Origin of the sequence: Kribbella sp. NPDC003505, assembly GCF_040610875.1 — a bacterium.
Lineage (GTDB): Bacteria > Actinomycetota > Actinomycetes > Propionibacteriales > Kribbellaceae > Kribbella.
Genome location: NZ_JBEXNA010000001.1, coordinates 607488 through 662240, shown reverse-complemented (window position 1 = coordinate 662240; position 54753 = coordinate 607488). Strand labels below are relative to the sequence as shown.

The window sequence follows — 54753 nt, the reverse complement described above, 5'->3', positions numbered from 1 at the left end:
CTCCGCGACCGATCAGGTACTCCACGAAGGTGCCGTCGGCGCGGAACTCCACCCCCCGCCGGCCGCGAGCCGGCGGGAAGGCGAAGTCGTCGCGGCGGTAGACGCTGATCCCGTCGTGGTCCTCCTCGGCGGAATGCGTCCAGTGGCCGATCGGTGAGGCGGTCAGATCTTCACTTCCTGTCCGATCGCGGCGGGTGTCTCGGGGATCGTGACCTTGAAGTCGCTGATCACGCCGCCGAGCGCCTCGTACCCGGTGACCGACGGTCCCCAGGCCGAGCCGTCCCACCACTTGTGGTACAGCTGCTTGTCGGTGCCGGTGACGAACACGTCCAGCCGGTTCGCGTCCCACGAGACCACGCGCGGCTCGTCGGTGCAGATCCCGCCCATGTACTCGTACCCGGTGACGGACGGTCCCCACGCGGAGCCGTCCCACCACTTGTGGTACAGCGCGGAGTCGGTGCCGAGGACGAACACGTCCAACCGGTCGGAGCCCCACGAGACGGCGGTCGGCGCCGACGTACACACGCCGCCCATGTACTCGTAGCCCGACCAGGACGAGCCGTCCCACCACTTGTGGTACAGCGCCGAATCGGTGCCGATCACGAACAGGTCGAGCCGGTTCTCGCCCCAGGCCACCACCCGCGGCGGTGAGGCGCAGACCCCGCCGAGGTACTCGTACCCGTTCCAGGACGAGCCGTCCCACCACTTGTGGTAGACCGCGTTGTCGGTGCCGAGCACGAACGCGTCGAGCCGGTTCTCGCCCCAGGCAACGACTTCGGGCGGGCTCATGCAGATCCCGCCGAGGTACTCGTAGCCGTTCCAGGACGAGCCGTCCCACCACTTGTGGTACAGCGCCCGGTCGGTGCCGAGGACGAACGCGTCGAGCCGGTTCGGGCCCCAGGTCGCCAGCCGCGGCGGGCTCGTACAGACGCCGCCGAGGTACTCGTAGCCGTTCCACGACGAGCCGTCCCACCACTTGTGGTACAGCGCGTGATCGGTGCCGAGGACGAACGCGTCCAGCCGGTTCGGCCCCCAGGACGCGACTTCAGGAGCGCTCATGCAGATCCCACCCTGGTACTCGTAACCCGCGACGGACGGTCCCCAGGCCGATCCGTCCCACCACTTGTGATACATCGCCAGGTCGGTGCCGAGCACGAACGCGTCCAGCCGGTTCGCCCCCCAGGCCACCACCGATCCGGCCGGTTCCGGCGTCCCGGCGCCGCCGCCGAAGTCCGGCAGGTCCTTGCGGACGGTGTCCAGGCAGGCCTGCATCCGGGTCACCTGGTCGGTCGTGAACATGACCATGCCGCGGTCGTCGGTGTAGTCCATGTAGTCGTAGAACAGGTCGCCGTTCGGCCCGTTGCTGCACGTCACGTGCGGGAACGTCGGTACGCCGAAGTTCGGGCCGGCCGCGTTCGGCGTGTCGGCGCACTCGTCGCTGCCGCTGCAGCCGCTGCCGTCGTCACCCCAGATGTGGAACAGGTTCAGGTAGTGCCCGACCTCGTGGGTGGCAGTGCGCCCGAGGTCGAACGGCGCCGCCGCCGTACCGTTCGTGCCGAACCCGCTGTGCAGGATCACGACGCCGTCGGTGTTCGCCGGTCCGCCCGGGAACTGCGCGTAGCCGAGCAGGCCGCCGCCGAGCTGGCAGACCCAGATGTTCAGGTAGTGCGCCGTGTCCCAGGGGTCGATGCCGCCGGTCGCCGACGACTTCACCTTGTCGTCGGTGCCGAAGCTCGTGCTGGTGGTCTGGGTCCGGGTGACGCCGGTCGTCGGGTTCCCGTTCGGGTCCTCGGTGGCCAGGAAGAACTCGATCCGCGAGTCCGTGATCAGGCCGCTGAAGACGCCCGGCACGATGCTGGTGTCCGGGTTGGTGGCGCGGTAGTCGCGGTTCAGGACGTCGATCTGGCTGTCGATCTGGGCCTGCGAGATGTTCTGCGCGTTGGTGTTCCAGACGACGTGCACGACGACCGGGATGCGCGCGATCCCGGTGAAGCGCTGGTCGCCGGAGACGTACGCCATCGTCGCGGTCTCGAGCGCCGACCGCGCCGCGGCGTACCCGGGCGAGGTCGACAGCAGCCGCCGGTGCACGTCCATCACACCGCACTCACGACGGGTCGGGTACTCGGTCCGCCCGCCGTCGGTCGCGCCGCTCATACCGGCACCACCGGCCTGGCCGCCGCTCATGTTCGCGGCCGGCGACCCGCCGCCGCCCATGCCGGCCGCGGGCGATCCGCTGCTGGTCATGTTCGTCGTACCGCCCGACCCGGCCGGGCTGTTCATCCCGGCCGTCGGCATGCCGTCCGCCGCGGGCTGTCCGTTCGCGGTCTGCCCGTCCGGCTCGGTCGCCGGTGACTCGCCCGGCATCCGGTGCTCGTCGCGGTGCTTGTCCGCTCGCCCGTTGGCCTTCCTCGGCATCTTTCCCCCTTCCGCGGGGGCACCCGAGCAGACCGGCGTACGCCGAACCGAAGCGATCACACCCCCAGCGCGCCCTCGATCGAAGACGGTCCTGCCGTCTTCCCCCACCGAACAGTCGGCCCCCAAACACCCTGCTCTGTGATTCACGATCCGCCGATCACCTACCGCGCACAAGGTCTCGCACACCGGCAGTCAACTTCGCCGGATCCCCTGTGGCGGTTGGAGAATTTCAGCAGCGGCCTGGTGGTCGGTGGGACCCTGGAAGGGTGAAGAGTTTGACCGACTGGTTGCTGGGTCTGCACGGCATCGCCGTGTACGGGATGGTCGGCTTGCTGGTGTTCGCCGAGGACGCGTTGTTCGTCGGATTCGTGCTGCCGGGGGAGACCGCGGCGGTGCTCGGCGGGGTCACGGCGGCGCTCGGGCACACCTCGCTGCCGGTGATCCTGGTGGTCGTCATCGGTGCGGCGATCCTGGGCGACAGCGTCGGCTACGAGGTCGGGCGGTCCTTCGGGCCGCGCCTGCTGACGCACCGCGTGCTGCAGCGACGGGCGGGACGACTCGAGGCAGCGCGCAAGCAGCTCGCGGAGCGGGGCGGTGCGGCGGTGTTCCTCGGGCGGTTCGTGGCGTTCCTGCGCGCGACGATGCCCGCCCTGGCCGGGATGTCCGGGATGCGGTACCTGAAGTTCCTCGCGTTCAACGCGGCCGGCGGGATCGTGTGGGGCACGGCCGTGGTGCTGCTCGGGTATCTCGCCGGCAACTCCTACACCCGCGTGGAGAAGACGTTCGGCCGCGTCGCCGCTCTGGTCGTGGCGGGCGTCGTCCTGGCCGCGATCGTGGCCTGGCGGGTCCGCCGGCGCCGGGCCGAACGGGTGCGATAGGGGTCAGATCGCCCGTTCCCACATCGTCCGCTGGGCCACCGGGCGGAAGCCGAGCTTGGTGTTGACGGCGATCATCGGCGCGTTCTCCGGGGCGTTCCAGGTGTGGAGTACGGCGGGGAGCGGGACGCCGGCCTGCAGGGCTTTCAGGTTCGGTGCCTTGACGGCGATGCCCAGACCGTTGCCGCGATGGGTGCGGCGTACGTAGGTGTCGTATTGGTTGAGGCGCTCCGGCGTTTCCGGCGTACCGCCCATCTGGGTGTACGCCGCGAGCTCGCCCGAGGCGGTGTGGACGGCGGCCGTGGTGTAGGTGAATCGGCCCTGGGCAAGCCGCCGCTGTTCGGTGTCGCGGACCAGTTCGGGCGTCCACCGCACCGCCGCGGTTGTGCGGTCGCCGGTCGGTACGTCCTCGCTCATCCCGCTGAGCAGCTCGACGAACTGCGGCATCCACTCGTCCGGCACGTGCTCCCGCCACTGGACGATCTCGTACCCCTCCACCGAATGCTCCGGGAGGCCGGCCAGCGGCAGCTCGGCCACCTGATGCAGCTCGGCATGCTTCTTCACGAACCCGCGCGCCGCGGCGAACGCCGTACCCGGGCTTTCACCGGTCACCGGATCGCCGGCCATGTTCGTCCCCGACACGATGCTCCGGCCCTCGGCCTTCGCGCGGTCGATCGCGGCGTCGAGCAGCTTCGTCGCGACCCCGCGCCGCCGGTACTCCGGCGCGACGGCGAGCTCCACGTCGACGGTGTCCGTGTTCCCCACCAGCCACCAGTCGAGCCACGCGATCCCGAGCCAAGTGTCCCCGTCCACCAGCCCCAGCCCGTCCGCCCGCACCTCGGCATGCTCCCGGGCCATCACCACCCGGGCCTCCTCCAGCCCCATCCCCGCCGGAAACTCCAACTCCTCCTGCCGCACCCCGAACTTCACCGCATAGAACCGCCGGAACACGTCCGGGTCCTGCCCGTCCACCACCACAATCCGCATCCCGGGACCCTATCCACCCGCCCCACGCCCTGCTCCGCATGTACACCTGGGGCGTGCACGGCGGACAGGTAGTGCACCGCCGAGACACCGTACGCGCGAACAAATTCACGCTCAGGTGCACTACCCACCAAACCGACACCTCCTGTCCGGCTGCACACCCGAGCCAGCTATGGACGACAGTTGCGCGGCAGCTGAAGCAACTCGTCTGCGATGTGCTCGGGGGACCGGGGTGTGGTCACGTCCAGGTGGTTCAAGGCGAGTTGCTCGACGAGGGCCAGCATTCTCGTCTGGTAGCCCAGCGATCGGGCCAGGAACTTGTCGACCAGTTGACGGCTCTCGTCGGGCAACTCGTCGTACCTGCTTGCCTTCTGCATCCGCGCAGCGAGGACGTCCTCGTCCGCACTGAGCCAGACAGCTGTCGTGTACGGCGTCGTCAGCTGTGCGACGCTCGCGGGCCAGACCCCGGACCCCTCCAGCACCAGCCCCGCCGTCGACCGTGCCTTGACCAGTTCCTCGATCCGTGGCCACATCCGGTCGTAGTGGTCGAGCAACGCGTCCACCAACTGCTGTCCGGTCAGCGACTGATAGTGCTCGACGACATGCGCCGGAACGTCGCCTCCCGTGACGGACCACGGCCGTCCGGGATGCCGGCCGAGCTGGTCTGTCGACACGAGGTCGAAGCCGAGCCGATCCGCAAGCACTCCAGCGACCGTTGACTTGCCGACGTTCGACGTACCGCCGATCAGGACGACGCGCAACGCTAGTGGTGGGGGCGGAGGGCTCGGTTCGCGGCGGGTTCGGCTATCTGGGCGCGGAACTCGTTGGCGGGGTAGACGCCGAGGATGCGGACCTCGACGGAGAAGAAGGCGAGTTCCTCGAGGGCGAGGGCGACGTTGGGGTCCTCTGGGTGGCCTTCGATGTCGGCGTAGAACTGGGTGGCGAAGAACATGCCGCCGAGCTGGTACGACTCCAGCTTGGTCATGTTGACGCCGTTGGTCGCGAATCCGCCGAGCGCCTTGTAGAGCGCGGCCGACACGTTCCGGACCCGGTACACGAATGACGTGATCACCGGGCCGGAGTCCACCGGCGGTACGTCGGGCTCGCGGGACAGGACCAGGAAGCGGGTCGTGTTGTGGTGCTCGTCCTCGACGTCCGACGCCAGCGTCTCGAGCCCGTACAGCCCGGCCGCGGCCCGCGGTGACAGCGACGCGACGGTCGGGTCGCCGAGCTCGGACACCTCCCGCGCCGCCCCGGCCGTGTCGTCGGCGACGACCGTCGACCAGCCGTGCTCGCGGATGATCTTGCGGCACTGCCCGAGCGCGTGCACGTGGCTGCGCACGGTCCGGATCCGGTCGAGCGACGTGCCCGGGACCCCGAGCAACTGGAAGTGGATCGGCAGGAAGTACTCGCCGACGATGTGCAGCCCGGACTCCGGGAGCAGGTGGTGGATGTCCGCGACCCGGCCCGCGATCGAGTTGTCCACCGGGATCATCGCCAGCCCGGCCCGGCCGCTGCTGACCGCCTCGAGCGCGTCCTCGAACGTCGTACAGGGCAGCTGCTCGCGGTCCGGGAACATGTCGGTGCACGCCATCGCCGAGTTGGCGCCTGGCTCACCCTGGTAAGCGATCGGTCCGTCCACGATCTCCCAGGGTAGACCCACTCGATCTCACCAACCGGATCAGGTGTCCGTCTTGCGGACCTTCTCCGGCGCCCCGGTGACCGCGCGGCCCTCGAGGGCCTTGGCCTTGGTGGCGTACATGTCGATGTACTCCTGGCCGGACAGTTCCATGATCTTGTACATGATCTCGTCGGTGACCGCGCGCAGGATCAGCCGGTCGCCCTCCATGCCCTCGTACCGCGAGAAGTCCAGCGGCTCGCCGAACTTCACCGTCGGCGAGGCGAACGAGGCGACGACCTTCCCGGGCGGGGCGACCACGTCGGTGCCGATCACGCCGCACGGGATCACCGGCACCTTGGCCTCCAGCGCCAGTCGCGCGACCCCGGTCCGGCCCTTGTACAGCCGGCCGTCGTGCGAGCGCGTGCCCTCCGGGTAGATCCCGAACAGCTCGCCGCGCTCCAGCACCTTCATCCCGGCCCGCATCGCGCCCTCGGACGCCGACCCGCCGGACCGGTCGATCGGCACCTGGCCGGTGCCCTTGAAGAACCCGCGCTGGAACCGGCCCTTGATCCCGGCGCCGGTGAAGTAGTCGGACTTCGCGACGAACGTGACGCGCCGGCGCAGGACCAGCGGCATGAAGATCCAGTCGGAGTAGGAGAGGTGGTTGCTGGCGATGATCGCGGGCCCGGTGTCCGGGACGTTCTCGGCGCCGACCACGTTCGGCCGGAAGATCCGCTTCACCGGCGGTCCGACGATCACGTTCTTCAGCACCCAGTAGATGCCCTTGCCGTCGCCGTCACCGGCATCCACGACCGCAGGGTCCGGCTCCCGCCGCGGCGACTGTGCCGGTTCCGTCATCGGTGTCCTTTCCTCACTCTTCCCCGACCCACATGATGCCGCACGATCGCCCGCTTGGCTCGTACGCCGCCACGCGGGAACTCCTCACATGCCCGGCCGGAGCTTCGTAAGCTGCTGACGGCACCGTTGCCCAGGTGGGGGAGAGACCATGCGCAGCAAACTCCTGACCGCGGTCCTCGCGCTGCTCGCCGGCGTCCTGGCGGCGCTGCCCGCGCGAGCGGCCGCGCCGGACGCGACCGTCGTACCGATCCAGGTGACCGGCCCCGCCGCGTCGCGGTTCAACCTGGTGGTGATGGGCGACGGCTACACCGCGGCCGAGCTGCCGAAGTTCCGTGAGCAGTTGGACAAGCACTTGAACATCCTCTGGAGCATCGAGCCGTTCAAGTCGTACCGGAACTACGTCAACGTGTACGCCGTCGAGATCGCCTCACCCGAGTCCGGCGTCGACTGCGATCCGGGCCTGACCGACCCGAAACGCGACACCCCGCTGCAGATGGGGTTCTGGGGCGGCTGCAACCCGGGCAGCGTGCAGCGGCTGCTGACGGTCAGCCAGGCGGCCGCGACCCAGTACGCCGACCTGGTCCCCGGCACCACCAGCGCCAATCGGCAGATTCTTGCTATCGGCAACAGTGACACGTACGGCGGCGCAGGCGGGACGTACGCGACCGCGTCCGGCGGCAACGCGCTCTCCGCCCTGATCACGCCGCACGAGCTCGGCCACTCGCTCGGCGGGCTGCAGGACGAGTACGACTACTACGCCCGCGGCGAGCGCGGAGCGCCGTACCAAGGTCCCGAGCCGTCCTCGATCCACCACACGTTGCTGACCGAGCAGCAGATGCTGGCGCAGCAGAAGAAGTGGTACCGCTGGCTGGGGGAGCCGTCCGAGTCCGGCGGGACGATCGGGCGGTACGAAGGCGGGATGTACGCCGGATCGGGCGTCTGGCGGCCCAGCGCGCACTCGATGATGAAGGCCCTCGGGTACTACTTCGACCAGCCTTCGCGGGAGCGGATGACGCAGCGCCTCTCCGCGAAGGCGAATCTGTTCCAGGACAGCACCCCGGCCGGCCCGGTAGCGCCCGACCAGGTTGTCTGGCTGCAGACCCTGCACCCGGTCGACCACGAGCTCGACGTCACCTGGACACTCGACGGCACGGCGCTGCCGATGGCGAACGCGCGGAGCGTCGACCTGTCGGCGCTCGACCTCGCGCCCGGCACGCACACGCTGAAGGCGACGATCGTCGACCCGACCGACTTCATCCGCGATCCCGCCGTCCGCCCGACCGCGGTCCGATTGTGGACAATCGACCCGGCTGCCACCGCACCGCAGCCGACGACGCCGACCTTCGCCGGCTCCACCTCGACCGAGCACCCGGTGAGCGCCGACGAGGTCGTGTACGCCGAGAGCACGCAGTCCGCCGGTGCGATCACGTGGAAGGTCGACGGTCGGATTGTCGACAATCCGGGCAATGACCGCGACCTCGACCTGGCGCCGCTGGCGCTGACCGGCCGGCACACGCTGACCGCGGCGGCCGGCACCGAGACACTCACCTGGGACGTCGACGGCGTCCAACCGGTGGTCACGCCAACGATGTCGAAACCTCTGCTCGCACTGCAGAAATCGAGCGGACCCGAGTACATCTACAACGACGCGTTCACGATGGGCCTGGCGGCGCGCGACGACAGCGCGGGGTACGTCGTCCCGGAGTTCCGCGTCGACGGCGACGGTTGGTACAACTACTACGGCTGGCCGACCGACGCGTCCGCGCCGTTCCGGTTCACCGCCGAGGGGACGACGATCGACCAGCTCGTGTACGGCAAGCTCGGCGTACCGCGGGTCGTGCCGTGGGACGACGTACCGCCTGGCTACGGGCGTCATCGGGTCGAGTACCGCGCCATCGATGCCACCGGCAACATCGGCGAACCGCGCTCGTTCGCCGTCACGCTGCTGCGCCCGGCGCCGGCCTGCACGACGACCGCCACCGGAACGCACGACGGCGCGCTGTACGTGCGCACAGGCGTCACCTGCTTGACCGGCGCGACCGTGAACGGCCCGATCCTCGTCGCCGCCGGCGCGTCTCTGGTGGCGACCGACTCGCGCCTCGACGGCCCGGTCCGGGCCGATCAGGCCGCCGATCTGCAGCTGCTGCGCTCGACGATCACCGGGCCGGTCAGCGCGAACGGTGTCAACCGCAGCCTGGTTGTGGTCGGCAGCACGGTCCAGGGGCCGGTCTCCATCACGAACAGCCGCACGACCGACCCGGTGACGCTCGCCGGAAACACCGTCGACGGCCCGCTGGCCTGCTCCGGAAACGCTCCCACGCCGACCAACCTGGAGGCGCCGAACCGGGTGTCCGGGCCGCGCTCAGGGCAGTGCGCGACGCTCTGAGCGAGGCGGACATGCACGTGAGCCTCGCCGACATGTTCGCGGCGAGGCAGCGCCTCTAACTTTTCTGGTGCGGGGAGTTCCCGCCGTACTGGAGGAGAGAGATGGACGGACTGCGGGTGGCCTCGTTGATGCTGGCGACGATGACGACGGGGCTGGTGGCCGGCGTGTACGCGATCTATGCGAACGCGTTCATGCCGGGTCTGGCGAAGACCGACGACAGGACCTTCGTCAGCGCCTTCCAGGCGGTCGACCGGGCGATCGTGAACCCGTTGTTCCTGGGCCTCGGCTTCGTCGGCGCTCTGCTCTTCACGCTGCTCGCGGGACTGCTCAGCCTCAAGGAGAAGGCGCTGCCGTGGATCGCGGTCGCGTTCGTGCTGTACCTGGTCACGGTGATCCTGACGATCGCGGTCAACGTTCCGCTGAACGACGCACTCAAGGCGGCCGGGGACCCGGCGACGATCGACGTCGCCGCGGCCCGGGCGGCGTTCGACGAGGCGAAGTGGGTGACCTTCAACCTGGTCCGGACCCTGCTCGCGCTGGTCTCGTTCGGGATCCTCGGCTGGGCCCTCTACCTGACCGGCAAGTCCGCGGTCCAGCCCTGAGGTTGTACGCAGGTACCGTTCGAGGAGATTCGGACCTGGGGGAGTGATGAACGACTGGTAGGACGACCGTCCGGCGTTCTCGACCACCTCGCGCTGGTCGCCGTCCTCCGGTGGATCCTGGTCCTGGGCCGGCCACCGGTACGCCGGCGCCGTGAAGCTCGGCCGGACTGTGTTCTGGCTCGGGCAGAGCCCGGTACCGGGTTGTTTCACCGCTGGCCGGTTGCAAGGCGTCAGCGGCCCTACAACCCGCCATCGGCGCGAGGCCGGGACGCTGAGACACTGTGCACGTGCCACCAGTTCAAGCTCCGCCGTCGCAGCAGCTCCCCGCCGTCCAGAAACTGCGGGTGAGGTTCGCCAAGCGCGGGCGGCTGCGATTCACCTCACACCGCGACTTCCAGCGGGCGTTCGAGCGCGCCGTTCGGCGGGCCGAGCTGCCGGTGGCGTTCTCGCACGGTTTCAGCCCGCACCCGAAGATCTCGTACGCCGGCGCTGCGCCCACCGGAGCCGCCTCGGAGGCGGAGTACCTGGAGATTTCGCTCACACAGGAGCGGGACGCCGAGCAGGTCCGGGCCGCCCTCGACGAGGCGCTGCCGCCCGGTCTGGACGTCCTCGAGGTAGTCGTCGCCGGGCCGGGTGCGCTCGCGGAGCGGCTGGAGGCCAGTGAGTGGCGGATCGCCTTGCCGGGGGCGGATCCGGAGGCGGCCGCGGCGGCGGTGCGGGCGTTCCTCGATCGGGAGGAAATTCTGGTCGAGCGCATGACCAAACGAGGGCTTCGCTCGTTCGACTGTCGGGCTGCCGTTCTCCGACTCACCGTCGCGAGTGAACCGGGGTCGGTTGCGACGTGTGCGATACTGCAAGTGGTGTTACGGCACGGAACCCCGGCCGTGAGACCCGACGACGTTCTCGCCGGCGTGCTCGAGGTAGCGACGCTCCCGGTGACGGGCCCGGCTCTTTTGACCAGGCTCGCCCAGGGCCCGCTCACCACGGACACCGGCACGGTGGAAGACCCGCTCGCTCGTGACCGCGACGCCAACCAGGCGACCGCGACCGGCCAGGCAGGTCCCCACCAGACGCACACAGCGGAGGGCGACGCCGCCGCTCCCTCTGTGCCCTGAGCGCGGGCGGAGCGGATCCAGCAGGCTTCCGCCGTACCGCGGCCCGTGCAGTATCCGAGGGCCAGGTGGGGCGAACCGTGACCGCCTTGTGGCCGCGCCCGGACCCGTGACAGGGGTCGCAGGATGCGCCGGAGGGCTTGAGGAGACCCGCACTACATGCTCGACAACGAGCCGACCACCGAAGCAGCAGAAACCGCTGCCCCCGCCCAGCCCGCCGCCTCTGCGCGCAAGACCGCCAAGAAGGCCGCGGCCGCGAAGAAGACCAGCACGCCGCGCAAGCGCGCGGCGAAGAAGACCGTCGCCGACGACGTGACGGCGGTCCCGACCCAGTCCGACGACCAGGCGGCCGACCCGGCCCCGGCGCCGGCGAAGAAGGCGGCCGCCAAGAAGGCCGCCGCGAAGAAGACCACGGCCGCGAAGGCCGCCGCGAAGGCCCCGGCCAAGAAGACCGCCGCCAAGCGCCCCGCGAAGAAGGCGGCCGGCCAGGACTCGTTCCCGGAGCTCGCCGAGGAGACCGCGACGTCCACCGCGGACGCCGGCCCGGTCGTCGAGAACGCGCCGGTCGCGAAGAAGACCACCCGCAAGCGCACCGCCAAGAAGGCGGCCGCCCCGCTTCCGGCCGAGGGCTCCCCGGTCACGGACGGCCCGATCACCGACGCCACCGGTGACGTCACTGCTGACGTCACCGCCGGCGCGGACGCGACGCCCGCGGACGACGCGCCGGCCCGCAAGCGCACCTCCCGCCGCCGTACGTCGAAGACCGCAACCGTCGACCCCGCTGCCGACCCCGCCGTCGACCCCGCTACTGCCGAGGCCCCCCGCGAGCCGGTTGCTGACGCGGACAGCGGTCGCAGCACCCGCCGCGGCCGCAACACCCGCGCCCGGGCCGGTGCCGAGGACGGCGCCGACGCGCCGGCCGCCGCCCCGGCTGAGGCGGCTGCCGAGGCTCCGGCCGAGGAGACGAGCACCCGGCGGACCCGCCGGCGCGCCGCCGCCCCCGCGGCCGTGCTGTTCCAGGCGCCTGTCGAGACTTCCCAGGCCAAGGCGCAGAAGGCGCCCGCGCAGGCCGAGGCGACCAGCCCGGTCGAGGCGACTTCCGACACCACCCCGGCGCCGGGCGACGACGAGCAGCCGCCGACCACGCGCCGCCGCCGGAGCCGCCGCAACCGCGACGCGGAGCCGCAGACCGCCGAGACCCCCGAAGAGGTCGCGGCCGCCCGCGCCGAACCGGTCCTGGAGGCCGCCGAGGCGGTCGCCGACGCGACCGAGGCCCAGACGGACGCCCAGACCGACGCCCAGACCGATGCGCAGACCGAGGCCGAGGACGGCGAAGAGGGCGGCGAGGGCACCCGTCGTCGCCGGCGCCGCCGCGGCGGTCGCCGCCGCCGCAAGTCCGGTGACGGGGACGGCGCCGAGGACAGCGCCGACGAGCAGGACGCGGACGACCACGACGACGACTCCGAGCAGGACGCCGACGCCCAGGCCGAGGACGCCGACCAGGACGGTGCGGACACCGACGAGGACGGCGAGTCCGGGAGCAGCGCGTCACGCCGTCGGCGTCGCCGGCGCCGCCGCAAGGGCGAGGACAGCGCCGCCTCCCCGGACGACCCCGACGAGACCGTCGTCCGGGTCCGCGAGCCGCGCAGCAAGAACACCGCGAACGAGATCACCGCGGTCGAGGGCTCGACCCGCCTGGAGGCGAAGAAGCAGCGCCGCCGCGAGGGCCGCGCCGCCGGCCGCCGCCGCGCGCCGATCGTGACCGAGGCCGAGTTCCTGGCCCGCCGCGAGTCGGTCGAGCGGACGATGGTGATCCGGTCCCGCGAGGACCTGACCCAGATCGCGGTCTCCGAGGACAACGTGCTGGTCGAGCACTACGTGACGACGGCGGAGCAGACCTCGCTGATCGGCAACGTGTACCTCGGCCGCGTGCAGAACGTGCTGCCCAGCATGGAGGCGGCGTTCATCGACATCGGCAAGGGCCGCAACGCGGTGCTGTACGCCGGTGAGGTCGACTGGGCCACCCTCGGCGGTGCGAACGGCCCGCGCAAGATCGAGCAGGTGCTGAAGTCCGGCCAGTCGGTCCTGGTCCAGGTGACCAAGGACCCGATCGGCCACAAGGGCGCCCGCCTGACCAACCAGATCAGCCTGCCCGGCCGGTACGTCGTGTACGTGCCGCGCGGCGGCAACGGCGGCATCAGCCGCAAGCTGCCCGACACCGAGCGGAACCGGCTGAAGGCGATCCTCAAGGACATCGTCCCCGACGAGGCCGGCGTGATCGTCCGGACCGCCGCCGAAGGTGCGTCGGAGGAGGAGCTGACCGCCGACGTCAGCCGCCTGCAGGCCGCCTGGGCGGAGATCGACAAGAAGTCCAGGAACGGCCAGGCCCCGCAGCTGCTGTACGGCGAGCCGGACCTGCTGATCCGCGTCGTCCGCGACCTGTTCACCGAGGACTTCGCCAAGCTGGTGATCTCCGGTGACCGGGCCTACGACCAGGTCCGGGAGTACGTCGAGGGCGTCGCGCCGCACCTGGCCGACCGGGTCGAGAAGTGGAGCGGCGACGGCGACGTCTTCGCGAACTTCCGGATCGACGAGCAGATCAAGAAGGCGCTGGACCGCAAGGTCTGGCTGCCGTCCGGCGGCTCGCTGATCATCGACCGCACCGAGGCGATGACGGTCGTCGACGTGAACACCGGCAAGTTCACCGGCTCCGGCGGCAACCTCGAGGAGACCGTCACCAAGAACAACCTGGAGGCGGCCGAGGAGATCGTCCGGCAGCTCCGGCTCCGCGACATCGGCGGCATCATCGTGATCGACTTCATCGACATGGTGCTGGAGTCGAACCGGGACCTGGTGCTGCGCCGGCTGGTCGAGTGCCTGGGCCGCGACCGCACCAAGCACCAGGTCGCCGAGGTGACCTCGCTCGGCCTGGTCCAGATGACCCGGAAGCGGATCGGCACCGGCCTGCTCGAGGCGTTCAGCGAGAACTGCGACCACTGCGGCGGCCGCGGGCTGATCCTGCACGACGAGCCGAAGGAGTCCCGTCGCCGCGACGGCCGCAACGGCCAGGGCGGAAACGGCCAGAGCGGAAACGGCCAGAGCGGGAACGGTCAGGGCGGAAACGCTCAGAGCGGTCACGACCACGGCAAGCAGGCGGAAGAGGGCGGCCGGAAGAGCTCGCGCCGCCGCCGCGGCAAGGGCCGGGGCGAGGACGAGCAGACCGCCGAGCCGGAGGCGCCGCAGCACAACGGCGACGCCGCCCAGAAGCTGGCGCAGATCGCCGCGGCGACCGCGAAGAAGGACGAGGCCGACGCCACGCCGGGCGCGGTGGACGGTACGCCGGAGCCCACCGGCTACCCGGTCTCCGCGGACGCGGCGGAGCACGTGAGTCCGGAGGCCACCGGCTTCCCGGCCCCGGCCACCGAGACTGCACCCGAGACCGCACCCGAGTCCGCTGAGGCGACCGAGGTCGTCGAGGCCGACGCGGCGCAGAACGGCGCACCGAAGACCACTCGGCGGCGGCGCAGCAGCCGTAGCCGGAGCAAGACCGCTACCGACAGTGACGCGGCCGAGCCTTCGGAACTCGTCACGACCGGCAGCTGACCCGATTTCAACTTTGCAGGCTGAACCCTGTAAAGTTGAGCGGGTGCGCTCGGCGCACCCTACTCGTGTGGTGTGAAAGTGTGTGAGGAGTTCGTCCTCGCGACGACCTCACACCATCACACCCGTAAGTTTTCCGATCCAGCAGAGAGTGAGATCCACGGTGTACGCGATCGTGCGCAGTGGCGGCACCCAGCAGAAGGTCGCCGTCGGCGATGTCATCGAGATCGACAGCCTGACCGAGAAGGTGGGCGACACCGTCGCGCTGCCGGCGGTCCTCGTCGTCGATGGCGACACCGTGACGGCCGACGCCGCGGCGCTGGCCAACGTGGCCGTGTCGGCTGAGGTTCTCGGCCGCACCAAGGGCCCGAAGATCAACATCCTCAAGTACAAGAACAAGACCGGTTACCGCAAGCGCCAGGGTCACCGTCAGCACTACACCCAGGTCAAGGTCACCGCGATCGACGCGAAGAAGAAGTGAGCTGATCAACAGATGGCACACAAAAAGGGAGCGGCCTCGACCCGCAACGGTCGTGACTCCAACGCCCAGCGCCTCGGCGTGAAGCGGTACGGCGGTCAGCTGGTCAACGCCGGCGAGATCATCGTCCGTCAGCGCGGCACGCACTTCCACCCGGGCAACCTGGTCGGCCGTGGCGGCGACGACACGCTGTTCGCGCTGGCCGAGGGCACTGTGGAGTTCGGCACCCGGCGCGGTCGCCGCGTCGTCAACATCGTCCCGGCCCCGGCGGAGTAACACCGCCACCCGGTTCACGAAGCTCTGTCGAAAGGGCGGGTCGCGGAATACCGCGCACCCGCCCTTTTGCTGTGTAAGTAGTTGTTACGTGGTACTTGGCTCCTGCAGGAAGTAGAGAACACCGATGGCCATCCCCAGTTTCGTCGACCGCGTCACGGTGCACGTCACCGCGGGCCGCGGCGGGAACGGCTGCGCCTCGGTGCACCGGGAGAAATTCAAGCCGCTCGGCGGCCCCGACGGCGGCAACGGCGGTGACGGCGGCAGCGTGATCCTGCGCGTCGACCCGGACGTGACGACGCTGGTCGACTACCACCGCTCCAGCCACCGCACCGCGACAAACGGTGCCCAGGGCAAGGGTGACAACCAGGCCGGCGGCAACGGCGGCGACGTGGTCCTCGGCGTCCCGGACGGCACCGTCGTGAGTACGGCGGACGGCGACGTACTCGCCGATCTCGTCGGACCGGGTGCGGAGTTCGTCGCGGCGCAGGGCGGTAAGGGCGGTCTGGGCAACGCGGCGCTGGCGAGCAGTTCCCGCAAGGCGCCCGGTTTCGCGCTGCTCGGTGAGGACGGCGAGGAGCGCACGCTCGTCCTGGAGCTGAAGGTCGTCGCGGACGTCGGCCTGGTCGGGTTCCCGAGCGCCGGCAAGTCGTCGCTGATCGCCGCGATCAGCCGCGCCCGGCCGAAGATCGCCGACTATCCGTTCACCACCCTGATCCCGAACCTCGGCGTCGTCGTCGCCGGTGACACCACGTTCACCGTCGCCGACGTACCGGGCCTGATCGAGGGCGCGAGCGAGGGCCGTGGCCTCGGGTACGACTTCCTGCGGCACGTGGAGCGGTGCGCCGCGCTGGTTCACGTCGTCGACTGCGCGACGTACGAGCCGGGCCGCGACCCGTTGAGCGACCTCGACACGATCGAGGCCGAGCTGACCGCGCACGGCGGGCTCGAGGACCGGCCGCGACTCGTTGCCCTGAACAAGATCGACGTACCGGACGCGCGTGAAATCGCCGAGATGGTGCAGGCCGAGCTGGTGGAGCGCGGGTACCGGGTGTTCCCGATCTCGACCGCGTCGCACGAGGGCCTGGAGGCGCTGAAGTTCGCGATGGCCGAGATCGTCGTACGGCGGCGCGCGGAGCAGGACAAGCCCGACACCACGCGGATCGTGATCCGGCCGCAGGTGCAGGGCGGGCCCGAGTTCAAGGTGAAGAAGCTGCCGGACGACGGCGGCTGGCTGGTCCAGGGCCAGAAGCCCGAGCGCTGGGTGAAGCAGACCGACTTCGCCAACGCGGAGGCGACCGGCTATCTCGCCGACCGGCTGAACCGGCTGGGCGTCGAGGAGGAGCTGCTGAAGCTCGGTGCGCGGCCGGGCGACGCGGTGGTGATCGGCGACGGTCCGAACGCGATCGTGTTCGACTTCGCGCCCGATGTGCAGGCCGGCGCGGAGATCCTCGCCCGGCGCGGTGAGGACCACCGGCTCGAGGAGGTTCGCCCCGCGGCACAGCGGCGGCAGGCCAAGGACACCGAGTACCACGCCTTCCGCGAGGGGGAGCGCGCCGAGGACTGGTCGCAGTACGGCGCGAACTGGGACGCCGACGAGGTCGACCTGTCCCCGGCGGAGGCGAAGCGAGCGGCGGAGGCCGCGGCGAAGCAGGCGCGCAAGGAGGCGCGCGAGCTGGCCGCGGCGGAGGATCTCGACCAGAACGGTTGATTTCATGAAGCATCGCGCGGAGGCGTTGCACGCCACGCGAATCGTCGTGAAGGTCGGCTCGTCGTCGCTGACCCAGCGCGGCAAGATCGACCTGGAACGGCTCCGGCTGCTCGTCGACGCCATCGCGGCGCGCCGGGTGGAGGGTACCGAGGTCGTACTCGTCTCCTCCGGCGCGATCGCCGCCGGGCTGTCCCCGATGGGATTGCGGACCCGGCCGCGGGACCTGGCGACGCAGCAGGCGGCCGCCTCGGTCGGCCAGGGACTGCTGATGGCCCGCTACAGCGACGCGTTCGCGGCCCACGGGCTGCGCGTCGGGCAGGTGCTGCTGACGGTCGACGACGTGACCCGGCGATCGCACTACCGCAACGCGTACCGGACGTTCGCCCGGCTGCTCGAGCTCGGCGTCGTGCCGATCGTGAACGAGAACGACACGGTCGCGACCACCGAGATCCGCTTCGGCGACAACGACCGGCTCGCGGCGCTGACCAGTCACCTGGTGCACGCGGACCTGCTGCTCCTGCTGTCCGACGTCGACGGCCTGTACGACGGGGATCCCCGCAAGCCCGGTACGTCGATGGTCACCGAGATCCGCGGCGCCGCCGACCTGGAGCCGCTGGCGATCGGGAAGAGCGGGGCGTCGGGCGTCGGCACGGGCGGTATGCAGACGAAGGTCGAGGCGGCCGCGATCGCCACGGAGGCAGGGATCCCGGTGCTCCTCACCTCCGCCGGGCGGGTCGGCGAGGCACTCCGCGGGGAGCCGGTGGGCACCCTGTTCCACCCCACCGGCCGGCGCCGCAAGACACGCCTGCTGTGGCTCGCGCATGCGACCTCGGGCCAGGGCATCCTGCACCTCGACGAGGGCGCGGTGCGCGCGTTGACGCACCGTCGCGCGTCGCTGCTGCCGGCCGGTATCACCGCGGTGGAAGGCACGTTCTCGGCCGGCGATCCCGTCGACCTGGTCTCACCCTCGGGCGTGGTCGTGGCCCGCGGTCTGGTCAACTACGACGCCTCCGAGCTGCCCGACCTGCTGGGCCGCTCCACGCGGGACCTCGCGCGGGAGCTCGGATCGGCGTACGAGCGCGAGGTCGTGCACCGCGACGACCTGGTCCTGCTCTAGGGCCTAGCGGCGCGCCCGGCTCCCGTCCGCCACCAGGACGACGAGTTGGACGACGATGGCGGCGATCGACCCGAAGAACCCGATCGCCAGCGCGATCCGTGCGAGCACGACCCACGGATCACCGAAGTCGAACGGGAAGACCTGCCAGACGCGTATGATCGCGACCAGCCCGACGCCGGTGACGATCAGATCACCCAGCGACTTCAGCCAGCGCGGGTCCGTCAGGAGATAGACGACATTCACGGCGACTCCCGTGATCAGCGTCGCGCTGACCCAGCCGAGCACCTGTTCGGTATCGGACGTGAGGAACGGGACCTGCTGCCAGCCGGGCCAGACCTGGATGGCGTAGAGCGCGACGGCGTTGAACACGACGGCGAACACATAGCCGGTGCGCCGGCTCGCCCGTGAGGGGCGGCGTTCGGTCTGTTTGAGCATGATCGCACCTCCTCGGCACGAGTCTCGCCGAGGCGGTGGCGACTGTCCCGTCCCAGAGGTCCCGTTCTGCCGGGACCGTGTCCTCTGGACGCCGTACGTCGTTGCGCCGAGTCTGGAGGCGATGTGTGAGCGGTTGAGACCAGGGGAGGCCGACAGACATGGGAAAGCCGGACAAGACGCAATCGGACGTTCTCGAAGTGCTGCGCGGAGTGGTGGACAGTGTGAAGGCCGGAACGGTGTTCGGTGCTCCGGTGAGCTACAAGGGGCTCACGGTGCTTCCGGTCGCACGGATCGCCGGCGGCGGAGGCGGCGGCCGGGGCGAGGACGCCAACGGGCGCGGCGCCGAGGGGTCCGGCGGTGGGATCGGCCTGTCCGCACGGCCGGTCGGCGTCTACGTCATCAAGGACGACGAGGTCACCTGGTCGCCGGCAGTCGACGTCACCAAGGTCGTTCTCGGCGGTCAGATCGTGGGCATCGTGGCCCTGCTGACGCTGCGGACCCTGTTCAAGATCCTCCGCGACCGCCGGCAGCGGCCTCCCGAGCAAATGGCTCGCAGGCAAAAGGCTCGCAAACAAAAGGCTCGCAAGCAGGAGTCTCGCGAGCAGGAGTCTCGCGAGCCTGTCGAGCAGGGGACTCTCGAGCCAGAGCCTGCGGTGCCGGAACCTACGATGACGGTGTGAAGCTCGCCTGGGGTCTCCTCGCCGCCTGGATCGTCCACGACCTCGAGGAACTCGCCACGATGCCGTCGTTCTCGCAGCAGCCGGATCTGCCGGCACCGCTGACGATGGTCCTGCCGATGTCGCGGACGGAGGCGGCCACCGCGATCGGCCTGACCGGTGTTGCGATGGCGGCCGCCTCCGTCGCGGGCGCCGCGACGGGCGGACGCAGCAAATTCTTCCAGACGTCGCTGCTGGGTTTCGGTCTGCACGCCGGCACGCACATCGCCCAGTCCGTGGTTCTCCGGCGCTACACGCCCGGCCTGGTCACCGCGCCGCTGGTCGTGATCCCGTTCAGCGTGTGGGCGTGGCGGCGACTGCGCGCGGACGGCGTGCCGATCGCACCGCCCGACCGTCGCCTCAACCTCGCCCTCGCCGCTGTCGTCCCGTTGGCCCACGCGCTGGCCCGCCTGCCACGCCTACGCCGCCGCTGACCCGCGTACGTCGGTACGCCGTCGGCCAGCGCGGTCGATCGTCTGCCCGACTTTGTGCACCCACCGGCCATTTTCACCGCGATCTCGTGGTCGGTGGGTGCACAAAGTCCACCTGAGAGACGACGGGGCATCCGGCGGCGGGGCCGCACTACGATGAAGGGGTGAGCGAGATCATCGAGCTGGCGCGGCGGGCGCGCGTGGCGTCGTACGCGTTGGCGGAGGCGTCCCGGGCGACCAAGGACGCGGCGTTGCACGCGATGGCGGCAGCGCTGCGGGACAACACGGACGCGATCGTCGAAGCGAACGCCGTCGACGTCGCCGCGGCACGGGAAGCCGGTACGCCGGAGTCCACCGTCGACCGCCTGGCGCTGAACCCGGCGCGCGTCGACGGGATGGCTGCCGGGTTGGAGCAGCTCGCCGGCCTCGCGGACCCGGTCGGCGAGGTCGTTCGCGGGTACACGCTGCCCAACGGCCTCGAGCTCCGCCAGGTGCGGGTGCCGTTCGGCGTCGTCGGCATCATCTACGAGGCCCGTCCGAACGTGACCGCCGACGCCGGGGGCATTTGCCTGAAGTCCGGCAACGCGGTCCTGCTGCGCGGTTCGTCGTCCGCGGCCGCCTCCAACAAGGCGATCATCGCCGTACTGCGGGATGCTGCCGAGTCGGCGGGGTTGCCGGCCGACGTGGTCCAGGGCGTGCCGACGGATCGGGCCGCGGTGAAGGAGCTCATGCAGGCGCGCGGGCTGGTCGACGTACTGATCCCGCGCGGCGGCGCCGGGCTGATCCAGACCGTCGTGAGCGAGTCGTCCGTGCCGGTGATCGAGACCGGTGTCGGCAACTGTCACGTGTACATCGACGCGGACGCGGATCTCGGCCTCGGTCTGGAGATCCTGCTGAACTCGAAGACCCAGCGCCCGAGCGTCTGCAACGCGGCGGAGTCGCTGCTGGTCCACGCGGACGTCGCCGAGGCGTTCCTGGCCCGCGCTCTGCCTGCCCTCGCCGAAGCCGGTGTGACCGTGCACGGCGACGCGGCGGTAGTTGCTGCTGGCAAGGATCAGGCCGGTGTGGTGGCGGCGACCGAGGAGGACTACGGGACCGAGTACAACTCGCTCGACCTGTCGGCCGCGGTCGTCGGCTCGCTCGAGGACGCCGTGCAGCACATCCGCCGGTACAGCTCGGGTCACACCGACGCGATCATCACCCGCTCGCAGGCGGCCGCGCGGCGCTTCACCACCGCGGTCGACTCGGCGGCGGTGGTGGTGAACGCCAGCACCCGCTTCACCGACGGCGGCGAGTTCGGCTTCGGCGCCGAGATCGGCATCTCCACCCAGAAACTCCACGCCCGCGGGCCGATGGGCCTGCCCGAGATGACCTCCACCAAGTACGTCGTCACCGGCGAAGGTCAGATCCGCACCTGATCAAGCCGGGCCGGGCGTCCACGTCAGGGCGCCGGTCCGGAGGTCGTCGAGCACGCTGTCGATCCATTCGGCTTCGGCGAGCGTGACGGCGACCTGGTACTCCGACTCCAGGAGAGCGAAGCGGGGGACCGGGTGGCCGTCGACTTCGGAGCCGAGCTCCAGCTGCAATTCGGCGATGCGCTTCGTCAGGCGCTCGCGGCGTTGTGCGAGGAACTCGCCGGCTGTCTGCGGTGGTAGCAGCATCACGAACGACAGGCCCGCGGGGAACTCGGGGAACTCGTTGCGCGGCGTGGTGAGGATCTCCGCCAGCCATTCCCGGCAGATCGTGCGCCCCTCGTCGGTGAGGTGGTAGACGGTCCGCTCGGGGTACCGCTCGTCCCGCTCCGTCGCGCCGACCGTGATCAGTCCGGCCTCCTCCAGGCGCACGATCATCCGGTACAAGCTGGTCCGCTGACCGACGTTGACCACCTGGTCCTTGCCCCACTGCTTCAGCAGCCGCTGGATCCCGTACGGATGCAGCGGCCCGTTCTCCAGCAGGCCGAGGATCGCGAGAGCTAGCGACGAGCGTCGAAAAGTCACGCTCCCACCATAGAGGCTTGAGATACTAGTTGCAATGTAACTAGAGCACATGTAACTATCAACTCATGAGATCAGCAGAACTGACCCAAGACACCGTCGCCTCCCGCGACGGCACCGAGATCGGCTACTACACGACCGGGCAGGGACCGGCCGTCGTCGTCCTGCACGGCAGCATGGAGTCGGCCCGCAGTCACACCCTGTTCGCGGAGGCGTTGGCCGACGAGTTCACCGTCTACCTGCCGGACCGCCGCGGCCGCGGGCTCTCGGGTCCGCATCGGCCGGACCACAACGTCCGCACCGAGATCGAAGACTTGGAAGCCGTCCTTGCCGCGGCCGGGGCGCAGCGCGCGTTCGGTGTCAGCGCCGGGGGAGCGGTGGTCCTGGAGGCGGCCCGCACCCTCCCGTCCCTGAAGCAGGTCGCGCTCTATGAGCCCGCGATTGTCGCCGACGGCGGTCCGCACCGCGAGTGGCTGGCGCGGTTCGACCAGGAGATCGCCCGCGGTGATGTGGCCGGTGCGATGGTGACGAGCATGTTCGGCTTCGAGATGGCGCCGCCGTTCCTGAAGGTGATGCCGCGCGGCCTGCTCCGCTGGATGACCGAGAAGATGATGGCGAAGGAAGAGCGCCAGGCCGCGCCGGGCGCGATCACCATGCGGCAGCTCGCCCCCACGATCCACGCCGAGGGCACGATCGTCGCCGAACTGGCCGGCACCTTCGACGCGTTCCGTACGGTCGACGCCGAGGTGCTGCTCCTTGGCGGTAGCAAGGGCCTGCCTGGCCTCGAGCCTGGTCGCGCGACGCTGGAGAAGGTGCTGCCGCATTGCCGCCGGATCGAGTTCGGCGGCTACGACCACGGCTCGTCCTCGGACCCGGGCGGCGTCAACCCGAACGGCAAGCCCGAGGCCGTCCGCCGGATCGCCGCCGAGGTGAAGTCGTTCTTCAGCCAGTCGTGAGCGCCCAGTCGACCGCGTCCGCGATGTCGGTGACGGGATACCGGACCGACCGCACCACCCGGTCCGCGCCGACGATCAGCACGAACCGTTTCAGCCGCTCGTACCCTCCCGCGCGGAACGTCGGCAGCCGCAGCGCGGCCGTCAGCTCCAGATCGAGATCGGACAGCAGCAGGTGTGGGATTTCCTCCCCTTGTGCGAACGCCTGCTGCTCGTCGGTCCGCTGCGTACTCACCCCGCGCACCGCGATCCCCTTCGCCGCAAACTCGTCGTACCGCGCCCCGAACAATCGGTTCTCCAAGGTGCAGCCGGCGGCCCCCGGAATCTCACCCCAACCGTCCGGCAGCGGACTCGGCCGCCCCGTCGCCGGATACCCGAAGATCACGGTGGTCCGCGCGCCCACATCAACCACGTCAACCGTAGTGCCGCGCGCCGACAGACCGTCGGTGTCAGCCGTCGTGCCACTGGTCGCCGGGGCGTCGGCCGTCGTGCCACGGGTGGACGGGGCGTCGGTCGTCGTGCCGCGGGTGGACGGGGCGACGGTGTCGGAGGTGGTGTCGTGGGCGGACGGGGCGTCGGCCGTCGTGCCGCGGGTTGACGGTAGGGCGACGTACGGGACGCGCTGACCCACCAGCTCGAGCAGGCGCTGTGCCGGCGGCTCGTCCGCGGCGTTGGTCCCGGTCAGCGAGCCGTCCCCGAGCAGCCAGCGATCGCCCCAATCCTGCAGCGCGACGAGCACCGGCAGCAGTGCGCGGCCGCGTGGCGTCAGCTCGTACGCGTACCGCGTCGGCCGGTCCTGGTACGCAGCTTTGTTGACAATCCGGCTGTCGACCAGGCTGTTCAGCCGCTCGGTCAGCACCTTCCGGGAGATGCGCAGCGAGCCCGCGAGCTCGTCGAACCGCGACACCCCGCGCGCCAGGTCGCGGACGATCAGCAGCTCCCAGCCGTCGCCGATGACGCCGAGGGACTGCGCGATCGCACAGTCCGCCTCGGGTGAGAAGGTGCTCCGCCGCACGCTCGCACTCCTTCCAATCCAGTTGCCGCCCCGACGGCCGTCGAGTAAGTTCCCGACAGGAACTCACTCTAGCTCAGGGGGCGGACGTGTACTGGCGCCGAATCGCGGAACTGCCCACCTGGCTCCAGGCCGTGATGGTCGGCCAGCTCGTGAACGGGGCCGGTGCGCTGGCCTGGATCTACCTCACGCTCTACCTCGTCGAGGACCGCGGCATGTCGGCGCAACAGGCCGGCTTCGCCGCGGCCGCGTACGGCGTCGGTCTGGTCGGGGGCAACCTGGGCGGCGGGTGGTTCGGCGATCGTTTCGGCCTGCGTGCGGCGGCGCTCGCGAGCCAGCTGTTGTGGGCGATCTCCTGTCTGGCCATGCCGTTGGTGCCCGGCCCGTCGATCGCCGTCGTCGCGGCACTGGCCGGGCTCTTCGGCGGTGCCGGACGCCCGAATCTCAGCGCCCTCGTCGCCACCTCACTCCCGGCCGAGCGCCGGCGTGAGGGCATCGCGCTGTCCCGCACCGCCTCGAACGCCGGCTTCACGATCGGCCCGCCGCTCGGGGGCCTGCTCGCGGCGTACGACTTCTCGCTGGTGTTCGTCGTCGACGCGCTCACCAGCCTCGTCATGGCCGCGATCATCTGGCGCTGGGTCCCGAATGCCCGACAGACAACAGGATTGTCGACAACCGGATTGTGGAAGACGGTCCTGAGGGATCGCGCGGTCCTGGTCGTGCTGGTGACGATCGTGGTCGTCGACACCGTCTACCGCCAGATCTTCGCGACGATGCCGCTGCTGCTACGTGACGCGGGCACGCCGACGGTGGCGTACGGCGTGCTGCTCGGCGCCAGTTCGGTCGTGATCGTTCTGTGCGAGGCCCCGCTCGCGGTACGGCTGCGCGGTCATCGCGCGACCAGGGTGATCGCCGCGGGCTTCGCGTGCATCGGCATCGGGTTGGCCGTGCTCGGCGTCTGGCCGGCGCTCGGGGGTGCGGCGGTGGCGATCGCCGTGATGACGGCGGGGGAGATGCTCTACAAGCCGACCGCCACGGCGCACGTCGCCGACGCGGCGCCGGATGGGATGGTCGGTCGGTACTCCAGTCTGTACGCCGCCGCCTCGATCAGCGGCATGTTCCTCGCGCCGGCGATCGGCGGTACGACGTACCAGCACGCCCCAGGGCTGCTCTACCCCGTCGCCGCGGGCCTCGCGCTCGCGGCAGGCGTCGTACTGCTGTTCAGTCGGGCAGGGGCGCGGGGCGTCCTTCCCAGCGGGTCGACAGCACAACCGTCGTCCGCGTCCTGACCACGCCGTTCACGCGGCGCAGTGACCCCACGACCGCCTCCAGTTGCGTGACGTCGGCGACCCGCACCTTGACCACGAGTTCCTGGTCGCCGGCGACGAACCAGCAGTCCTCGACCGCGGGGATCTCACGGACCTGCTCCACCACGTCGTCGGTCTCGACGTCGTCGCGCTGGAACAGCCCGATCAGCGCACTCGTGCCCAGGCCGACTTGTTCCGGGGCGACCACGGCGCGGTACCCGAGCAGTACGCCGCGCTCCTCGAGACGCCGTACGCGCTCCTGGACGCTCGGGCCGGACAGGCCGACCTCCCGGCCCAGCTCGGCCCAGCTGGAGCGGCCGTTCAGCCGGAGCGCTTCGATCAGCTGCCGGTCGATCGCGTCCATGACGCCTCCTGTTCACCACAGATTCTAAGGTCAGGAATGCTCTGTGCCTTTAATTCGTTTGTGAGAGCGTAACTCTTACCGTACAATTTGAGGTACCGGGGACAGTCCACCCCGGTTCCGCCGTACCAACCCAGTGAAGGAATCATGATCACCCCCGATGTTGCCCGTGCCCGGATCGACGAGATGCACCGTGTCGCCGCGCAGGCCCGCCGCGCGCACGCCGCGCCGTCCAACTGGCGCCGGCTGCTGACCCGTACCGCCCGCCACCGCTGACCTTCCTATCGCGACCGGTGCGCCTGGGCGAGAGTCCAGGGCCACCGGTCGCTGTCGTCTCCGCGGTCACGAGATAGGCTCTGCCTCATGCTCACGTACTTGGTGCCGCAGATCGCGGCGGTCGAAGAGGCCGCGGTCGAGGCCTCGCACATCTCGAAGTGGTGGTTCGGCGGGTTCGCGCTGTTCGTGCTCGTCCTGCTGCTGCTCGTCACCGTCATCATGGGCAAGGGCCGGCCGCACAGCTGAGCGGCTCGATGGGCATGGCGGCGGTGGAGCGGGTACGACGCATCGGCGTGATGGGCGGCACGTTCGACCCGATCCATCACGGGCACCTGGTCGCGGCCAGCGAGGTGCAGTCCTACTTCGACCTCGACGAGGTGATCTTCGTCCCGACCGGCCAGCCCTGGCAGAAGTCGGACCGGAAGGTCTCCCCGCCCGAGGACCGGTACCTGATGACCGTCATCGCGACCGCGTCCAACCCGCGGTTCTCGGTCAGCCGCGTGGACATCGACCGCCCGGGTCCGACGTACACGATCGACACCCTGCGCGACCTGTCCAGGCTGTACCCGGACGCCGAGCTGTTCTTCATCACCGGCGCCGACGCGCTCGCCCAGATCCTCACCTGGCGGGACGTCGACGAGATGTTCAAGCTGGCCCAGTTCGTGGGCTGTACGCGGCCCGGCACCGAAGGACTCGAACTGCCGCTGGACCAGCTGCCGATGGACCGGATCACCCTGCTCGAGGTGCCGGCGCTGGCGATCTCGTCGACCGAGTGCCGTGCCCGGGTCGCCAAGGGCAACCCGACCTGGTACCTGGTGCCGGACGGGATCGTCCAGTACATCGCCAAGCGTGAGCTCTACACCAACCGTTAGGACGTCTATGTCTGCCAGTGAACGCGCCATCGAGCTGCTGACCGCAGCCGCGGAAGCGGCCCACGACAAGAAGGCCGAGAACGTCCTCGCCTTCGACGTGTCCGAGCAGCTCGCCATCACCGACGCCTTCCTGGTCGCGTCCGCCTCGAACGACCGCCAGGTCCGCGCGATCGTGGACGCGATCGAGGAGAAGCTGCGCGTCGACTTCGACGCCAAGCCGGTCCGCCGCGAAGGCGCCCGCGAAGGCCGCTGGGTGCTGCTCGACTACCTCGAGATCGTCATCCACGTCCAGCACGACGAGGAGCGCTCGTTCTACTCCCTGGAGCGCCTGTGGCGCGACTGCCCGGCCATCCCGCTGCCGTCGCCCGTCCCCGGCGTCTCTGAATGAGCGCAGGACGGCTGATCGTCTGGCGGCACGGCCGGACCGAGTGGAACCTGCAGGACAAGATCCAGGGCCAGGCCGACATACCGCTCGACTCGGTCGGCCTGACACAGGCCCGCGCCGCGGCCGCCCGGCTCGCCTCCCTCGCGCCCACCCGGCTCTTCGCCAGCGACCTGCAACGCGCCGCGGCCACCGCCGGTGAGCTCTCGCTGCTGACCGGGCTGAAGATCGAGTACGACGAGGCGCTCCGCGAGATCGACGTCGACGACTGGGCCGGCCTCACCATGTCCGAGCTCGCCGCCATGAACCCGGAGGCCGCCGCCCGCATCCGCAGCGGCGAACCTCAGCGCCGCGGCTCCAACGGCGAAACCGTCGAAGAGGTCGCCACCCGCTTCTCCGACGCCCTCACCCGGATCTCGTTGGAAGGCACCTCCGAGGACACCATCGTCGTCGCCACCCACGGCCTCGCCGCCCGCGTCGGCATCTGCCTGTTCCTCGGCATCCCCCAAGCCAACTGGCCCGCCTTCGGAGGCCTCTCCAACTGCAACTGGGTCTCCCTCCTCCCCGGCCGAGCCGGCTGGCGAATCGAAGAATGGAACGCCGGCTCCCTCCCAGAGCCGGTCATGAGCGACGACCCCCAACGCTAGAGGTACGCCGGGAAAGGACACCGCTTCGCGGCGACTGTCCTTTCGGCCGGCTCCGCCGGCGGCCGCGACTGTGGTGCGGCGGCTCCGCCCTGCTGCGTGTGTGCTGAGCTGGGGTGAGCACCGCTGCGTGGCGGCTGTCTTGTTGGCCGCCTTCGGCGGCGCGCATCACGCGCGGCGGCGGCTGTCCGGCGTACGGGCTGTGCTCGGGGAGAAGGTCACCGCTTCGCGGTGGCTGTCCTTTCGGCCGGCTCCGCCGGCGGCCGCGACTGTGGTGCGGCGGCTCCGCCCTGCTGCGTGTGTGCTGAGCTGGGGTGAGCCCATCGGTCACCGCTGTGGGGCGGCTGTCTTGTTGACCGTCTTCGGCGGCGCGGATCACGCTCCTCGGCGACTGCTCCTGCGTGCAGACAGTGCTCACGGGAGGCGTCACCGCGTCGCAGGGGCTGTTCCTCGGCTGACCTCGACGGAGGCCGTCCCGTTCTGGAGGCAGGCCTGGTCGCCCGCGCACTGGAGTGGCACGACGACGGGCCTCGAGCGGTCCGAGCTTCGGGGTGCCGAGTTCGTATGGCCGGTTCCGTAACCAGACGAACTGCGCTGCGACGGCTGTCCAGCCGCCGGCCGGTAGCATCCCCGATCCGTCCTGATGGCAGCGCCCGATTTCCAGACCATCAGAACACCACAATCCCAGCCACAACGAGCGCGACGGATGTCGCCGTACGTGATTGTGATGCCCTGGCGATCGTTGCCGACGGGTAGCGGGCTGACAGGCGGCGTCCGACAAGCAGGAGGCGGCACGACTACCTACTGCGGACGTCAGATCCGGCGTCTACGGCCGACGGAAGCAGCCTGTTGCACACCTCACCAGCCCCACCAGCCAACCGATTTTTCTTTGCAGGCCCTCATCCGCTAAGCTTTCGGAGTCGCAAGACACCGCGGGGCTTTGGCGCAGTTGGTAGCGCGCTTCCATGGCATGGAAGAGGTCAGGGGTTCGAATCCCCTAAGCTCCACCCCAGGTCAGAGGCCGGTTTCCCACTCGGGAAACCGGCCTCTTTCATGACCTGAGTGACTAACTGAGTGACTAACGGTTTCGGGGCAGGATCTCGTCCATTGCTTCGGCTCCCTCGGTCAGCACCGGCCGCAGCTCGTGCCGGTACACGGTCTCGGTCACTTGGGTGCTCTTGTGCCCGACCAACTGCGATATCTGCTCGATCTGCACACCGCTGGCGCTGAGCAACGACACGAAGCTGTGCCGCAGCTCGCGAGGCGTCCAGTCCGGCGCGTTCAGTCCGGGTGTCAGGGCGACCACGCGCCGGAAGGCACGCCGGACGTTGGCAGCGTCCAGCTCCGTGCCGATCGACGTGCAGAACACCAGGTTGTGATGCCTCCACCGATCGCCAGCGGCGGCTCGTGCGATCTCCTGGTGCTGCAGATGGTCGGTCAGCGCATCAACGCATCGCTCCGGGAGACGGAGCGTCCGGCGAGACTTGCGGGTCTTCGTGTCGCCGCGCTCGCGTACTGACCGCCATACCTCGATCGACGGCGGCCGGGGCGGATCGGCGTACGGCGCTCCCTTCAGGTCCACGTGATCCCACGTCAGAGCGCGCATCTCCTCCGTACGTGCTCCGGTCAGCAGGGAGACGACGATGTACGCGTGCATCCGGGTCGCCGTCGCAACGTCCAGCAGCCTCGATGCCTGGGCAAGCGTGAGCGATTTCGACGGCCGGCCGTCCTTCGCGGCGGGTACCTCGCAGAGCAGCGCCACGTTTCGCTTGACCAGATCGCGAGCCTGCGCGCGCCTGATGATGCGACGCAAGATCGACAGCAGCTTGATCAGCGTTGAACGCGCCACGAGCTTGCTCCGGTCCGCAAGCCAGTCGTCCACCTCGTCGGCTGTCAGCTCCCGTAGCCGACGCCTTCCCAGCTCGGGCACGATGTGGGTGTTCGCCAGGCTTGTGCAGTTCTTCACCGTCTCCTCGTCCCGGTTGGGCAGACCCGTCTTTAGCCACGCCGCCGTCGCATCCGCGACCGTGTAGCCGTGCTGCCCGACTCCGAGACCGTCGTCCAGGTCGCGCAGAACCTCCTTCAGCTTGATCTTCGCCTCGGTCTTGGTCTTGCCGCTGGCCTTCTTCGTGATGCGACGCCCGGCGGGCGTGAAGCCCAGCGTTGCGGTCGCGATCCACCGTTCGCGCTTGACGTCCCAATGCAGGCCGCCGTCGCCACGACTACGCCGCTTGGTCATTGCTGACTACCCCCGCCTCGTCCATCAGCAGCGATACGTACTCCGCCACAGCCAGCGCCGGAACGCGCCGGGAACGTCCCTCCTTGACCGTCTTCAACCGGCCGGACCGGATCAGCTCGTACACCACGCTCCTACTCAGGTTGAGGATCGTCACCACGTCTTCGACCCGGTACAGAACCGGGGCCGGGAGTTCAGTCACCGTCGCCATGTCGGCCGTCATCGAATCGCTCCTCATGCGGTCTCGCAGGTGGGGTGGGTGTGGGTTCCGTCGTCGTGTGACATGGGCTGTCGGCAACGAATGCAGACGGCTTGTCCGGGTTCTTGGGGGGAAGCCGTCCCAGCCGTCCCAGGCGTCCCTTCGCAGGTCAGGTGCGGGACGGCTTGGGAGGGTGGGACGGCTTGAGCCGTCCCAGGGGCGGAAGCCGTCCCCGGCGTGACCTGCACTGGGACGGCTGGGACGGCTGGGACGGCTTGTCCCGTACCGGCGTCATCGGCGGTGGTTTCGGGTTCGGGGCAGTAGCGGTTCCATGCGTCGGTGAAGGCGCTTCGGTGGTAGCCCTTGGCCTGGCCGGTGGGGAAGCGGATGTTGCCGCTGCGGATCTCGAAGTCGCGGAGCAGCATGCCGAGTTTCATCGGTGACAGACCGCCCGATCCGAGCGTCGCCCACGGTGCTTCCTCGTCGGCCAGGAGCCGTTGCAGCAGGTCGGCGGTGGGCAGGGCGTCGGCGTCGCGGAACGCGGTCCGGCAGTCGGCCAGCAGCCGCACCGACAACGGCAGCTCGGCGGAGTCTTCCTGCTCGGCCAGCAGGGTCAGCGCGGCCTGCCGGGCGTCGGCGACCCAGTGGCCTCCGGCGAGGTCGGCAACCGCGATGAGGGGTTCCCAGGTGTCGGCGGCGCGGTCTTCCAGCGGCATCGCGGGCATGGCGTCGGTCAGCTCGTCCACGTGCGCAGTGAGCCACTCGTGCAGCCGGTTGCGGACCACGGCCAGGGCCGGGCCGTCCCGGCGTACGCGGTAGGGCTGGACGGTCTCACCGGCCGCACGGCGGCGCATCCGGATGACGGCGGCGCGGTCCTCGATCGTGTCCGGCATCGCGCCGATGCCTGCGAGGGCGGCCATTGCGAATGTCTCGTGACTCTCGACGCGGTTCAGTCCGGCGTTGTACCGCTTGGTCGGACGGCCGCGCTGGTGACCGGCGTTGAGCAGTCCGCGCAGGTCTTCGTGGTCGCCTGCCTTGGGTCCAAAGATCGTGTCGGCCTCATCGATCAGCAGCGTTGGCGGATCGGACGGCGTGAGTCCGATCGACCGGTAGACCGCTGACGGGGAGGCGTTCGCGGTCATCATCGGCTGGTGGCACATGGCCTCCACCAGGTCCAGCAGGCGCGATTTCCCGCAGCGTCGCTGCGGTGCCCGGATCACCAGCCGCGCGGCGCAGTTCCACGCCGGTACCGCGTGGGTCGCTGCGATCCACAACACAACCGCGATCAGCGCGGCCGGGTTGGGAAGGATCACGTACCGGGTGATGGTGGCGGCCACGTCATCCAGCAGTTCGGCACCGTCGATCCGCTCGGGTGCGGTGTGATCGGTGTCGGTCGGGGTGGTCATGCGGCGATCCCTTCGTCATGGAAGCCACCAGCGATAGCGGCTCGAATGTCGCGGGCGGTCTGGTCAACTTGCTGCCCCACATCGGTCAGCGCGGCGATCGCGTCGGCGTGGCTGATCGCACCTGCCGCGACCATCCGCGCCACACCACGTGCCGCGCCGTAGAGCGTCGTTCGGCGCTTGCCCTCAGGTGCGTTCCGGACGGCGTTCAGCGTGGACGTAAGCAGGCCTTCCGGGTTCGAGATGCCCCCCGCGCAGGTGGTCCGGATCGGCTCGGCCGGGTGGGTCGTGCAATCGGCCGGCATAGGCGGCAGGCATGCGTCGATCAGCGAGCGGGGCATCTCGATCGGTTCTGCCGATCCGTCGCCCCACTGGTACCGCTGGTAGGTCCGGTGGTGGATCGACGGCGGAAGGACGACGTACCCGCCGTCAGCCTTCACATCGATCCCGGCCCGGCCCGGCATCGGCCGCGATGGGATCTCGCGGCCGGGGTGGCGGTAGTACAGGTGCACACCACCGGAGCCGGTTCGGACCCACAGCGTGCGCGGCACGAGCCCACACGCCATCAGTGCGGCGAGACTCGCGTCTCCGCCGTGCGCGGGGTCCACATCGACCACCACCAGCCCGGACACGGCACCGGTCCGTACGGCGAGCTGCCCAGCCGGGACGGCGGTCACGATCTCGGCGACGCGTTCGGGGTCGGTGGTAGCGGCGTAGAACCCGTGGCAGGTCAGGTGCCCACAGGTCGCCGGATCGTGCGCGGAGTCGTGCGCCTGGTCGCGGCAGTCGTTGCAGTTGGCAACCGGCCGCTTAGACCGGCCGAGCATGAACACCGGCCAGCCTCGTCCGGTCGCCTCCAGGGCGGCTGTCAGGATCGCGTCCGGGGCGTTCACTGCGCGGCCCATTGGTCGCCGGGGTTGGCGTGCTTCCACTTGGCGAGGGAGGTGCAGGCGGTGTGGGTCTTGCCGTTGCTGTCGCGGAACTTGACCCACCAGCACGGCCGGGACTGGTTCCTGCCGTTGACGACGACCTGATCGGTTCGGTAGCCCTTGTCCACCACGGTTCCGGTGGCACAGCCGGTGGTCAGGCAGAGCAGGACGGCCGCGACGACGGCCGGAATGAGTCGCTTCATCGGTGGTCCTTCTTCGAGGAGGGTCAGGCGGCGTGCGGGGAGTTGGCGGCGTCGATGCAGTCGAGGCAGCGGCCGTCAGAGGTGGGGATGCAGTAGTCGGTGACGGCCTTGCAGAGCCCGCAGGTACGGCGGGCCTGCATCGCCTTGTCCAGGGCGTTGAGCTGTGCCGGTGACGGCACGCGAGACGGGCGGGCGAGGTCGAGCCGGTACAGCCACGCCCAGCGTTTGCCGTTGCGCCACACGAGCAGCGCGTACGGTTCCTGCCGACCTGGTGACATGCGCATGGCGCGGAGCTGGCGGCGGGTGGCGAGTCCTGCGGGTGCCCACCGGAACCGGAATACCGGCGTGCCGTGGTGATCCCATCCGAGGGCCTGTTGGCCGTTCCACAGTTCGATCCAGCACGACCGGGCCGGGTGCAGGCTGAGCCCGTCCGGCGCGGCGCACATCAGCGCTGCCCCTTGCCGGTGGTGGAGTTCTCGCCCGCGCCCCGGACGGCGCGCATGTGGTTGATGACGTGGCGGCCGACGCGGACCCGCAGTCCTGAGCCGTCGCATTTCCCGCAGTGCCGGTAGGCCCGGCCGAACGGGGACTTGAACTTGCCGACGCCCTTGCAGCGGCGGCACTTGCCGAACGGCCACACGAGGCAGGTGAACAGGTAGAACGCGACGGCGATGATCACGATGAGTGCCACCGTGGCGACCTGTCCAGCGGTGTGCGCGGCGGCAGTGAGGGTAGCGGAGGGGTCGCTACCCTCGGTAGCGGCGGCAGAGATAGGGGTAGCGGCGCGGGACAGCATGGGAAGCCTCCAACGGGCTGTTTTTGAGCGTGAGGAGCCGTGGCCGCTACTCGCTACGCGCGAAAGAACGGCCAGGTGAGAGATGGGTTACGGGGTAGCGGGACGGGTAGCGCAGCCGCTACCGGTAGCGTCGGGGCCGCTACTTCACTCGTCCCGCACCCTCAGTGCATCCAGTTACCGTGTGTAGCGCCTGGGTTGGGTTCGACGGACGGCCCGGACAGCGCGCCGGAACCGGAAGCGGGCAGCTCGCCACTCCGAGGTTCGCCACACGCGGCCGGTGAGCGGGTCGGGCCGCGACAGCTCCGCCAGCTCGTGCCAGGCCGCGCCGTACTCGTCGAGGGCGCGTTGATGCCGGTCGGCCAGCGCCTGGCGGCGGGCGTCGAGATCCATCAGCGCTGCCCTCCCGGCTGGTTGCTGTTGTCGCGGCGGGCCATGGCGGCGCGTAGGTCGTCGGCGCTGACGCCCTTGCGGACCACGCCGTCGCGCTTCACGTTCACCGACGGGACGCCCTGGGCGCGGGCCTGCGCGGAGATCGCCTCCGGGGTAGTGCCGTCGTACTGCTCCGGCATCTGGTTGGCGAGCCGTCCGGCGATGGTGTCCCAGTGCGCCTTGCCGTCCGGACCCATCACGGTCAGCACGTCGGCCAGCACATCGCGGGTCGCCCGCTCCAGCTCCTCCCCGGCCGCCTCGCCGGTCAGCGTGCCGAGCTGCTCGCGGTACTTCCGTGCGGCGGTGAGGATCTTGTCCGCGTCGGCCGCGTCGGCCAGGAACGACCGCACGGTCGGGGTGTTGTCGGTGACCCCGTACAGGTAGCCCACGCCCCGGTACTCATCGCCCACCGGCAGCGTGGAGGCGTCGAACCCTTCCTGGTAGGCGTCCCCGCCCAAGATCGCCTCGGACACGGTGCGGTTGCCGCACTTCAATGCGAACCGTGCCGAGTGGTTGTCCCGGTACCGGTTGAACAGCCGCGACACGTCGCCCGCGCCGACACCTGACGGCTTCTGCGATGACGAGATGAGCACCACGCCGGCACTCGGACCCACGGCTTGGATGCGGGAGAGCTTGGCTGCGATCTCCTTGTTCACGGCCTGGTCCTCGGTCTCGAAGTAGACCTGGAACTCCTCCATCACCATTACCAAGACGCGCAGGTCCGGGTAGCGCGGGTCACGGGCGAGTTCCTTGGTCAGCTTGCCGTCAGGGCACATCGTGACCGGCAGGGTGGTCAGGATGCTGTTGACCGTGTCGATGTGCTTCAGGACCTCGTCCAGGATCGCCTGGAGCCGCTCGACGGGGTTGTCGTCGTTCGGGTTCGGGTGTGTCCCGAACACCGTGCGGTGGGCGACCTTCTTGAACGCCAGCCAGTCCGGGGAGTTCTTGCCGTCAGCAACGATGAGCTTCACGTACGGGTCCAGCGCCGCCCACAGCGCCACCAGCCGGGCGAAGAAGGTCTTGCCCTTACGGGGCTGTGCACCGACTAGGAGCGAGTTCCACATCAGTAGCAGCGTGACCAGTGCGTCGCGCTCGTCCTTGCCGAGCTTGACCGGGTCCCAGATCGAGCGCGGCTTGCAGTCCAGCATCTCCGTGCGGCCGACCGCGACGGCCAGCGGGTCTCGGTCGGACACGAACAGCGTGTGCCGCCGCGAGCTGGTCTTGTCCGGGGTCAGGAATACCTGATTCACGTGCACGTCCAGACCCGACGCGATCTTCTCCCGCGCCCCGGCCACGTCGGACCAGCCCTTGCCGTACGGGAGATCCACCACCACCTGAGAACCGGTATTCCTAGCGTCGCGGGACATGGGCGACCCGAACCGGACCTCCTGGTCGGCGCGATCCGGCTTGCCCAGCCCCGCCGCGTAGTACGCCCGGAGCACGATGTCAGAGTTCAGCTTGCGGTATCGGGGCGCGACAACAGCGGTACCGAGTACGGTCTGACCTGCGGGTCTGCCGTAGTGCGCCAGCCCAGCGACCGCCGCCGCACCCACCGCCGCGAGACCAGCGGCCGGGGCCGCGTTCCACGCGATCGGCAACCCGATCAGCAGACCGAGGTTCTGTGCTGCGAGGACCAGACCGCGCCATAGGCGGGTGGCCTTCAGCTGACGGTGGATCTTCTCCCACTCCTTCAGCTCCCCGGCGTCGGCCGCCTTCTGCTCCAGCGTGATCGAGTTCGGGACCCACCACCAGCGCAACTGCTTGCCGATCAGCCGCGACAGACCTCGACCGGCGAACCAGGCGAACTTGGTTGCGTACCAGGGCGAGCGCACCGCATGGAAGGCCGTCACGTGCCCGGCCCGGCCGCCAGCGCGGCGCATCGTCGCGGGCAGCGCCTTCGGCCGCAGATGCACCGGCACGATCGGCAGTCTCTGCCCGTCCGCGACCGGGACCGGCATGCCGGGGGTGTCTACCGGCACGATGACCTTGCCGGTGGCCGGGTCGTCGTCGGTGTCGTCCAACGCGATCTCGTAGGCGGTGTCCATCGACTCCACCTCACCCGGCGACAGCGGCACCAGTGCGCCGGCCGTTTCCTTCGGGGCCTGCGCGGACTCGGGTACGTCGTCGCGGCGGGCGCGGTGCGCGTCCAGGTCGATCGGGTCGGGCAGGTTGTTCATGGGCTCGGTCATGTCACTTCTCCCCGTTCTTGGTGGGGCGGGCAGGGCGGGTGTGGATCAGGTGGGCCAGCGCGGCGCCCATGCCGAGCACGGCAACGGGCAGGCAGGCCACAACGGTGGTGATCGGCCAGGGCGCGGCCGTCACGCCAGCGGCCTCTAGCAGGTGGTAGGCGACCTGTCCCAGCGCGCCCAGCGCGAGGGCGGACAGCGCGGAGACCTTGGCGAATCGGCGCGCCTTGGCCGGGACACGGCCGGACAGCCACACCCGCAGCGCGAACGCGGCATAGGTCTCCACACCGATCGGCAGCGTGATCGCAGAGTTCAGGGTGAACCCGTCCGCGATCCCCGGCAACGGATGCACGACACCGAACCCGGTCAGCTCACCCAGCCCAACCCACCCGGACCAGACCGCGACGAACGCGGGCAGCGCCAGCAGCAGCACCGGCCAAGACCGAACCGGGCGCATCTCGTCCCCGGTCTCAGCATCACTGTCCGAGGTTGTCTCCGGAGCCGGGGAGATGCCCCGCGCGCCGTTCGGCTCGGCAGCCGCGGGGACCGGATCGACGGGCGCGGTGTCGGTGGTCGGAAGCAGGTCCCTAGGCGGCGTGACCTGCGCAGACTCCTCCGGAGCGCCCTCGGTGGCCTCGTTGACAGTCCCAGCCTCGGTCGTGGGCTCGGCGGTGCTCTCGTCCGGATCCGGCACCGAGTGAAGCCGGATCTCCGGGCGGTCCTCGGCGCGCTCCTCGGTCAGGGCAGCGTGGACGGCCCTGGCCTTGTCCTTGCCGATCCGCAGGTGCTTCATCAACCGGTTCTGCGACGGGACCTCGCCCAACTCGGCCGCGAACTCACGGGCGGCCGGGATCAGGTCCTCAACCGGGACCGGGTACGACGTACGCAGCGGAGTGCTCATCGCGCCTGACCTCCCGTCAGATGGTTAGCGACCCAGCCGCCCGCGTGGGGCAGCGTGTCGGTGGTGTGCAAGACGTGGTCGCCGTGCCAGACGATCCACGCCGTCCCCAGAGCCGTACGGGGCGAGACGACCTGCACGAGGTCGTAGCCCGCGAGCTTCCACCAGCCCAGGTCAACCTGGACGAGATCGGCCAGCGCCGTACCGGCCGTCATCAGCGTGCTCATGCCACGCCCTCCGTCTCCGGGGCGCGGTCGGCCAGCTCCCAGCCGATCTCCAGCACCCGGCGCGCAGCGCGCCGAATGCGGCGCGTCTCCAGCGCCGACGCGTTGGAACCGGCGTTGATGAACGCGATCTGTGCGTCCAACAGGTCCAGCTCGGCCGCGATCAGCGGCCATTCCTGCTCGATGCCCGCCAGATCCGCAGCGGACGGCTCCTCGCCATGGACTGCGGTCAGGTAGATGATGCTCATTGGGGTTGTGCTCCTCTTCGATGGACTAGCGCGACCCAGACGCCTCGGCGGTTGCAGCCGCCGGGGCGTCACCTTTCAGTTTCGAGACTCTTTTTCGAATCTCTGGTGCGAATCACCGTAGCTTGTGAGTCGCGGGTTTCGCAAGTGTGATCCGATACCATGTCGGTGTGACTGACGTACGGGACGAACTGACCGAAGCGACCCGCTTGTATCGGCAGACCGAGAGCGCCCACGAGGCCGCCCGGCAGGCCGTCATAGCGGCGTCCCTTGCCGCCCTGCGTGCAGGTGTGACGCCGAACGAGGTTGAGCAGCTCTCGCCGTTCACTACGGCCTACGTGCGGAAGCTCGCTCGCGCTGAAGGCATCCCCCCGGCTCCCCGGGGCCCAAAGCCCCGGGCGCGATCCGAGGCACCCGCGTCGCCCGAGGGACGCTGACGACGATGGGATTCGTTCCATGTCACTCAGCCTGCCGACTAATTCACGCTCCGCGTAGACGACATCACTGGACGCAGTTGGACATGCGCCGTGTCCTTGGACATGGGAGGACGTGACCGATGTCCGAATCTTCGATTCCCGCACCTCGCCGCGGCGTCCTGATCCAATACCGGGAGGCGCGAAAGTGGGGGCGTGGCCGACTCGCCCGTGAACTAGAGCGGGTCGGCCACCAGCTCGGCCTGTCGATGCCCACCCGCACCGCGATGGAAAAGGCGATCTACCGGCACGAGACCGGACAGAGCCAGGTCACGGACGAGATGTACATCCGGCTCTACTGTGGCGTCTACGAATGCTCCCCGTACGACCTGTTCGGTGATCCAACTATCGCCAGCGGGCCACCGGGGGAGGACCTGGCGATGATCAGCAACAAATTTATGCCGGCGTACGTCGGGCCTGACGTTGTTGAACGGTTGGGGAATGACCTTGGAGCGGAGAATTGCAACGTCGAGTGGTCGCAGGCGTGGCGGATCAAACTCGATCATCCACGCGGTGAGTGCACCCTGTACGGCTTCCCGTGGGGGTGCCTCCTCTTCCACATCGAAGAGCAACTAACGCCGCGCTCGATTGCTGAGGTCGCGGTTTGGCGACACAGTTCATACCCGCTAGAACTGGAATGGACCGATGAAGCCACGAGGAAGCTCACCGATCAGGAGTACGGCGGGCCCGAGTATGCCTTTAGTGCCTTCTGGGTTACGGCGCTTCCGTGGCACGGCGAAGAGTTGCAGACGGCGCTCCGGCTACTTTGCAATCAGAAGAGCATGTTGAACCTTGATGAGGACGTGCAGTCGGTTGCCCATGCCGAGTTGGTTGAACGGGCATTCCTCCGTGACGGCTACAACGACAGTCGAATTCTCGACTTCGGCGCGAGCGGTATCTCGCATGCCTATGCCAGTTGGTCCGCAGTGACCTATTTTCCGATCGCGGACCGACGTTCACTCGCCCAGAGATCGCTTGTCGAATTCGAGATCATGGTGCAGAGCCTGTGGTGCTACTGCCATCACATTCGGACTCAGGTCGAATCGGGACGCGACCCGCAGATCCCCGACGGATACGATTGGCGCTGGGTGCGAGGCGTGGCATCCAGGATGGTGAATACTCGCCCGCAAGAGACTACGCAGCACCTTGCCATGAGAACCACAATCCTCAAGACCAGCGAGCTTGACGAGCATTTGCGAGACGCTGTGGAAATCCTCAGGGACGTGGAAAGGTAAGCTCAATGATCAACCTCGATGACAGCGTCTTAGCCGTGGTCGACATGCAATACGGATTCGTTTCCCCGGCGTCTGCTCACGTGATTCCGTTAGCGTCGAAGTTCATTCGCGAATGGGCTGCTACTGGACGGCCGTACATCATGACGCGGTGGTACAACACGCCTAATTCGCTGTTCGAGCAGCTTTTCAACTACGATATTATCCACAAAGACTCACACGAGTTCGAGATTGTCGATGAGCTGAAGGACCTCGCTGCCGGAGCTGTGGCCGTACTGGATAAGCCGACATATTCCCTCTTCTCTGAGGTGGGGTCAGCGCTCGTAGCCGAGCACGGCTGGCGTCAGATGATCGTGATCGGTCTCGACACAGAATCCTGCGTTCTGAAGACCGCAGTTGATGCATTCGAGGCTGGCCTAGTTCCCCTGCTGGTGACAGATCTGACGTACAGCCATGCGGGGGAGGAGGCACACAATGCCGGTCTCCTTGTCGCGGGCCGGTTCATCGGTCGCCGTCAGCTCGTCCAGGCGGCCGACGTCCTCGCGGCCAACGCGGCCACGACGTTCTGAGGCGCTGACATGTCGGATGGTAAGGCCCTGGAGTTGGTGGACGAGCTCCTCGCAGGTGCAATCGGTGGCCTCGCAGGACCCGTAGGAGGTGCTGCCGCCGCTGGTTATCTCCATTTCATGAATCGGCCATACAACAGGCGACTGGACAGGTGGATACACGAGATCACAGAGACTGTGAACGATCTGGCGCGCCGGCATAACAACCTCGCCGATGACGAGGTCTTTCTCGACGCGTTCATAGTCGCAGCCCGTATCGCGCAGACAACACATCAGCAGGAGAAGCTGGACGCCTTGCGGAACGGCCTCGTCAACTCCATCAGCCCCGATGCACCTGACGTCGATGAGCAGGCCAGATTCTTCAGGTTGGTTGACCAGTTCTCGCCGTCTCACATCGTCATGCTCAGGCTGCTAGACCGCCCGACAGAGCTGTTCCAGCAACATATAGGGCATTTCGAGGAGGTCGGGCACGTCAGCCTTGCTGAGCTGGTCAACGTAGTGGAGCCGCAGTTCGCTGATAGGTATGACTGGCGTGACCTCCTAGTGGCCGATCTCGCCGATGCGCGTGTGGCTCTGGGCTTTAGCTCCCTCGGCGACATTCAGTCAGCTGACGGACGATTCCAGCGCATGACGACGAGCTTGGGTCAGCGATTCCTGAGCTTCATCTCAATCGACTAGGGGGAAAGTTGTACGACGATCGGGGATGGGACGTCGCGTCTCCGGAGCAGTTGGAGCATCTCCGGGTAGATGGCGACGGTATTTGCTGGTGGTGTCGGACCTCGCCAGCGACGACCGGCGAGCACAAGTTCAAGCGAACTGATCTTGCGAGACTCATGGGCGATGACGACTTGCTCATCTGGGGGGAGTCTGACGGCGCTGACACTCGGGAGATTCGCGGTAAGAGCGGGATCACTCGCGACCGATACGGCGTCGTCAAGTTTCCCAAGTCAATGTGCGGCGACTGCAACAACCGGAGATCTAAGGCATTTGATGACGCGTATGAAACCTACTCTGCATACGTCAGTGGGCATAGATGGTTGCGAATCATGCCTGGCGTCGACTTCCAAGAGGTCTACGGTGCCACTTGGGAAGAGGGCGTATTGAACCTGGCCCGCTACTATGCGAAGCATTTCGGGTGCCGACTGGTGCGGACTAGACTTCCGGTGCCTGATTCTCTGCGAGAATTTCTTGATGGAGCCACCGATATGGGTGATGCGCATATGGCTCTAATCACCACAGATTCGGTTCATCGGCAGTTCGGAATGGGCCTGTCGATCAGCCCGGATGTTCCGTTTGTTGATCGGCAGTTCACGAATATAACTGGGTACGTGCTTGCTGCGTATATTGGTGCGATTGGTGTTCGGTATCAATGGGCGCTGGAAGGAATCCCGGAGGATCAGAGGTCGCAGTTTTTCCACCATCAGATGCCGCTTATCAACTGTTTCAGGGACGAATTTGATGTGGCAGTAGGAGTGGTCCGGCGACCCGGCCGATTTGCCCGGTTCTCGCAGTGGCTGAACAAGCCTCGGTCAGTTGGCAGTTAAGGTGAGCGCATGCTGAACGTAACTGAGGACCAGGAGATCACTGGCCAGCAGAATGGTGACGTGATCGTGCAGTCGGGCGCGCATCTGGAGGTATACGGCCAGGTCAACGGGCGTGTGCAGGTCGCAGTTGGCGCGTCCGCTGGCATCCATGGTCGACTCAACGGTGATCTAGAGTCTGCGGGCACGGTGGATGTCACAGGTGTGCTTAATGGCAGAGCGATCCTGGCCGGTGGGCAAATCACCATCGCCGTCGGTGCGTGCCTACTACGAGGATCACAGACGCTGATGGTGACCGCCCAGGGGACGTTCGAGCCGCCACGCGGCAGCCACATGATCTCAGAGGACACACCGCGCTGGCAGGTGAACGCTGACGGCACGCTGTCGCCCGCGAGCTACCCGCACTGAGTGACTAACTGAGTGACAACGGGGCGGCACGAGGCAGGACAGCTACGGACGCTCACGGACGGCGGCAAGTCGGGGCACTGGCCGCCGTCCAGAGGCTGGGTGTGAATGGCATGGAAGAGGTCAGGGGTTCGAATCCCTAAGCTCCACCGCAAGAGATCGCAGGTTAGGAGGCACTTTCGCCCCCTGGCCTGTTTTCGTTAGAGGCCTCAGTGGGAGAGATTTGGGAGAAGCGCTCGACTCCCACCAACTTGGCCGCAAGTGTCTCAGCCTCCTGCTGGGCCTTCTCGATGGTGTCCTTGATCACGGGCACCCGCGTGAGCAGCTTCTCCTGCTCGTCATCGTCCAGGGCGAGTACGGACGTGACCCAGCGGTCCTCTAGAGCCTCCGAGATCCGACGCTCCATCTCAGGTGTCACGTGGTCGTAGACCCGACCCATGCCCTTCATCTTGTGACCGAGCCGAGCGCGGCGCGCGACCTCCTCGATGCCGTCCTCGGTGAGCCAGGTGGCGTGCGTGTGTCGCCCCTCGTGGAAGCGGAAGCCTGGGAGGATCGCAGGCATGTGGTGCTCCGAAGTCGGGTTGCTCGGATCGACGCCGTCCCATGCGGGCCGCCGAAAGCGCTGGCGGAAGTTGGAGCGGTACCAGGGCTTGCCTTGCAGTGAGGTGAACACGAACGAACTCCCACTCGATCGGGTCGCCAGAAGCAGTTCGTAGATCGACGCGATCAGCTCGATTATCAGCGGATTCGGGGTTCGCTGGGGTCCCCACACCTCGCGCGATCTCGGACGGGTACGCCGACTGGCACCATTGCCACTGTGGAGCTTCGCCCGTTGATGATCACGCGCATCGCCAGCATGCTGCCCGGTGGCGTGCTCGTCGGGCTCGGTATCGAGTGGTGGTTTGAAGCCACCGCAGATCGTTACCTCGCTCGTGCGGCTGTCCTCGCCGCTGTTGGTGTCATCCTCGCGATCCGCGGCTACCGACTCGGTGTCCGATGCGACAGCGACACTTTCACGGTGCGAGGCATTTTCCGGAGCCGCACGATCGACCGGTCGATGATCCTCGATATCACCGCGTTTCCCGCAGTCCGATGGACGAGCCGATCTGGAACGACGATATGGACCCCGATCATCGCGTTTGCGGAGCCCGGCACGGTCATTGCGTCCGTTGCGAATCGGAACGAGCAGGCAATCGCGGAGCTGGAGCGTTGGCACGGAAAGCGGTGACCTTGACTGCTGAGTCCCTGCGCGCCGACCACGCCGCCCTGAGTTCGCAGTGAGCTGGCATGGTTGCACCAGTGGTTGCGTTCAGCGTGGTCCGCCTTGGTTCGGGCAGTCGTACCACTACCGGCGTGAGCGTGAGTCATACCACCCTGAACGCGCCTGGACGGCGCATGTTCGAACCTAAACCTCGGCGTCGCGGCGTGCGAGACTGTGCTGTGGGCAAATGGCGACGGGGTGGCGTCAGTCGGCCCTGGACCTATGGGTTCGGGGAACGATCGTGGGCGGACATTCGGTCGTTTCTGGGCGGTATGGCGGCCAGGTATCCGGACTTCCAGTACTTGGTCGATATCGTTGACAGTGTCATCGACTCCGGTGCAGATGCACTTCTCGCGGGGAGCACATCGATGCATGACCTCATGGTCGTGCCGCGCCCGGTCGGCGCGGAGGTCCGCGAGATGATCGCCGTCCGAGCGCCCGGATCGATGAGACCGGGGCCTGCCGGGCAGGTTCGCATCGAGCATCTCTCCAGCACAGGTCGGAACGACTGCATCGACCGACCTCCTTCGGAAGCTGTTCCGCTCTTCTGGCGATTCGTGATCGAGAAGTACGGCATCAGGCCGCCACTTCGCCCCAACTGTTCTGACCTCACCAAGTAGGCCGCCACGGGAGGGTCTTGGGAGCCGACCTCGCGTAGCAACGTTCTCAAAGCGCGTCGAACTCGCAACAACCAGGAACGCGAGAACGCCTTGTACATAAGGGGATGAGCGGCACTCGGCGAACATGGCCAACACGACCCCCGCCCATGGCATGGAAGAGGCCAGGGGTTCGAATCCCCTAAGCTCCACCAGTAGGTCAGAGGCCGGTTTCTCGCTTGGGAGGCCGGCCTTTCGCATGACTCGGGCTGCTACGTCGCCGTGAGATGCAGATCAGAGAAGACCTCTTCCATCTTCGCCCCGGTTCGGAGCACGGAACGCGGTTCATGTTGTCGGTAGACCTTCTGTCACGACTGTGCCGACGTGGCCCGCTCGGGCGGCGATGCCCTCGATCGGCACTGCCTGACTCGACAGCAGGCTTCCACGAGGTCGATGCGTGTCCAAGTCAGGGCGCGCATCTCCTTGGTCCTCGCGCCGGCCAACAGCGAGATCACGATGCATGCCCGCATCGGTGATTGCTCAGTGGCCGCTATAAGGGGGATCGTGCCCTCGCAGCAACGACGTTCGCTCAACATCGAGCGGTGCTCGATAGTGCAACCGCTCGGTTGCAATTTCCGCGAATGTGCGGCAAGCTTTACTGCAACCACACGGTTGCATGTTCTTGGAGGTTCTGATGTCTGACGCACGGAGACGTCCGCATACAGGTCGTTCGCGGGTGGCGATCGTTTTGAGCGTGCTGTTCGCCGGAACGTTCGTGATGGGGTGCGCCGAGATGCTCGTGGCGGGAATGCTCGATCTGATGGCGGCGGACCTGGCGGTACCGCTCTCAGCAGTGGGCGCGCTGGTGTCTGCGAATGCGCTCGGGATCGCGATCGGTGGGCCGCTGCTGACGTTCCTGACCGCCCGGCTCGGCCGGCGGCCGGTGCTACTGATCGCGCTCGCCGTGTTCACCGGGCTGAACCTGCTGCCCGCCCTCGGTGCCGGCCTGGAGGCTTTCATCGCGGCCCGGATCGTGATCGGTGCGGCGGAGGGGCTGTTCATCGCCGCAGCGATCACGACGGCGACCTCGATCGTGTCGCGAGAGCGAGTCGGCCGGGCGATGGCGGTGGTGATCTCCGGGTTCGCTGTCTCCAGTGCGGTGGGGATGCCGCTGGGCCGACTGCTCGGCGAAGTCGTCGGCTGGCGCGTGTCCTTCCTCGCCGTCGTGCTGACAGCCGCTGTCGTCCTCGCGATCGCCTTGCTTGTGGTGCCCCGTGTGCCGGGCGAGAGCGAGGTCGGGATGCTGGGTCAACTGCGGTTCGCGTTCGCCCCGCCCGTGCTCGCGGTGCTTGCCGTCGGCACCCTTCTGTTCGCGGGCGTCTCGGCTGCGCAGACCTACCTGGTTCCCTTCCTGGACGGCGTCACCGGGGTCTCCGGGCCTTGGATCGGGGTGTGCCTGATGGGCTTCGGGATCGCCGCCGCGATCGGGTCGTTCGCCGGTGGCAGGTTTGCTGATGCCGGAGCCGCACACGCCCTGATACTCGGCGCCATCGGCGTGGCCGCATCGCTCGTCGCGATGATGATGTGGGGAGCGAACCCGGTCGTCGCGGTGATCGCGCTGCTCGGTCTCGCCGTGTGCAGTGCAGGAATCACGAGCCCCTGGCAGCACCGCGTCGAACACCTTGCCGGCCCCGGTGTGATCCTCGCAGCCTCCCTGCCCGCCTCCGCCGGGAACCTCGGCGACGCCGTCGGCGCCTTCAGTGGAGGGCAGGCGATCGACATCGGCGGCGTCCCAACTGCGATCCTCACGGCCGTGATCCTCGCCGGCGTGTCCATTGCCGCGGCGATCGCCAGCCGCTCCCTACGGCCCGCGCGCCGGTCGCAGAGAGCGTCCCCGCCCCAGGAAACCCAGCCTGCCACCGCCCAGTGACCACCAACCAAAGAATGAGGACACACTCATGGAGAGCACCCGAAACCCTCAGGCCGTGATCGACGCCGACACCTTCAGCGTGCGCCGTACGATCCACATCAACGCCCCCCTGGAGAAGGTCTGGCGCACCGTCACCGAGCCCGCGCTGATCTCGCAGTGGTTCGGCCAGATCAGCCTCACCGGTACGGGTGCCGGCGCCCTCGGCACGATCGGTTGGCCGGGCGAGCGACGAGCGCCGATCAGGGTCGAGACCTTCGACCCGCGCTCAGAGGTCTCGTACCGCTGGTGCAACGAGGAAGACCCGCTTCCGGAGATGGTCGACGAGCAGCGCTCGACGGTCTTCACCTTCACCCTCGAAGCAACCCCCAGCGGCACGCAGCTCACCGTCGTTGAGACAGGCTTCGAGCGCACCAGCGATCCGGCACAGGTCATGGCCGACCACCGTGACGGCTGGGACGGGGAACTCGACAAGCTCGTCGCCTTGCTCGAGCGCAACGCATGAGCGGCCGAGGGCTACTGGACGGAACCGTGGTCGCCATGTGCAACGCGCTCGGCGAAGAGACCCGTTGGAGCATCCTCACCGCCCTCGGCGAGGGCGACGCCTCAGCATCCGCCCTCGCCCGACGACTGCCTGTCACCCGGCAAGCCATCGCAAAACATCTCGCGGTGCTGCACGAGGTCGGTCTCGTGGAGACCGTGCAAGCCGGGCGCGAGGTGCAGTACCGGGTCATCGGCGCACCCCTCAGCGCCATGGCCCGCCGCCTCGACGCCATCGGCACCGAATGGGACCGCCGCCTCGCCGCTATCAAGGACATCGCCGAGAACCTCTGATTCGCCGACCACCAGAAGGCCGTCTCGAGGACTGTCGAGCACGCGCGCGACCCCACCGTCACCGACCGGGCCCTTTCAGCACGACTGCCGTCGGGACCACCGGTTATCCCCGTGGTCGCGCCGACGACCGTTCACCGAGTTGTGAGCACCTTGCCGACGGCTTGTCGCGCGTTGTTGGCGAGCGCCGGGTTGATGTCCATGAAGTGCCGCAGCACGATCAGGGCCTGAGACAGCACTCGTCCGCGTCCGCGAAGCCAGGTCGCGTCGTCCACGTTCAGCGTGGCGCGGAACTCGTCGTGGACGTTCGTGGGCAGCAGGTACCAAGCGGGAAACAGGTCGCACGCTGGATCGCCGACACCGCATGTCTCGAAGTCCAGCACCGCGGTCAGCCGGCCCGCCGCCGACACGAGTAGGTTGCTCGGCGTCAGGTCCGAGTGGACCCACACCTCGCGCCCGTCGTACGGCGCCGCGAGCGACTCTTCCCAGGACGCCTGCGCTGCCCGAGTGTCGATCAGGCCGTCCAGCTCGACGATCGCCTTTCGCGTCAAGGAGTCCACCGAGGGCATCGGCGCGCGTGTTCGGCGCTCGCCCGGATACGCCGACGGCCGGTCCGGCAGGTCGATCCGGCGGAACGCGTCGACGAACGCCGCGAGGTCCGCCGCGAGCCCACGCGGATCAACCAGCGCATCGGGGGAGGGGTGCGTACCGGTGAGCCAGCGGTGGACGGACCACTCGCCAGGGAACGCCTCGGTGGGTGAGCCGATCGCCTCGACGGACGGGACGGCAACAGGCATGAACGGCGCGAGTGCCGCGAGCTTCTCCTGCTCCCGTTGCACCATGTCGGTGATCGAGGGGCGGAGCGGCAGCCGTACGGACAGGTCAGGGCCGAGGCGGTAGATCGCGTTCACCAAGCCGCTGGAGTCGACCGGCTCCAGCGGCAACGTCGCCCACTGCGGGAACTGCGTGGCCACGAGTTCGCGGACGAGTGGTGTGTCGATGTCGGTCTGGTCGGCGTGGAACTTGCGGGGACTCACGAGCTCATACGAGCGATCGGATCTGTCAGCTGTCAACCGGGTATCCAGGTCCTGCCGGGCGGTGGATCCCCGGCGACGGCGACCATGCTGCGCTCTTCGGAGGCCAGCGCCCGTGTCAAGTTCAGCGGGACTTCCAAGGCGGCGGACTGAGCGACCACGGGGTTGTATCGCACCGGGCGTACATGGGCGTTGGTGGATCGAGTTGAGACGCTCGGTGGCTTGGTGTGAATGGCATCGAAGAGGTCCGGGCTCGGATCGCCTGCGCGCCACCACAGCTCAAAGGCCGGTTCCCGCTTGGGTGACCGGCCGTTGCGTGACTTGGGAGGCCAAGCCTTCGCGAGCTCGTTGACGTCAAGGAGTCGTTCGGCGCGGCGAGTGCGAGGAGGTCGCCGCGCTGTCGGTGAGAGGACCCCTGGGATTCAGCTTGTGCGGCGGTAGTGCATGGCCACCACCCCGTTGTGAAGCGGCTCCGCCGAGAGCAGCTCGAGCCGGCGCGTGCTGGGCAGCCCGCCCTGGTACAGCGTCGGGCCGTGGCCGGCGATCCGGGGATGGACGAGCAGCTTGTACTCGTCGATCATGTCCAGCCGGTCGAGCTCGGTCGCGAGCTTGCCGCTTCCCAGGAGAACCCCGGCCGGGGTCGCGTCCTTGAGCTTCTGCACGCCCTCACGCAGATCGCCGTCGATGTGGTGGCTGTTCGCCCACGGGAAGTCCTTGCGCGTCGAGGACACACGTACTTGGGTTTGGCCTCCAGCTTGACCGCCCACTCGCGCATGGCCGGCGGCGCTTCCTCGTCGCCGCGGGCGACGGCCGGCCAGTAGCTCTCCATCAGCTCGTAGGTGACGCGACCCCACAGCATTGCCCCACCCTCGTCCATGAGACGGGTGAAGTACGCGTGCGTCTCGTCGTCGGCGATTCCCTCCTGGTGGTCGACGCAGCCGTCCAGGGTGACGTTGAGGCTGAAGGTGAGAAGTCCCATGTCCGGCGAGTCTAACGCCGCTACGCCGCGTCGTACGCCGGACCGCCCCCCAGAGACGCGATCGGTCCGGAATCCATTGCACGGAAGAGGTCAGGGGTCCGAGCCCCTAAGCTCCGCCCCCAGGCTAGAGGCCGGTTTTCCATTCGGCAGACCGGCCTCTCGCGTGGCCTGAGTGACTACCGGCGTACACCGGCCATGTAGCTTTTCGCAGATCTCGAGAAGCAGCGGTAGCGAATCGTCGATGGCGTGCATCCTGTCCTCGGCGACGGCCGTGTACGGCGGGCCTGCGGCCGGCATCGCCTCGCACGGCACTGGCCACGCCAAAGCCGTGCGCCGTGTGTCGACTCACCTGGCTGGCCAGCGCCAGCATCGACTCCCCACCCGGGAGTCCCGGCGTACAGCCGCGAAAGGGGTCGATCTTCAATATCAGCGGCGTCGGTGGGATCTCGTCCAGACGCTCCCAGCATCCGAGGTGGGTCCGAAGCTACATCGAGTCCACCCGATCGAGATAAGACCGGAAAGCCCAGCCGAGCCTCGGGCCGACACGCATCCGAACCCGCGCGATCCTCAGCCGCCCGCCCCGGGCGGGCCACGAACACTCGCCGTCGTGGCGAGGCTCCCGGCCACCCAGGATGCGCCAGAGCCTCAGCTGTAAAGAGGGCTCGCGGGCGCCCGATCTACCGATGCGAGTGCGGGCACCGACTCCGCAAAGATCGCTCACCGCGGATACGGCGGTGCCCTCAGGGCCAGGCTCAGCAGGCTCCGTTCTGCACCGGAAAGTCCATGACGATCACACCACCGGTGGCGTAGTTGGCGACATCGGCAGACACCTGCCGGCCCTGCGGAGAAGACCTTGCCGCGGTCATCGCCGCAGCGTCAGCGAACTCGGCCTCGAAGACCGCGAAGTACGGCGTCTGCCCCTGCGTCGCTGTCACCTCGAAGCTGTAGCGAAATGCGAGCAGGCCCGGCATGCGTGCGACCAGCGGGAGGTGCTTGCTCACGTAGTAGTCGCGGAAATGGCCGGGATCGGCCGGCTCGGGATACAGAACCAACAGCTTGTGCACAACAACCTCCGTTCAGCGGCGAGCGACCACAACATCCCCGGGATCCCGGAACGTCGCCATACCGGCAGCTTGTTTATCACCGGTCGGTCGCACGACCCGGTAGTAATCGCCTCCCGAAGCCGTTGCCAAGCGCTTCGGAAATCGAATCAACAAGACCTACGATAGTGTGTCTGATATCGAAGCAGCAAGAGGGGACGGTACGACGGATGGCGGCACCCAGACCGGGACGGGCGGTCCGAGGGTCGAGCACCGGCCGGCCGCTGATGGCCGCACTCGACCTGCTCGGCCGAAGGTGGAACCTGCGGATCGTCTGGGAGCTGCAACACGGGCCGGTCGGGTTCCGTGCATTGCAGGAGCGCTGCGACAACATGTCCTCCAGCGTGCTGCGGCAACGGCTGACCGAACTGGTCGACGCGGCCCTCGTCGAGCAGCATCCGGACACCACCTACGCCCTCACCGAGCTGGGCAGCGGCGTCTATCGCGCGCTGCGCCCGCTCGTCCGGTGGTCCGCAGAGTGGGCCGCGACCCTCTCCGCCGCCGATTCCAAAGACACCCGCTAGAGCTACAGCTATCGAGGCGCTGGGTCCCTCGGAACGTGTGGCCCAGACGCCCCGTGCGCCCGACATCGAGCAGGCCCATCGACATCCGCGCGGACCGCGGCTGCTTGCGGACGTTCTGCTTCGTGCGCGGGCGAGGGCTCACATCCTCGGTCGCACGGATCCTCAGTCGAGGTGCTTCTTGACGGCTCCCATGAAGTCGCCCAGGGTCTGCGGTGTCACCTCGGTCGCCCCCAGGTCGTGAAGGGCCTGCCGAGCGGCATCGCCACCCCGGGGCGCGCCAGTGGGAAGGACTTGCTGCGCGCTCGCGGCTTGGAGCTCCGCGGGAATGGGCAATTCGAGGGCAGCGAGCAGCCGCACTACGGTCTCCTCCACGAACGGTTCTGCCGGATGTTCGCCGTCTGGATCTGCCAGCAGCGTCTGGAGCCGGTTCGTGTCCACGACGGCACCTGTTGCCGCCCTGGCCCAGTCTGCTAATGCCTGCGCTTCGAGTGCAGGGTTAATGGGGTCGTTGGCCTCGGGGTCGTCGAAGTAGTGCCGGGGCTCGAAACCCAGGAAACAGCGACCTGAGGCGCCGCCTGCTACAGGCGCGTACTCGATTGATGCCAGATCGCTGTCGTGCACATCGATGAGCAGGTAGGGCTCCTCCTTCGAACCCGAGCACCACGCACCGTTGGAGAACCTGAACTGCCCGAAGAATCCCATGCGCGGATGCTAGGGCTGCAGGCCAGGATTGTCTGCCCCGCTAGTGCCCGCTCGTCGGCATAACCGCGCGGAACGCGGCAGATCCGGACGTTTCGCGATGCCGCAGTCCATGGGCATGCTAGTGCGATGAGCGGGACTGAGGATCCGGCGGGTGACGGGCGACGCCAGGCCATCAAGGACGGGTTGGTCGACCTGCTCCGGTTCGATGAGCACCACCGTGGCCGGTGGCTGGACCGTCGTCAGCCGGCGCCGAATGAGCGAGCCAACTGGTGGCTGTATCTGTTGTTGGTCATCGATCAGCAGATGGATGGGCAGTCGCGCCGACGGGCGGAATGGACCGAACTGAAGCTCTGGCTGCTGCGCCAGGGGCAGGCACGGGCTGTGTTCACCGAAGCAGACAGCGCCGAGCAGCTGGCGTACTTCACGATGAGGATGCGGCGTGCGGGTATCAACTTGGCGGTGCTGCCATCGGCTGACGAGATCGTCCGGGCGTGCCTAAACGCCCTCCCGGTCCATCTGGACGAGGTCGCGTTACTTGCTGACCGGCGCGACCTGAGCGGCCTTGACCGTGCGCAAATGCGCCAGTCCCGGCAGGCGAAGAAGCTGGTCAGCGCCGCCCAGTGGCACCTGGACGAAGTCCAGGACGCGGCGCTCGCCTCTCTGCTGCGCGAATGGATCGGCGTCAAGTCGCAGCTCGTGTAGCGACCCGCGTCGTCCGCGCACGTTCAACGGGAGCCCTCGCCCTGGTAAGGCGCACGATTGGCTTCGAGCGTCCCGCTCGCGCGTGATCCCGTCGCACTGTCTGCGGCTAGATGAGGACGTTCTAGTCCCCGTTGAACAAGAGGTAGCGGTGCGGGCTGCGGTTCGTCTCCAGAATGAGCCGGTCTAGCTCATCGAGCATGGCGATCTGATCGGGTGCTAAGCGCTGAGTCCTGAGGTGCGTGACCTCCCGCATCAGCAGGCGCTCGCACTGCCGACGATTGAAGATCGTGTCGTCGTACGGATCGACGCCGTAGAGCAGCGGGGTCTCCTCGGGGGTCAGCAGATCATAGGGAGGCGTCCACGGCCGGTTGCCCTCAGCAAGTCGCTCGCCAGGCGCAGCCCCAAATGCCCTAACCCACATGGTGATCGCCACGGGCCGATTGTGGCATCACTTCGGATCGTCGAGTCGTCCGCTCGTCGGCATGAGCGCGCGGAATGCGGCATGAGAGTGCGTTTCGGTCGGGCTGTGGGAACATGGCTCGCTGTGAATGCTTGGGAGCACGAAGGCCGCAGCTTCGAGGTAGTGATGGCTTCAGATGTCATCCGCGACGGGATGGGTCTCGAACTAACGGACCTCGGCTCATCCGAGACCGGCCCCGCCCTTGAGGCGTTCTGGCACGACGACGACACCGGCTTCGACTTCATCGTCCATCACGCGGGCACACTCCCGGCCGCCGCGAAGAGGAGTCTTCCGCCCACCGAGGAGTCCTGAGAGCGGTCCAGCGGACGATCGCTCATCGGCATGACAGCGTGGCTCGCGGCACTGCGGCTGGACTGCGTTCCGCGTAGCATCGCGGGTTGCGCTCGACGTTCGACTAGGCAGTGGAGGCAGGTGGGTGACGGGTGAGGTTCGACTACAACGTGCTCAGCGTCGATGTAGACGGCGTCATCGATGCGTTGGCTGTTCACCACGCGTACGTTGCTGGCGGACATGACGGCGTCAACCTCCGCGTCGCGCGGAACACTAGGTTGCCCGATCTCGAATTCCTTCGCGACCTTCCAGGGCTGCGCTACGTCGAGGTCACCGGACCAGTTGCCGACGACACCGCGGCCTTGCTGATACCCGGAATCCGCGAGGTTTTCCTTCTGACAAGGTGCAAGAAGGCGCTGCCAGACCTATCCGGCTCAACGGTCTCGAAGATCGGCCTCGACAGCCGACCGGGCCTGGAACAGGTGGCCGCGATTGGCCTGGATGAGTTCCACGTATGGGGCTGGCGCGGGACGGACTTCACGTTCCTCGGCGATCAACCAGGCCTTCGACGACTAAAAGTGGAGGCAACCCGCCAGCTTGTATCGCTTCAGGGTCTGCAGCACTGTCTACGGCTCGAGTACGTCGAACTGCTCGCCCTGCGCGCGACAGGCCTGGCCCCGCTGGCCCAGGCAAGCAGGCTTCAGCACCTGTGGATCATCGGCGATCGACGCATCACGGGCCAGGTCACGTTGGATCTGGCAGACCTGGCCGACCTCGCCGAACTCAGACAGATCCGCATCACCTTCGGCGGCACGATCGCCACGCTCGCTCCGCTGACCGGTCCCATCGGCCGTCGCCTGAGAGACTTCCGCATACGTGGCACCAAGGTTGGCGACGGCGACCTCTCGCCGCTGCAGTCAACGCACCCAGCAGCAGACGTCGTTGGACCGGACGACTGACACTGAGAAGGATCTGCTAAGCGCATCCCGGCGGCGCAGGATCGACAGCACATGCGCGCACATCGGCATGACAGTGCGCGGAGCGCGGCAGTTTCGGACGTCTCGGATGCCATCATGCGGCCATGACAAGACGCGTAGCTCAAGCCGGGAACACCGTCGTTCCAGCCATCCTGGCCATCGAGTCGCTCGGCTTCGAAGTTGCCGCCGATGGAGGCGGAGTCGTCGCGCACAGGGGTGACGAGGAGTACGTCGCGGACGATCCTGTGGCGCTCCTCGGATTGATCCGCTTGGTCGAGTTGCGCTCTTGGACGTGGTACGCCAGCGACCAGGAGATCGATCGAACGCTCCGTCGGTTCGGCTGGCACTGACGCGCGCACATCAGCCTTGGCCGCGCTTCACTCTAGGCGGCTATGTGCGGACGTCGACCGATGAGGTCAGCCTGCTGCCATCTACTGTTGGCGCCATGCCATTGAGCAGCATAGATCTGCTACAAACGCTGCGGCGATGTCGTCGACGCTGTGCGTGGCTTGCGACTGTCGGGGTCGTCGTGGTTGCTCTCACTGGCGCCTGGTTAGTGTCGCGCCGCGGGCCTGATTCGTCGGCTATCGATTTCTTACCGAGCGATGCCGCTGCACGGACCGCCTGGCCAGATTCGACCGTTCGGCCGAGAGGATCCGATCCAGTTCACCGAATGTATGAGCGCGAGTCCAGCATCTTGGACATCAAGCTTGCCGATGGAGGGTACCTCGGCATCACTGCCCTGGATTACTCGAGTAGATCGGGCGCTTGGCTTGCGTCGAAGGTGTTCTCTCCGGGCTGGAACGGCTACTACTGGGCCAAGTTCCCTCTGCGCGGTGAGCCAGACGGTGACCAGACCCGGTCGTTGCCGGGTGGAAGTGTCCTGGTCGGTTTTGAGTGTCCGCCATCCCCGGGGGATCAACTGGAATGCGGTCGGTGGATCCTGTGGTGGAAACGCGGCCACGGAATTTGGATGGTCCATTGGGCGCCGACCAAATTGGCGACCACGTCAGCCGCTATTGAGATCTTGTCCCCGCTGTGGGACAGCTGATGTCGACGTGAGGCGCACAGCCGCGCAACCAAATGAGCAGCCCACAACGACCGGCGGCGCGCGCCCGTTGCCCGTAGCCCGCGCCGGAGACCCTTGCGACCAGCCCGCTTAGCGGCCGGTTACCAACGTCCTGCCATCGGCTGCCAGATCCGTGCGTTGGTCGACGCGCAGGTGACCGCGGGCCCAGCCCATCGTGCATCAGTTGGCGGACATGTAGCGCGGGAGGATCGGCGGGCGCCCAGTCCAGGGGCGTGGAGGGCAGGGAATGGAATCCGCCAAGTTCCGCCGCAGGTCTGTGGCTCTTCCGGTCACGGACGAGCCGTTCTTGTTGTGCCGGGGAGGCTGCAACTCCAGTTCCTCTGTGCGGTTGTCGTTCAGCTTGAGATCTGGTCGTCGTCGCAGCCCTGTCGTGATGCTGCTGCGGAACCGGCCGCGGTCGGCTGGATGCGGGGCGCGTTGTGGCGAGTGAGGCACCGTCGTGGGGCAGACTGGGGCGGGTGAGCATGTTCAAGCGGCGGCATCGACCGGCTGAGGGGCTGGTGGCTGAGGCGGCTCGGAATCCGGGTGGGTGGGTCTACGAGATCGACGGGGAATGGGTCGACGATCCGAACGGGTACGTGCCGCCGGAGGCGATTCGTGGAGGTTGGCAGGTCGACGACGCGGGGCAGATCACCGGTGACTTCGTACCTAACGAGCGGCATGGGCGTCCGCGGGACGACTTCGAGCTGCTCACCAAGGCGGATCATTGGCTTGACTGGCTGGGGGATCAGCCCGGGCGAGCTGTGCGCGACAGGATCGAGGAGATGCTGGCGGAGCAGGTCGACGGGGCCAAGGTCGAGTGGTTGAAGGTCATTGCGGAGCCGAGGTTCCTGACCGGCGGCAAGCCGCTGCCGGATGATCCGGGCAAGGCGCAGGTGGTGCGTACCGGTCTTGCCGTG

63 protein-coding genes and 1 tRNA gene (2 of these 64 running past the window's edge) are annotated in these 54753 nt (G+C 68.1%); 36 read left to right on the top strand and 28 right to left on the bottom strand.

Annotated elements, in window-relative coordinates; genetic code table 11:
- Positions 1 to 52, bottom strand: partial view of a hypothetical protein gene (locus tag ABZX12_RS03110; protein ID WP_355689317.1) — the start only. Its footprint begins 122 nt before the window's first position; the window shows 52 of its 174 coding nt (coding positions 1-52); the start codon lies at positions 50 to 52; its stop codon lies off the left edge, out of view.
- 110 nt (positions 53 to 162) lie between these two features.
- Positions 163 to 2415: a M43 family zinc metalloprotease gene (locus ABZX12_RS03105; protein ID WP_355689315.1), complete on the bottom strand. Its 2253-nt coding sequence runs from the start codon at positions 2413 to 2415 to the stop codon at positions 163 to 165.
- 266 nt (positions 2416 to 2681) lie between these two features.
- Here ABZX12_RS03105 and ABZX12_RS03100 point away from each other — a divergent pair, with 266 nt between their 5' ends.
- Positions 2682 to 3293 carry a DedA family protein gene (locus ABZX12_RS03100; protein ID WP_355689313.1) on the top strand — a complete coding sequence of 204 codons (612 nt, stop codon included), beginning with the start codon at positions 2682 to 2684 and terminating at the stop codon, positions 3291 to 3293.
- A 3-nt stretch (positions 3294 to 3296) separates the two neighbouring features.
- Here ABZX12_RS03100 and ABZX12_RS03095 read toward each other — a convergent pair whose 3' ends face one another.
- The 4 genes from ABZX12_RS03095 to ABZX12_RS03080 form a co-directional block, all read right to left on the bottom strand.
- The gene (locus ABZX12_RS03095) at positions 3297 to 4277 is read right to left on the bottom strand and encodes a GNAT family N-acetyltransferase (protein ID WP_355689311.1); all 981 of its coding nucleotides are present in this window, start codon (positions 4275 to 4277) and stop codon (positions 3297 to 3299) included.
- A gap of 167 nt (positions 4278 to 4444) precedes the next feature.
- A complete protein-coding gene (locus ABZX12_RS03090; RefSeq protein ID WP_355689309.1) occupies positions 4445 to 5035 on the bottom strand; it encodes a hypothetical protein in 591 nt (196 codons plus the stop codon).
- Positions 5036 to 5037: 2 nt separating this feature from the next.
- Positions 5038 to 5916 carry a prephenate dehydratase gene (locus ABZX12_RS03085; protein ID WP_355689308.1) on the bottom strand — a complete coding sequence of 293 codons (879 nt, stop codon included), beginning with the start codon at positions 5914 to 5916 and terminating at the stop codon, positions 5038 to 5040.
- A 39-nt stretch (positions 5917 to 5955) separates the two neighbouring features.
- Positions 5956 to 6753 (bottom strand): lysophospholipid acyltransferase family protein, encoded by a 798-nt coding sequence (locus tag ABZX12_RS03080; RefSeq protein WP_355689306.1) that lies wholly within the window; start codon positions 6751 to 6753, stop codon positions 5956 to 5958.
- Positions 6754 to 6901: 148 nt separating this feature from the next.
- Here ABZX12_RS03080 and ABZX12_RS03075 point away from each other — a divergent pair, with 148 nt between their 5' ends.
- The 8 genes from ABZX12_RS03075 to proB all read left to right on the top strand — a co-directional run bounded on the left by ABZX12_RS03075 (position 6902) and on the right by proB (position 18032).
- Complete coding sequence (locus ABZX12_RS03075) at positions 6902 to 9139, top strand: M64 family metallopeptidase (RefSeq protein ID WP_355689304.1); 2238 nt, start codon at positions 6902 to 6904, stop codon at positions 9137 to 9139.
- Between the two features lie 101 nt (positions 9140 to 9240).
- Entirely contained in the window at positions 9241 to 9741 is a 501-nt protein-coding gene (locus ABZX12_RS03070; RefSeq protein ID WP_355689302.1) for an anthrone oxygenase family protein, read from the top strand.
- Positions 9742 to 10028: 287 nt separating this feature from the next.
- Positions 10029 to 10856: a TIGR03936 family radical SAM-associated protein gene (locus tag ABZX12_RS03065; RefSeq protein ID WP_355689300.1), complete on the top strand. Its 828-nt coding sequence runs from the start codon at positions 10029 to 10031 to the stop codon at positions 10854 to 10856.
- A gap of 156 nt (positions 10857 to 11012) precedes the next feature.
- Positions 11013 to 14456, top strand: coding sequence for an Rne/Rng family ribonuclease (locus ABZX12_RS03060; RefSeq protein WP_355689298.1), 3444 nt, complete (start codon positions 11013 to 11015; stop codon positions 14454 to 14456).
- A gap of 160 nt (positions 14457 to 14616) precedes the next feature.
- Positions 14617 to 14934, top strand: coding sequence for a 50S ribosomal protein L21 (rplU, locus tag ABZX12_RS03055; RefSeq protein WP_344191216.1), 318 nt, complete (start codon positions 14617 to 14619; stop codon positions 14932 to 14934).
- 12 nt (positions 14935 to 14946) lie between these two features.
- On the top strand, positions 14947 to 15207 hold the full coding sequence (rpmA, locus tag ABZX12_RS03050) for a 50S ribosomal protein L27 (protein WP_132152713.1): 261 nt from the start codon (positions 14947 to 14949) through the stop codon (positions 15205 to 15207).
- A gap of 124 nt (positions 15208 to 15331) precedes the next feature.
- A complete protein-coding gene (obgE, locus tag ABZX12_RS03045) occupies positions 15332 to 16915 on the top strand; it encodes a GTPase ObgE (RefSeq protein WP_355689296.1) in 1584 nt (527 codons plus the stop codon).
- Positions 16916 to 16919: 4 nt separating this feature from the next.
- Positions 16920 to 18032: a glutamate 5-kinase gene (gene proB / locus ABZX12_RS03040; protein ID WP_355689295.1), complete on the top strand. Its 1113-nt coding sequence runs from the start codon at positions 16920 to 16922 to the stop codon at positions 18030 to 18032.
- 3 nt (positions 18033 to 18035) lie between these two features.
- Here the strand turns inward: proB and ABZX12_RS03035 are convergent, their stop codons facing one another.
- Positions 18036 to 18467 carry a hypothetical protein gene (locus tag ABZX12_RS03035; protein WP_355689293.1) on the bottom strand — a complete coding sequence of 144 codons (432 nt, stop codon included), beginning with the start codon at positions 18465 to 18467 and terminating at the stop codon, positions 18036 to 18038.
- Positions 18468 to 18625: 158 nt separating this feature from the next.
- Between ABZX12_RS03035 and ABZX12_RS03030 the strand changes: the two genes are divergently transcribed.
- From ABZX12_RS03030 to ABZX12_RS03020, 3 genes are all read left to right on the top strand, one after another.
- Entirely contained in the window at positions 18626 to 19147 is a 522-nt protein-coding gene (locus tag ABZX12_RS03030) for a spore germination protein GerW family protein (RefSeq protein ID WP_355689291.1), read from the top strand.
- Positions 19144 to 19617 (top strand): HXXEE domain-containing protein, encoded by a 474-nt coding sequence (locus ABZX12_RS03025; RefSeq protein ID WP_355689290.1) that lies wholly within the window; start codon positions 19144 to 19146, stop codon positions 19615 to 19617. Before ABZX12_RS03030 ends, ABZX12_RS03025 begins: the two co-directional genes overlap by 4 nt.
- A 161-nt stretch (positions 19618 to 19778) precedes the next feature.
- Complete coding sequence (locus ABZX12_RS03020) at positions 19779 to 21032, top strand: glutamate-5-semialdehyde dehydrogenase (RefSeq protein ID WP_355689289.1); 1254 nt, start codon at positions 19779 to 19781, stop codon at positions 21030 to 21032.
- Here the strand turns inward: ABZX12_RS03020 and ABZX12_RS03015 are convergent, their stop codons facing one another.
- Positions 21033 to 21611 (bottom strand): PadR family transcriptional regulator, encoded by a 579-nt coding sequence (locus tag ABZX12_RS03015; protein ID WP_355689287.1) that lies wholly within the window; start codon positions 21609 to 21611, stop codon positions 21033 to 21035. It abuts the gene before it with no gap.
- A gap of 65 nt (positions 21612 to 21676) precedes the next feature.
- Between ABZX12_RS03015 and ABZX12_RS03010 the strand changes: the two genes are divergently transcribed.
- Positions 21677 to 22564 carry an alpha/beta hydrolase gene (locus tag ABZX12_RS03010; protein WP_355689285.1) on the top strand — a complete coding sequence of 296 codons (888 nt, stop codon included), beginning with the start codon at positions 21677 to 21679 and terminating at the stop codon, positions 22562 to 22564.
- Here the strand turns inward: ABZX12_RS03010 and ABZX12_RS03005 are convergent.
- On the bottom strand, positions 22551 to 23576 hold the full coding sequence (locus ABZX12_RS03005) for a winged helix-turn-helix transcriptional regulator (protein ID WP_355689283.1): 1026 nt from the start codon (positions 23574 to 23576) through the stop codon (positions 22551 to 22553). The two genes, ABZX12_RS03010 and ABZX12_RS03005, sit on opposite strands and share 14 nt — an antisense overlap.
- 86 nt (positions 23577 to 23662) lie before the next feature.
- Between ABZX12_RS03005 and ABZX12_RS03000 the strand changes: the two genes are divergently transcribed.
- Positions 23663 to 24862, top strand: coding sequence for an MFS transporter (locus ABZX12_RS03000; RefSeq protein ID WP_355689281.1), 1200 nt, complete (start codon positions 23663 to 23665; stop codon positions 24860 to 24862).
- Here ABZX12_RS03000 and ABZX12_RS02995 read toward each other — a convergent pair.
- Complete coding sequence (locus ABZX12_RS02995) at positions 24795 to 25244, bottom strand: Lrp/AsnC family transcriptional regulator (protein WP_355689279.1); 450 nt, start codon at positions 25242 to 25244, stop codon at positions 24795 to 24797. The two genes, ABZX12_RS03000 and ABZX12_RS02995, sit on opposite strands and share 68 nt — an antisense overlap.
- A gap of 144 nt (positions 25245 to 25388) precedes the next feature.
- Here ABZX12_RS02995 and ABZX12_RS02990 point away from each other — a divergent pair, with 144 nt between their 5' ends.
- The 6 genes from ABZX12_RS02990 (at position 25389) to ABZX12_RS02965 (ending at position 28422) form a co-directional block, all read left to right on the top strand.
- Entirely contained in the window at positions 25389 to 25517 is a 129-nt protein-coding gene (locus ABZX12_RS02990) for a hypothetical protein (protein ID WP_355689277.1), read from the top strand.
- Positions 25518 to 25604: 87 nt separating this feature from the next.
- A complete protein-coding gene (locus ABZX12_RS02985) occupies positions 25605 to 25763 on the top strand; it encodes a hypothetical protein (RefSeq protein ID WP_355483897.1) in 159 nt (52 codons plus the stop codon).
- A gap of 14 nt (positions 25764 to 25777) precedes the next feature.
- Entirely contained in the window at positions 25778 to 26389 is a 612-nt protein-coding gene (gene nadD / locus ABZX12_RS02980; RefSeq protein WP_355689722.1) for a nicotinate-nucleotide adenylyltransferase, read from the top strand.
- 7 nt (positions 26390 to 26396) lie between these two features.
- Positions 26397 to 26777, top strand: coding sequence for a ribosome silencing factor (gene rsfS / locus ABZX12_RS02975; protein ID WP_355689275.1), 381 nt, complete (start codon positions 26397 to 26399; stop codon positions 26775 to 26777).
- Complete coding sequence (locus ABZX12_RS02970) at positions 26774 to 27418, top strand: histidine phosphatase family protein (protein ID WP_355689273.1); 645 nt, start codon at positions 26774 to 26776, stop codon at positions 27416 to 27418. The genes rsfS and ABZX12_RS02970 overlap by 4 nt, the downstream gene beginning before the upstream one ends.
- A 931-nt stretch (positions 27419 to 28349) precedes the next feature.
- A tRNA-Ala gene (locus ABZX12_RS02965) sits at positions 28350 to 28422 on the top strand.
- A gap of 71 nt (positions 28423 to 28493) precedes the next feature.
- Here ABZX12_RS02965 and ABZX12_RS02960 read toward each other — a convergent pair.
- The 12 genes from ABZX12_RS02960 to ABZX12_RS02905 form a co-directional block, all read right to left on the bottom strand.
- Entirely contained in the window at positions 28494 to 29654 is a 1161-nt protein-coding gene (locus tag ABZX12_RS02960) for a site-specific integrase (RefSeq protein ID WP_355689271.1), read from the bottom strand.
- Positions 29638 to 29874: a helix-turn-helix domain-containing protein gene (locus tag ABZX12_RS02955; RefSeq protein ID WP_355689269.1), complete on the bottom strand. Its 237-nt coding sequence runs from the start codon at positions 29872 to 29874 to the stop codon at positions 29638 to 29640. The genes ABZX12_RS02960 and ABZX12_RS02955 overlap by 17 nt, the downstream gene beginning before the upstream one ends.
- An 11-nt stretch (positions 29875 to 29885) precedes the next feature.
- Entirely contained in the window at positions 29886 to 31256 is a 1371-nt protein-coding gene (locus tag ABZX12_RS02950; protein ID WP_355689267.1) for a DUF3631 domain-containing protein, read from the bottom strand.
- Positions 31253 to 32146 carry a bifunctional DNA primase/polymerase gene (locus ABZX12_RS02945; RefSeq protein ID WP_355689265.1) on the bottom strand — a complete coding sequence of 298 codons (894 nt, stop codon included), beginning with the start codon at positions 32144 to 32146 and terminating at the stop codon, positions 31253 to 31255. The genes ABZX12_RS02950 and ABZX12_RS02945 overlap by 4 nt, the downstream gene beginning before the upstream one ends.
- Positions 32143 to 32385: a hypothetical protein gene (locus ABZX12_RS02940; RefSeq protein ID WP_355689263.1), complete on the bottom strand. Its 243-nt coding sequence runs from the start codon at positions 32383 to 32385 to the stop codon at positions 32143 to 32145. Before ABZX12_RS02940 ends, ABZX12_RS02945 begins: the two co-directional genes overlap by 4 nt.
- Positions 32386 to 32408: 23 nt before the next feature.
- The gene (locus tag ABZX12_RS02935) at positions 32409 to 32831 is read right to left on the bottom strand and encodes an RRQRL motif-containing zinc-binding protein (RefSeq protein ID WP_355689261.1); all 423 of its coding nucleotides are present in this window, start codon (positions 32829 to 32831) and stop codon (positions 32409 to 32411) included.
- Positions 32831 to 33076: a hypothetical protein gene (locus tag ABZX12_RS02930; RefSeq protein WP_355689260.1), complete on the bottom strand. Its 246-nt coding sequence runs from the start codon at positions 33074 to 33076 to the stop codon at positions 32831 to 32833. The genes ABZX12_RS02935 and ABZX12_RS02930 overlap by 1 nt, the downstream gene beginning before the upstream one ends.
- A gap of 279 nt (positions 33077 to 33355) precedes the next feature.
- Entirely contained in the window at positions 33356 to 33571 is a 216-nt protein-coding gene (locus ABZX12_RS02925; protein ID WP_355689258.1) for a hypothetical protein, read from the bottom strand.
- Positions 33571 to 35799, bottom strand: coding sequence for a cell division protein FtsK (locus ABZX12_RS02920; protein ID WP_355689256.1), 2229 nt, complete (start codon positions 35797 to 35799; stop codon positions 33571 to 33573). The genes ABZX12_RS02925 and ABZX12_RS02920 overlap by 1 nt, the downstream gene beginning before the upstream one ends.
- 1 nt (position 35800) lies before the next feature.
- A complete protein-coding gene (locus ABZX12_RS02915) occupies positions 35801 to 36697 on the bottom strand; it encodes an ABC transporter permease (protein ID WP_355689254.1) in 897 nt (298 codons plus the stop codon).
- The gene (locus ABZX12_RS02910; RefSeq protein ID WP_355689252.1) at positions 36694 to 36921 is read right to left on the bottom strand and encodes a hypothetical protein; all 228 of its coding nucleotides are present in this window, start codon (positions 36919 to 36921) and stop codon (positions 36694 to 36696) included. The genes ABZX12_RS02915 and ABZX12_RS02910 overlap by 4 nt, the downstream gene beginning before the upstream one ends.
- Positions 36918 to 37166 carry a DUF6284 family protein gene (locus ABZX12_RS02905; protein WP_355689251.1) on the bottom strand — a complete coding sequence of 83 codons (249 nt, stop codon included), beginning with the start codon at positions 37164 to 37166 and terminating at the stop codon, positions 36918 to 36920. Before ABZX12_RS02905 ends, ABZX12_RS02910 begins: the two co-directional genes overlap by 4 nt.
- A gap of 553 nt (positions 37167 to 37719) precedes the next feature.
- Here ABZX12_RS02905 and ABZX12_RS02900 point away from each other — a divergent pair.
- The 5 genes from ABZX12_RS02900 to ABZX12_RS02880 all read left to right on the top strand — a co-directional run bounded on the left by ABZX12_RS02900 (position 37720) and on the right by ABZX12_RS02880 (position 41383).
- On the top strand, positions 37720 to 38871 hold the full coding sequence (locus ABZX12_RS02900; protein WP_355689249.1) for a hypothetical protein: 1152 nt from the start codon (positions 37720 to 37722) through the stop codon (positions 38869 to 38871).
- Between the two features lie 5 nt (positions 38872 to 38876).
- A complete protein-coding gene (locus tag ABZX12_RS02895; RefSeq protein ID WP_355689247.1) occupies positions 38877 to 39437 on the top strand; it encodes an isochorismatase family cysteine hydrolase in 561 nt (186 codons plus the stop codon).
- A 174-nt stretch (positions 39438 to 39611) separates the two neighbouring features.
- Positions 39612 to 40112, top strand: a complete 501-nt coding sequence (locus tag ABZX12_RS02890; RefSeq protein WP_355689245.1) for a hypothetical protein — start codon at positions 39612 to 39614, stop codon at positions 40110 to 40112.
- A gap of 368 nt (positions 40113 to 40480) precedes the next feature.
- Positions 40481 to 40978 carry a hypothetical protein gene (locus ABZX12_RS02885; RefSeq protein WP_355689244.1) on the top strand — a complete coding sequence of 166 codons (498 nt, stop codon included), beginning with the start codon at positions 40481 to 40483 and terminating at the stop codon, positions 40976 to 40978.
- A gap of 9 nt (positions 40979 to 40987) precedes the next feature.
- The gene (locus ABZX12_RS02880; protein ID WP_355689242.1) at positions 40988 to 41383 is read left to right on the top strand and encodes a hypothetical protein; all 396 of its coding nucleotides are present in this window, start codon (positions 40988 to 40990) and stop codon (positions 41381 to 41383) included.
- Between the two features lie 163 nt (positions 41384 to 41546).
- Here the strand turns inward: ABZX12_RS02880 and ABZX12_RS02875 are convergent, their stop codons facing one another.
- Positions 41547 to 42152 carry a site-specific integrase gene (locus ABZX12_RS02875; RefSeq protein ID WP_355689240.1) on the bottom strand — a complete coding sequence of 202 codons (606 nt, stop codon included), beginning with the start codon at positions 42150 to 42152 and terminating at the stop codon, positions 41547 to 41549.
- A gap of 45 nt (positions 42153 to 42197) precedes the next feature.
- Between ABZX12_RS02875 and ABZX12_RS02870 the strand changes: the two genes are divergently transcribed.
- The 5 genes from ABZX12_RS02870 to ABZX12_RS02850 all read left to right on the top strand — a co-directional run bounded on the left by ABZX12_RS02870 (position 42198) and on the right by ABZX12_RS02850 (position 45998).
- A complete protein-coding gene (locus ABZX12_RS02870; protein WP_355689238.1) occupies positions 42198 to 42608 on the top strand; it encodes a hypothetical protein in 411 nt (136 codons plus the stop codon).
- A 305-nt stretch (positions 42609 to 42913) separates the two neighbouring features.
- Entirely contained in the window at positions 42914 to 43261 is a 348-nt protein-coding gene (locus ABZX12_RS02865; protein ID WP_355689237.1) for a hypothetical protein, read from the top strand.
- A 712-nt stretch (positions 43262 to 43973) separates the two neighbouring features.
- Positions 43974 to 45167, top strand: coding sequence for an MFS transporter (locus ABZX12_RS02860; protein ID WP_355689235.1), 1194 nt, complete (start codon positions 43974 to 43976; stop codon positions 45165 to 45167).
- Positions 45168 to 45195: 28 nt separating this feature from the next.
- Positions 45196 to 45669 (top strand): SRPBCC domain-containing protein, encoded by a 474-nt coding sequence (locus ABZX12_RS02855; protein ID WP_355689233.1) that lies wholly within the window; start codon positions 45196 to 45198, stop codon positions 45667 to 45669.
- A gap of 35 nt (positions 45670 to 45704) precedes the next feature.
- Positions 45705 to 45998, top strand: a complete 294-nt coding sequence (locus tag ABZX12_RS02850; RefSeq protein WP_355689231.1) for a metalloregulator ArsR/SmtB family transcription factor — start codon at positions 45705 to 45707, stop codon at positions 45996 to 45998.
- Positions 45999 to 46129: 131 nt separating this feature from the next.
- On the opposite strand, the gene ABZX12_RS02845 is transcribed toward ABZX12_RS02850, so the two are convergent.
- The 3 genes from ABZX12_RS02845 to ABZX12_RS02835 form a co-directional block, all read right to left on the bottom strand.
- Positions 46130 to 47032, bottom strand: coding sequence for an aminoglycoside phosphotransferase family protein (locus ABZX12_RS02845; protein ID WP_355689229.1), 903 nt, complete (start codon positions 47030 to 47032; stop codon positions 46130 to 46132).
- A gap of 419 nt (positions 47033 to 47451) precedes the next feature.
- Entirely contained in the window at positions 47452 to 47760 is a 309-nt protein-coding gene (locus ABZX12_RS02840; RefSeq protein WP_355689227.1) for a dihydrofolate reductase family protein, read from the bottom strand.
- 1000 nt (positions 47761 to 48760) lie between these two features.
- Positions 48761 to 49072 (bottom strand): EthD family reductase, encoded by a 312-nt coding sequence (locus tag ABZX12_RS02835; protein ID WP_355689225.1) that lies wholly within the window; start codon positions 49070 to 49072, stop codon positions 48761 to 48763.
- A gap of 206 nt (positions 49073 to 49278) precedes the next feature.
- On the opposite strand from ABZX12_RS02835, the gene ABZX12_RS02830 reads away from it, so the two are divergent.
- Positions 49279 to 49632, top strand: coding sequence for a helix-turn-helix domain-containing protein (locus ABZX12_RS02830; RefSeq protein WP_355689224.1), 354 nt, complete (start codon positions 49279 to 49281; stop codon positions 49630 to 49632).
- A gap of 162 nt (positions 49633 to 49794) precedes the next feature.
- On the opposite strand, the gene ABZX12_RS02825 is transcribed toward ABZX12_RS02830, so the two are convergent.
- Positions 49795 to 50334: a hypothetical protein gene (locus tag ABZX12_RS02825; protein ID WP_355689222.1), complete on the bottom strand. Its 540-nt coding sequence runs from the start codon at positions 50332 to 50334 to the stop codon at positions 49795 to 49797.
- A gap of 126 nt (positions 50335 to 50460) precedes the next feature.
- On the opposite strand from ABZX12_RS02825, the gene ABZX12_RS02820 reads away from it, so the two are divergent.
- Entirely contained in the window at positions 50461 to 51036 is a 576-nt protein-coding gene (locus ABZX12_RS02820; RefSeq protein WP_355689220.1) for a hypothetical protein, read from the top strand.
- Positions 51037 to 51157: 121 nt separating this feature from the next.
- Here the strand turns inward: ABZX12_RS02820 and ABZX12_RS02815 are convergent, their stop codons facing one another.
- Positions 51158 to 51469 (bottom strand): hypothetical protein, encoded by a 312-nt coding sequence (locus tag ABZX12_RS02815; RefSeq protein ID WP_355689218.1) that lies wholly within the window; start codon positions 51467 to 51469, stop codon positions 51158 to 51160.
- A gap of 153 nt (positions 51470 to 51622) precedes the next feature.
- Here ABZX12_RS02815 and ABZX12_RS02810 point away from each other — a divergent pair, with 153 nt between their 5' ends.
- The 4 genes from ABZX12_RS02810 to ABZX12_RS02795 form a co-directional block, all read left to right on the top strand.
- The gene (locus tag ABZX12_RS02810) at positions 51623 to 51808 is read left to right on the top strand and encodes a hypothetical protein (protein ID WP_355689216.1); all 186 of its coding nucleotides are present in this window, start codon (positions 51623 to 51625) and stop codon (positions 51806 to 51808) included.
- Between the two features lie 131 nt (positions 51809 to 51939).
- Positions 51940 to 52746: a hypothetical protein gene (locus tag ABZX12_RS02805; RefSeq protein WP_355689214.1), complete on the top strand. Its 807-nt coding sequence runs from the start codon at positions 51940 to 51942 to the stop codon at positions 52744 to 52746.
- Positions 52747 to 52868: 122 nt separating this feature from the next.
- Positions 52869 to 53114: a hypothetical protein gene (locus ABZX12_RS02800; protein ID WP_355689212.1), complete on the top strand. Its 246-nt coding sequence runs from the start codon at positions 52869 to 52871 to the stop codon at positions 53112 to 53114.
- Positions 53115 to 54318: 1204 nt separating this feature from the next.
- Positions 54319 to 54753, top strand: the 5' portion of a protein-coding gene (locus tag ABZX12_RS02795; protein WP_355689211.1) for a hypothetical protein. The gene runs 180 nt beyond the window's last position; the window shows 435 of its 615 coding nt (coding positions 1-435); the start codon lies at positions 54319 to 54321; its stop codon lies off the right edge, out of view.

Bases quoted from the DNA above. Each gene is read 5' to 3' on its own strand.
- ABZX12_RS02915 (WP_355689254.1), bottom strand. From the start codon at position 36,697: ATGAGCACTCCGCTGCGTACGTCGTACCCGGTCCCGGTTGAGGACCTG.
- ABZX12_RS02925 (WP_355689258.1), bottom strand. From the start codon at position 33,571: ATGGATCTCGACGCCCGCCGCCAGGCGCTGGCCGACCGGCATCAACGC.
- obgE (WP_355689296.1), top strand. From the start codon at position 15,332: ATGGCCATCCCCAGTTTCGTCGACCGCGTCACGGTGCACGTCACCGCG.
- ABZX12_RS02920 (WP_355689256.1), bottom strand. From the start codon at position 35,799: ATGACCGAGCCCATGAACAACCTGCCCGACCCGATCGACCTGGACGCG.
- ABZX12_RS02905 (WP_355689251.1), bottom strand. From the start codon at position 37,166: ATGAGCATCATCTACCTGACCGCAGTCCATGGCGAGGAGCCGTCCGCT.
- ABZX12_RS02935 (WP_355689261.1), bottom strand. From the start codon at position 32,831: ATGTGCGCCGCGCCGGACGGGCTCAGCCTGCACCCGGCCCGGTCGTGC.
- proB (WP_355689295.1), top strand. From the start codon at position 16,920: ATGAAGCATCGCGCGGAGGCGTTGCACGCCACGCGAATCGTCGTGAAG.
- ABZX12_RS03095 (WP_355689311.1), bottom strand. From the start codon at position 4,277: ATGCGGATTGTGGTGGTGGACGGGCAGGACCCGGACGTGTTCCGGCGG.
- ABZX12_RS03080 (WP_355689306.1), bottom strand. From the start codon at position 6,753: ATGACGGAACCGGCACAGTCGCCGCGGCGGGAGCCGGACCCTGCGGTC.
- ABZX12_RS02885 (WP_355689244.1), top strand. From the start codon at position 40,481: ATGCCTGGCGTCGACTTCCAAGAGGTCTACGGTGCCACTTGGGAAGAG.
- ABZX12_RS02950 (WP_355689267.1), bottom strand. From the start codon at position 31,256: ATGACCACCCCGACCGACACCGATCACACCGCACCCGAGCGGATCGAC.
- ABZX12_RS02865 (WP_355689237.1), top strand. From the start codon at position 42,914: ATGGCGGCCAGGTATCCGGACTTCCAGTACTTGGTCGATATCGTTGAC.
- nadD (WP_355689722.1), top strand. From the start codon at position 25,778: ATGGCGGCGGTGGAGCGGGTACGACGCATCGGCGTGATGGGCGGCACG.
- ABZX12_RS02995 (WP_355689279.1), bottom strand. From the start codon at position 25,244: ATGGACGCGATCGACCGGCAGCTGATCGAAGCGCTCCGGCTGAACGGC.
- ABZX12_RS02900 (WP_355689249.1), top strand. From the start codon at position 37,720: ATGTCCGAATCTTCGATTCCCGCACCTCGCCGCGGCGTCCTGATCCAA.
- ABZX12_RS02810 (WP_355689216.1), top strand. From the start codon at position 51,623: ATGGCTTCAGATGTCATCCGCGACGGGATGGGTCTCGAACTAACGGAC.
- ABZX12_RS02990 (WP_355689277.1), top strand. From the start codon at position 25,389: ATGATCACCCCCGATGTTGCCCGTGCCCGGATCGACGAGATGCACCGT.
- ABZX12_RS02895 (WP_355689247.1), top strand. From the start codon at position 38,877: ATGATCAACCTCGATGACAGCGTCTTAGCCGTGGTCGACATGCAATAC.
- ABZX12_RS02830 (WP_355689224.1), top strand. From the start codon at position 49,279: ATGGCGGCACCCAGACCGGGACGGGCGGTCCGAGGGTCGAGCACCGGC.
- ABZX12_RS02820 (WP_355689220.1), top strand. From the start codon at position 50,461: ATGAGCGGGACTGAGGATCCGGCGGGTGACGGGCGACGCCAGGCCATC.
- ABZX12_RS02850 (WP_355689231.1), top strand. From the start codon at position 45,705: ATGTGCAACGCGCTCGGCGAAGAGACCCGTTGGAGCATCCTCACCGCC.
- ABZX12_RS03060 (WP_355689298.1), top strand. From the start codon at position 11,013: ATGCTCGACAACGAGCCGACCACCGAAGCAGCAGAAACCGCTGCCCCC.
- rpmA (WP_132152713.1), top strand. From the start codon at position 14,947: ATGGCACACAAAAAGGGAGCGGCCTCGACCCGCAACGGTCGTGACTCC.
- ABZX12_RS02800 (WP_355689212.1), top strand. From the start codon at position 52,869: ATGACAAGACGCGTAGCTCAAGCCGGGAACACCGTCGTTCCAGCCATC.
- ABZX12_RS02825 (WP_355689222.1), bottom strand. From the start codon at position 50,334: ATGGGATTCTTCGGGCAGTTCAGGTTCTCCAACGGTGCGTGGTGCTCG.
- ABZX12_RS02960 (WP_355689271.1), bottom strand. From the start codon at position 29,654: ATGACCAAGCGGCGTAGTCGTGGCGACGGCGGCCTGCATTGGGACGTC.
- ABZX12_RS02955 (WP_355689269.1), bottom strand. From the start codon at position 29,874: ATGACGGCCGACATGGCGACGGTGACTGAACTCCCGGCCCCGGTTCTG.
- ABZX12_RS03105 (WP_355689315.1), bottom strand. From the start codon at position 2,415: ATGCCGAGGAAGGCCAACGGGCGAGCGGACAAGCACCGCGACGAGCAC.
- ABZX12_RS02910 (WP_355689252.1), bottom strand. From the start codon at position 36,921: ATGAGCACGCTGATGACGGCCGGTACGGCGCTGGCCGATCTCGTCCAG.
- ABZX12_RS03010 (WP_355689285.1), top strand. From the start codon at position 21,677: ATGAGATCAGCAGAACTGACCCAAGACACCGTCGCCTCCCGCGACGGC.
- ABZX12_RS02880 (WP_355689242.1), top strand. From the start codon at position 40,988: ATGCTGAACGTAACTGAGGACCAGGAGATCACTGGCCAGCAGAATGGT.
- ABZX12_RS03030 (WP_355689291.1), top strand. From the start codon at position 18,626: ATGGGAAAGCCGGACAAGACGCAATCGGACGTTCTCGAAGTGCTGCGC.
- rsfS (WP_355689275.1), top strand. From the start codon at position 26,397: ATGTCTGCCAGTGAACGCGCCATCGAGCTGCTGACCGCAGCCGCGGAA.
- ABZX12_RS02970 (WP_355689273.1), top strand. From the start codon at position 26,774: ATGAGCGCAGGACGGCTGATCGTCTGGCGGCACGGCCGGACCGAGTGG.
- ABZX12_RS02985 (WP_355483897.1), top strand. From the start codon at position 25,605: ATGCTCACGTACTTGGTGCCGCAGATCGCGGCGGTCGAAGAGGCCGCG.
- ABZX12_RS03070 (WP_355689302.1), top strand. From the start codon at position 9,241: ATGGACGGACTGCGGGTGGCCTCGTTGATGCTGGCGACGATGACGACG.
- ABZX12_RS03035 (WP_355689293.1), bottom strand. From the start codon at position 18,467: ATGCTCAAACAGACCGAACGCCGCCCCTCACGGGCGAGCCGGCGCACC.
- ABZX12_RS02940 (WP_355689263.1), bottom strand. From the start codon at position 32,385: ATGAAGCGACTCATTCCGGCCGTCGTCGCGGCCGTCCTGCTCTGCCTG.
- ABZX12_RS02855 (WP_355689233.1), top strand. From the start codon at position 45,196: ATGGAGAGCACCCGAAACCCTCAGGCCGTGATCGACGCCGACACCTTC.
- ABZX12_RS03075 (WP_355689304.1), top strand. From the start codon at position 6,902: ATGCGCAGCAAACTCCTGACCGCGGTCCTCGCGCTGCTCGCCGGCGTC.